Origin of the sequence: Acinetobacter calcoaceticus DSM 30006 = CIP 81.8, assembly GCF_000368965.1 — a bacterium.
Classification (GTDB): domain Bacteria; phylum Pseudomonadota; class Gammaproteobacteria; order Pseudomonadales; family Moraxellaceae; genus Acinetobacter; species Acinetobacter calcoaceticus.
Genome location: NZ_KB849784.1, coordinates 117,984 through 175,654, shown reverse-complemented (window position 1 = coordinate 175,654; position 57,671 = coordinate 117,984). Strand labels below are relative to the sequence as shown.

The 57,671-nt window shown below is 38.7% G+C and carries 50 protein-coding genes, 6 tRNA genes and 1 pseudogene (2 of these 57 cut by a window edge); 32 read left to right on the top strand and 25 right to left on the bottom strand.

Annotated features, from left to right (window positions below; genetic code table 11):
• The 6 genes from F936_RS18080 to F936_RS18055 all read left to right on the top strand — a co-directional run.
• A protein-coding gene (locus tag F936_RS18080) for a CaiB/BaiF CoA transferase family protein (RefSeq protein ID WP_005050062.1) crosses the window boundary here: on the top strand, window positions 1-652 show its 3' portion. The gene continues 467 nt to the left of window position 1, outside the view; only the last 652 of its 1,119 coding nucleotides appear in the window; its start codon lies beyond the left edge, outside the window; it ends in the stop codon at window positions 650-652.
• A 155-nt stretch (window positions 653-807) separates the two neighbouring features.
• Entirely contained in the window at window positions 808-2,040 is a 1,233-nt protein-coding gene (locus tag F936_RS18075; protein WP_080028346.1) for a carbohydrate porin, read from the top strand.
• A gap of 175 nt (window positions 2,041-2,215) precedes the next feature.
• On the top strand, window positions 2,216-4,621 hold the full coding sequence (locus tag F936_RS18070) for a glucose/quinate/shikimate family membrane-bound PQQ-dependent dehydrogenase (protein ID WP_005050058.1): 2,406 nt from the start codon (window positions 2,216-2,218) through the stop codon (window positions 4,619-4,621).
• A 166-nt stretch (window positions 4,622-4,787) separates the two neighbouring features.
• Entirely contained in the window at window positions 4,788-6,431 is a 1,644-nt protein-coding gene (locus tag F936_RS18065; protein WP_005050057.1) for a nitrite/sulfite reductase, read from the top strand.
• Window positions 6,424-6,909 carry a DUF934 domain-containing protein gene (locus F936_RS18060; protein ID WP_005050055.1) on the top strand — a complete coding sequence of 162 codons (486 nt, stop codon included), beginning with the start codon at window positions 6,424-6,426 and terminating at the stop codon, window positions 6,907-6,909. The genes F936_RS18065 and F936_RS18060 overlap by 8 nt, the downstream gene beginning before the upstream one ends.
• Window positions 6,910-6,990: 81 nt before the next feature.
• Window positions 6,991-7,344 carry a DMT family transporter gene (locus F936_RS18055; protein WP_004638961.1) on the top strand — a complete coding sequence of 118 codons (354 nt, stop codon included), beginning with the start codon at window positions 6,991-6,993 and terminating at the stop codon, window positions 7,342-7,344.
• Between the two features lie 50 nt (window positions 7,345-7,394).
• Here F936_RS18055 and F936_RS18050 read toward each other — a convergent pair whose 3' ends face one another.
• From F936_RS18050 to F936_RS18040, 3 genes are all read right to left on the bottom strand, one after another.
• Window positions 7,395-7,838, bottom strand: a complete 444-nt coding sequence (locus F936_RS18050; RefSeq protein ID WP_003655252.1) for a VOC family protein — start codon at window positions 7,836-7,838, stop codon at window positions 7,395-7,397.
• Window positions 7,839-7,968: 130 nt separating this feature from the next.
• A complete protein-coding gene (locus tag F936_RS18045) occupies window positions 7,969-9,144 on the bottom strand; it encodes a thiolase family protein (RefSeq protein ID WP_005050054.1) in 1,176 nt (391 codons plus the stop codon).
• Window positions 9,145-9,252: 108 nt separating this feature from the next.
• Window positions 9,253-9,768, bottom strand: a complete 516-nt coding sequence (locus tag F936_RS18040; protein WP_005050052.1) for a GspH/FimT family pseudopilin — start codon at window positions 9,766-9,768, stop codon at window positions 9,253-9,255.
• 379 nt (window positions 9,769-10,147) lie between these two features.
• Between F936_RS18040 and omp38 the strand changes: the two genes are divergently transcribed.
• Window positions 10,148-11,188, top strand: coding sequence for an outer membrane protein Omp38 (omp38, locus tag F936_RS18035; protein ID WP_005050050.1), 1,041 nt, complete (start codon window positions 10,148-10,150; stop codon window positions 11,186-11,188).
• Window positions 11,189-11,312: 124 nt separating this feature from the next.
• Here omp38 and F936_RS19390 read toward each other — a convergent pair whose 3' ends face one another.
• The 5 genes from F936_RS19390 to F936_RS18015 all read right to left on the bottom strand — a co-directional run bounded on the left by F936_RS19390 (window position 11,313) and on the right by F936_RS18015 (window position 16,874).
• Entirely contained in the window at window positions 11,313-11,471 is a 159-nt protein-coding gene (locus F936_RS19390) for a hypothetical protein (RefSeq protein ID WP_005036254.1), read from the bottom strand.
• A gap of 3 nt (window positions 11,472-11,474) precedes the next feature.
• On the bottom strand, window positions 11,475-12,680 hold the full coding sequence (locus F936_RS18030; protein WP_005050046.1) for an RtcB family protein: 1,206 nt from the start codon (window positions 12,678-12,680) through the stop codon (window positions 11,475-11,477).
• Between the two features lie 276 nt (window positions 12,681-12,956).
• On the bottom strand, window positions 12,957-14,417 hold the full coding sequence (locus tag F936_RS18025; protein WP_005050045.1) for an amino acid permease: 1,461 nt from the start codon (window positions 14,415-14,417) through the stop codon (window positions 12,957-12,959).
• 21 nt (window positions 14,418-14,438) lie between these two features.
• The gene (locus tag F936_RS18020) at window positions 14,439-15,452 is read right to left on the bottom strand and encodes a methyltransferase (protein ID WP_005050043.1); all 1,014 of its coding nucleotides are present in this window, start codon (window positions 15,450-15,452) and stop codon (window positions 14,439-14,441) included.
• Window positions 15,453-15,515: 63 nt separating this feature from the next.
• Window positions 15,516-16,874 (bottom strand): uracil-xanthine permease family protein, encoded by a 1,359-nt coding sequence (locus F936_RS18015; protein WP_005050041.1) that lies wholly within the window; start codon window positions 16,872-16,874, stop codon window positions 15,516-15,518.
• A gap of 177 nt (window positions 16,875-17,051) precedes the next feature.
• Between F936_RS18015 and typA the strand changes: the two genes are divergently transcribed.
• The 3 genes from typA (at window position 17,052) to F936_RS18000 (ending at window position 20,068) form a co-directional block, all read left to right on the top strand.
• The gene (typA, locus tag F936_RS18010) at window positions 17,052-18,887 is read left to right on the top strand and encodes a translational GTPase TypA (protein ID WP_003655262.1); all 1,836 of its coding nucleotides are present in this window, start codon (window positions 17,052-17,054) and stop codon (window positions 18,885-18,887) included.
• Between the two features lie 255 nt (window positions 18,888-19,142).
• Window positions 19,143-19,574 (top strand): large conductance mechanosensitive channel protein MscL, encoded by a 432-nt coding sequence (mscL, locus tag F936_RS18005; protein WP_005050039.1) that lies wholly within the window; start codon window positions 19,143-19,145, stop codon window positions 19,572-19,574.
• A 140-nt stretch (window positions 19,575-19,714) separates the two neighbouring features.
• On the top strand, window positions 19,715-20,068 hold the full coding sequence (locus F936_RS18000) for a gamma-glutamylcyclotransferase family protein (RefSeq protein WP_005050038.1): 354 nt from the start codon (window positions 19,715-19,717) through the stop codon (window positions 20,066-20,068).
• A 10-nt stretch (window positions 20,069-20,078) separates the two neighbouring features.
• Here F936_RS18000 and F936_RS17995 read toward each other — a convergent pair whose 3' ends face one another.
• Both F936_RS17995 and mutM read right to left on the bottom strand, forming a co-directional pair.
• Window positions 20,079-20,369 carry a peptidylprolyl isomerase gene (locus tag F936_RS17995; RefSeq protein ID WP_003655265.1) on the bottom strand — a complete coding sequence of 97 codons (291 nt, stop codon included), beginning with the start codon at window positions 20,367-20,369 and terminating at the stop codon, window positions 20,079-20,081.
• 18 nt (window positions 20,370-20,387) lie between these two features.
• The gene (gene mutM / locus F936_RS17990) at window positions 20,388-21,212 is read right to left on the bottom strand and encodes a bifunctional DNA-formamidopyrimidine glycosylase/DNA-(apurinic or apyrimidinic site) lyase (RefSeq protein ID WP_005050035.1); all 825 of its coding nucleotides are present in this window, start codon (window positions 21,210-21,212) and stop codon (window positions 20,388-20,390) included.
• 76 nt (window positions 21,213-21,288) lie between these two features.
• On the opposite strand from mutM, the gene F936_RS17985 reads away from it, so the two are divergent.
• The 4 genes from F936_RS17985 (at window position 21,289) to F936_RS17970 (ending at window position 26,217) form a co-directional block, all read left to right on the top strand.
• Window positions 21,289-21,855 (top strand): DNA-3-methyladenine glycosylase, encoded by a 567-nt coding sequence (locus F936_RS17985; RefSeq protein WP_005050034.1) that lies wholly within the window; start codon window positions 21,289-21,291, stop codon window positions 21,853-21,855.
• Window positions 21,856-21,988: 133 nt separating this feature from the next.
• Entirely contained in the window at window positions 21,989-24,118 is a 2,130-nt protein-coding gene (locus F936_RS17980) for a TonB-dependent receptor (protein WP_005050033.1), read from the top strand.
• Window positions 24,119-24,127: 9 nt separating this feature from the next.
• A complete protein-coding gene (locus F936_RS17975; RefSeq protein ID WP_005050032.1) occupies window positions 24,128-25,237 on the top strand; it encodes an NADH:flavin oxidoreductase/NADH oxidase in 1,110 nt (369 codons plus the stop codon).
• Between the two features lie 56 nt (window positions 25,238-25,293).
• Window positions 25,294-26,217 carry an AEC family transporter gene (locus tag F936_RS17970; protein WP_005050030.1) on the top strand — a complete coding sequence of 308 codons (924 nt, stop codon included), beginning with the start codon at window positions 25,294-25,296 and terminating at the stop codon, window positions 26,215-26,217.
• Window positions 26,218-26,251: 34 nt separating this feature from the next.
• On the opposite strand, the gene F936_RS17965 is transcribed toward F936_RS17970, so the two are convergent.
• The 4 genes from F936_RS17965 to F936_RS19130 form a co-directional block, all read right to left on the bottom strand.
• Window positions 26,252-27,070: a tetratricopeptide repeat protein gene (locus tag F936_RS17965; RefSeq protein ID WP_005050028.1), complete on the bottom strand. Its 819-nt coding sequence runs from the start codon at window positions 27,068-27,070 to the stop codon at window positions 26,252-26,254.
• A 185-nt stretch (window positions 27,071-27,255) separates the two neighbouring features.
• Window positions 27,256-27,966, bottom strand: a complete 711-nt coding sequence (locus F936_RS17960; protein WP_005050027.1) for a DsbC family protein — start codon at window positions 27,964-27,966, stop codon at window positions 27,256-27,258.
• Between the two features lie 149 nt (window positions 27,967-28,115).
• Window positions 28,116-28,838, bottom strand: a complete 723-nt coding sequence (gene ygfZ, locus F936_RS17955) for a CAF17-like 4Fe-4S cluster assembly/insertion protein YgfZ (protein WP_005050026.1) — start codon at window positions 28,836-28,838, stop codon at window positions 28,116-28,118.
• Between the two features lie 59 nt (window positions 28,839-28,897).
• Window positions 28,898-29,014 (bottom strand): hypothetical protein, encoded by a 117-nt coding sequence (locus F936_RS19130; RefSeq protein WP_080595482.1) that lies wholly within the window; start codon window positions 29,012-29,014, stop codon window positions 28,898-28,900.
• Window positions 29,015-29,053: 39 nt separating this feature from the next.
• On the opposite strand from F936_RS19130, the gene F936_RS17950 reads away from it, so the two are divergent.
• The 4 genes from F936_RS17950 (at window position 29,054) to F936_RS17935 (ending at window position 30,992) form a co-directional block, all read left to right on the top strand.
• Window positions 29,054-29,506: an SRPBCC family protein gene (locus F936_RS17950; RefSeq protein ID WP_005050025.1), complete on the top strand. Its 453-nt coding sequence runs from the start codon at window positions 29,054-29,056 to the stop codon at window positions 29,504-29,506.
• A gap of 140 nt (window positions 29,507-29,646) precedes the next feature.
• Complete coding sequence (locus F936_RS17945) at window positions 29,647-30,003, top strand: DUF488 domain-containing protein (protein ID WP_005050024.1); 357 nt, start codon at window positions 29,647-29,649, stop codon at window positions 30,001-30,003.
• A 91-nt stretch (window positions 30,004-30,094) separates the two neighbouring features.
• On the top strand, window positions 30,095-30,439 hold the full coding sequence (locus F936_RS17940) for a zinc ribbon domain-containing protein YjdM (RefSeq protein WP_005036305.1): 345 nt from the start codon (window positions 30,095-30,097) through the stop codon (window positions 30,437-30,439).
• 211 nt (window positions 30,440-30,650) lie between these two features.
• Window positions 30,651-30,992, top strand: a complete 342-nt coding sequence (locus tag F936_RS17935; RefSeq protein ID WP_004638995.1) for a YegP family protein — start codon at window positions 30,651-30,653, stop codon at window positions 30,990-30,992.
• Window positions 30,993-31,048: 56 nt separating this feature from the next.
• Here the strand turns inward: F936_RS17935 and F936_RS17930 are convergent, their stop codons facing one another.
• The 4 genes from F936_RS17930 to F936_RS17915 form a co-directional block, all read right to left on the bottom strand.
• On the bottom strand, window positions 31,049-32,764 hold the full coding sequence (locus F936_RS17930) for a proline--tRNA ligase (protein ID WP_005050022.1): 1,716 nt from the start codon (window positions 32,762-32,764) through the stop codon (window positions 31,049-31,051).
• A gap of 58 nt (window positions 32,765-32,822) precedes the next feature.
• Window positions 32,823-35,921, bottom strand: coding sequence for an efflux RND transporter permease subunit (locus F936_RS17925; protein ID WP_005050021.1), 3,099 nt, complete (start codon window positions 35,919-35,921; stop codon window positions 32,823-32,825).
• Between the two features lie 15 nt (window positions 35,922-35,936).
• Window positions 35,937-37,046: an efflux RND transporter periplasmic adaptor subunit gene (locus F936_RS17920; protein WP_080592465.1), complete on the bottom strand. Its 1,110-nt coding sequence runs from the start codon at window positions 37,044-37,046 to the stop codon at window positions 35,937-35,939.
• Window positions 37,047-37,114: 68 nt separating this feature from the next.
• The gene (locus F936_RS17915) at window positions 37,115-37,753 is read right to left on the bottom strand and encodes a hypothetical protein (RefSeq protein ID WP_005050017.1); all 639 of its coding nucleotides are present in this window, start codon (window positions 37,751-37,753) and stop codon (window positions 37,115-37,117) included.
• 285 nt (window positions 37,754-38,038) lie between these two features.
• On the opposite strand from F936_RS17915, the gene pilG reads away from it, so the two are divergent.
• From pilG to F936_RS17885, 6 genes are all read left to right on the top strand, one after another.
• The gene (pilG, locus tag F936_RS17910; RefSeq protein WP_000389061.1) at window positions 38,039-38,422 is read left to right on the top strand and encodes a twitching motility response regulator PilG; all 384 of its coding nucleotides are present in this window, start codon (window positions 38,039-38,041) and stop codon (window positions 38,420-38,422) included.
• 23 nt (window positions 38,423-38,445) lie between these two features.
• Window positions 38,446-38,808: a response regulator gene (locus F936_RS17905; RefSeq protein ID WP_003655288.1), complete on the top strand. Its 363-nt coding sequence runs from the start codon at window positions 38,446-38,448 to the stop codon at window positions 38,806-38,808.
• 59 nt (window positions 38,809-38,867) lie between these two features.
• On the top strand, window positions 38,868-39,404 hold the full coding sequence (locus tag F936_RS17900) for a chemotaxis protein CheW (RefSeq protein ID WP_003655289.1): 537 nt from the start codon (window positions 38,868-38,870) through the stop codon (window positions 39,402-39,404).
• Window positions 39,405-39,446: 42 nt separating this feature from the next.
• Window positions 39,447-41,528, top strand: a complete 2,082-nt coding sequence (locus tag F936_RS17895) for a methyl-accepting chemotaxis protein (protein WP_005050015.1) — start codon at window positions 39,447-39,449, stop codon at window positions 41,526-41,528.
• Between the two features lie 148 nt (window positions 41,529-41,676).
• Window positions 41,677-46,182, top strand: a complete 4,506-nt coding sequence (locus tag F936_RS17890; RefSeq protein ID WP_005050013.1) for a hybrid sensor histidine kinase/response regulator — start codon at window positions 41,677-41,679, stop codon at window positions 46,180-46,182.
• The gene (locus tag F936_RS17885) at window positions 46,182-46,649 is read left to right on the top strand and encodes a hypothetical protein (RefSeq protein WP_004639007.1); all 468 of its coding nucleotides are present in this window, start codon (window positions 46,182-46,184) and stop codon (window positions 46,647-46,649) included. Before F936_RS17890 ends, F936_RS17885 begins: the two co-directional genes overlap by 1 nt.
• A gap of 35 nt (window positions 46,650-46,684) precedes the next feature.
• On the opposite strand, the gene dapE is transcribed toward F936_RS17885, so the two are convergent.
• The 3 genes and pseudogenes from dapE to F936_RS17870 all read right to left on the bottom strand — a co-directional run bounded on the left by dapE (window position 46,685) and on the right by F936_RS17870 (window position 49,094).
• Window positions 46,685-47,821 (bottom strand): succinyl-diaminopimelate desuccinylase, encoded by a 1,137-nt coding sequence (dapE, locus tag F936_RS17880; protein ID WP_005050010.1) that lies wholly within the window; start codon window positions 47,819-47,821, stop codon window positions 46,685-46,687.
• Between the two features lie 125 nt (window positions 47,822-47,946).
• Window positions 47,947-48,090 carry an entericidin A/B family lipoprotein gene (locus F936_RS17875; protein WP_003655297.1) on the bottom strand — a complete coding sequence of 48 codons (144 nt, stop codon included), beginning with the start codon at window positions 48,088-48,090 and terminating at the stop codon, window positions 47,947-47,949.
• Window positions 48,091-48,212: 122 nt separating this feature from the next.
• Window positions 48,213-49,094: pseudogene (locus tag F936_RS17870) on the bottom strand (DUF1853 family protein).
• A gap of 104 nt (window positions 49,095-49,198) precedes the next feature.
• On the opposite strand from F936_RS17870, the gene F936_RS17865 reads away from it, so the two are divergent.
• The 8 genes from F936_RS17865 (at window position 49,199) to F936_RS17830 (ending at window position 51,148) form a co-directional block, all read left to right on the top strand.
• Window positions 49,199-49,558 (top strand): YbaN family protein, encoded by a 360-nt coding sequence (locus tag F936_RS17865; protein WP_004639014.1) that lies wholly within the window; start codon window positions 49,199-49,201, stop codon window positions 49,556-49,558.
• Window positions 49,559-49,717: 159 nt separating this feature from the next.
• Window positions 49,718-50,221, top strand: coding sequence for a cell wall-recycling L,D-carboxypeptidase ElsL (gene elsL, locus F936_RS17860; protein WP_005050004.1), 504 nt, complete (start codon window positions 49,718-49,720; stop codon window positions 50,219-50,221).
• Between the two features lie 207 nt (window positions 50,222-50,428).
• A tRNA-Val gene (locus F936_RS17855) sits at window positions 50,429-50,504 on the top strand.
• A gap of 24 nt (window positions 50,505-50,528) precedes the next feature.
• Window positions 50,529-50,605 (top strand) — tRNA-Asp (locus F936_RS17850).
• A 48-nt stretch (window positions 50,606-50,653) separates the two neighbouring features.
• Window positions 50,654-50,730: transfer RNA gene (locus tag F936_RS17845), tRNA-Asp, on the top strand.
• Between the two features lie 88 nt (window positions 50,731-50,818).
• Window positions 50,819-50,894, top strand: a tRNA-Val gene (locus F936_RS17840).
• Window positions 50,895-50,929: 35 nt separating this feature from the next.
• Window positions 50,930-51,006 (top strand) — tRNA-Asp (locus F936_RS17835).
• A gap of 66 nt (window positions 51,007-51,072) precedes the next feature.
• Window positions 51,073-51,148, top strand: a tRNA-Val gene (locus F936_RS17830).
• Window positions 51,149-51,618: 470 nt separating this feature from the next.
• Here the strand turns inward: F936_RS17830 and F936_RS17825 are convergent.
• The 4 genes from F936_RS17825 to yccS form a co-directional block, all read right to left on the bottom strand.
• A complete protein-coding gene (locus tag F936_RS17825; RefSeq protein WP_003655301.1) occupies window positions 51,619-52,404 on the bottom strand; it encodes a YdcF family protein in 786 nt (261 codons plus the stop codon).
• Window positions 52,405-52,518: 114 nt separating this feature from the next.
• On the bottom strand, window positions 52,519-55,101 hold the full coding sequence (locus F936_RS17820; RefSeq protein WP_005050001.1) for a PepSY domain-containing protein: 2,583 nt from the start codon (window positions 55,099-55,101) through the stop codon (window positions 52,519-52,521).
• A 155-nt stretch (window positions 55,102-55,256) separates the two neighbouring features.
• Window positions 55,257-55,832 carry an SdpI family protein gene (locus F936_RS17815; RefSeq protein ID WP_005049999.1) on the bottom strand — a complete coding sequence of 192 codons (576 nt, stop codon included), beginning with the start codon at window positions 55,830-55,832 and terminating at the stop codon, window positions 55,257-55,259.
• A 100-nt stretch (window positions 55,833-55,932) separates the two neighbouring features.
• Window positions 55,933-57,671, bottom strand: partial view of a YccS family putative transporter gene (gene yccS, locus F936_RS17810; RefSeq protein WP_026055609.1) — the 3' portion only. 436 nt of this gene lie beyond the right edge of the window; the window shows 1,739 of its 2,175 coding nt (coding positions 437-2,175); its start codon lies off the right edge, out of view; it ends in the stop codon at window positions 55,933-55,935.

Sequence of the window (57,671 nt, the reverse complement as noted above, 5' to 3'; positions counted from 1 at the left end):
CAGTGGCCCGCCACCGCTTGGCATTCAAGTTGCAGATATTGCAGGTGGTTCACTTCATGCAGTCATTGCTATTTTAGCCGCAGTGGTCGAGCGTGATCGTAGTGGCATGGGGCAATATATTGATATTTCTATGACAGATTGCGTGGCAAGCTTAAATAGTATGGCCGCATCAGCCACACTTGCTGCACAAGTTGAGCAGGCTCCAGAACATGGCATGCTCAATGGTGGCATTTTCTATGATTATTATATAACGCAAGATGGGCGCTATCTATCAATTGGTAGTCTTGAACCACAATTTATGTCAGGTTTATCAATAGCTCTTGATTTGCCACTATTATTACAAAAAGGTGCTTCATTAGATGCCGATGACCGACAAGAAGTTAAACAAGCTATTCAAGAAAAAATTAAAACTAAATCATTTAAAGAATGGCATGAAATATTCGCAAATCTTGATGTGTGTGTAGAACCTGTTTTAAACCTAACTGAGGCTTTAAATTCTCCCTTAGCACAACAACGTGGATGGATTGTGGATGTACCTTTGCAAAATAATACAGCAGATACAGAACCACAATTGGCATGTCCAATTAAGTTTTCAAGATCTAAAATGAGATATTCCTTTATAGGTCAAAAGCTTGGCGAAGGGCGATGGTAAGGGCTTGATGTTATTTTTTAGTCAGGGTGGGTGAAAATTATTATCTGATTAATCAATTAATTAACATTTTGAATAATTTCTTTACATAAAATTAGCGTACCCTTAATAAACAAAGACATAAAAGGTATGTAAACATGAAAGCACATAAATCCTTGATGGCTTCTTGTTTATCCGTTTTATCAATTACCCTTTTTATTCAGCATGCACAAGCTGCGGCTGCATTTGACCCAAATAGTCCGTGGATGTTGGGTGATTGGAACGGTCAACGCACAGCGTTACAAGCACAAGGTTATGATTTTTCGTTTGGATATACCGGTGAATATGCCGGTATTTTAGACTCAAAGCAGACATCTACCCATGGTAGTGCTTATACGGGGCAACTTGCTTTAGGAACTCATTTTGACCTAAATAAAATTTTAGGTTGGCAAGATACAGAAGCTCAAATCACGTTAACTTATCGTGATGGTCAATCACTTTCTGAACATTCACCGGCTTTAGCTGGGCATTTGAGTTCTGTACAGGAAGTGTGGGGGCGTGAGCAAACTTGGCGTTTAACAGATTTGTGGATTAAGAAAAAATTCATGGATCAAAAGTTAGACGTTAAAGTGGGTCGTTTTGGTGAAGGTGAAGACTTTAATAGTTTTGACTGTGATTTCCAGAACTTGGCGCTTTGTGGTTCTCAAGTAGGGAACTGGGTTGGTGATCAGTGGTATAACTGGCCAGTTAGCCAATGGGCAATGCGTGTTAAATATAACTTGCAACCTGACTTATATACGCAAATTGGTGTATATGAATATAACCCAGAAAATCTGGACCGAGGCAAAGGTTTTAATCTAAGTACTGATGGTTCTCACGGTGCAATTATTCCTGCCGAAGTGGTTTGGTCACCTAAATTAGGTGCTCAAAGCATGTCTGGTGAATACCGTTTAGGGTATTACTATAGCACTGCTGATGCCGAAGAAATTGCTGATAAGACCAAAAACTCTCATAAGCAAGGTGTTTGGGTAACTGCAAAACAAAAATTATTTCAGCCTGCTGATCAAACAGATCGCGGTTTGACTGGTTTTGTAAACCTGACTTTCCACGACTCTGACACCAACAAAATTGATAACATGCAAAATGTAGGCTTAGTCTATAAAGGTTTGCTGAATCAACGTCCTCAAGATGAGTTGGCATTAGGTGTTGCGCGTATCCATATCAACGATGATTGGAACGATGTCCAAAATAAAGAATACGACACTGAATACAATACCGAGCTTTACTACGGTATTCATGCGACGAATTGGCTGACTATCCGTCCAAATGTGCAATATGTTCGTCATGTTGGTGCATTAAAAAATGGTGATAATACTTGGGTAGGCGGTATTAAATTCTCAACTGCATTCTAAGCGTAATTACTCCGAAAACGGATTGTCGAGGGTTAAATCATTGATTGACATAACTTGACCTTCCGTTTTTTTCTTTGTGCCTGAGTTTTATTTTAGATGTATTGATAGGCCAGTTTTTTGATCAAAAGCTTGGCGTATCTTTCCGATAAAAATGATGATTGATAAGAGGTGATTTATGAATCAACCTACTTCAAGATCAGGATTAACGACTTTTACCGTAATTATTATTGGGTTATTAGCGTTATTCCTGTTAATTGGAGGTATTTGGCTCGCTACATTAGGCGGTTCAATTTACTATATTATTGCTGGTGTATTACTCCTGATTGTTGCATGGCAACTTTATAAGCGCGCTTCCACAGCATTGTGGGTGTATGCCGCTTTAATGCTAGGTACCATTATTTGGGGTGTCTGGGAAGTTGGAACCGACTTTTGGGCGCTTGCACCGCGTTTAGATATTTTAGGCATTCTTGGTTTATGGTTATTGGTTCCAGCCGTGACTCGTGGAATCAACAACCTTGGATCAAGTAAAGTTGCCTTATCTTCAACTTTAGCAATTGCAATCTTGTTAATGGTTTACTCTGTTTTCAATGATCCGCAAGAAATTAATGGTGAAATCAAAACACCTCAACCAGAAACTGCTCAAGCAGTACCTGGTGTTGCTGAGAGTGATTGGCCTGCTTATGGTCGTACTCAGGCAGGTGTGCGTTACTCGCCGTTAAAACAGATCAATGACCAAAACGTAAAAGATTTGAAAGTTGCTTGGACTTTACGTACTGGCGATCTTAAAACGGGTAATGACTCTGGCGAAACAACCAATCAGGTTACTCCGATTAAAATCGGTAATAACATGTTTATCTGTACAGCTCATCAGCAATTAATCTCGATTGATCCTGCTACAGGTAAAGAAAAATGGCGTTTTGATCCGAAGCTTAAAACGGATAAATCGTTCCAGCATTTAACTTGTCGTGGTGTGATGTATTACGATGCAAACAACACAACTGAGTTTGCAACAAGTCTTCAAGGCAAGAAATCTAACTCTACACAATGTCCGCGTAAGGTCTTTGTTCCTGTCAATGATGGTCGTTTAGTTGCTGTAAATGCAGACACTGGTAAAGCATGTACTGACTTTGGTCAAAATGGTGAAGTGAACTTGCAAGAGTTTATGCCATATGCTTACCCAGGTGGTTACAACCCAACATCTCCTGGTGTCGTGACTGGTTCAACTGTCGTTATTGCTGGTTCAGTAACAGATAACTACTCAAATAAAGAGCCATCTGGTGTGATTCGTGGATACGACGTTAACACTGGTAAACTTCTTTGGGTATTTGATACAGGCGCAGCAGATCCAAATGCAATGCCAGGTGAAGGTACGAATTTCGTTCATAACTCACCAAATGCGTGGGCACCTTTAGCATACGATGCCAAACTTGATATCGTTTATGTGCCAACAGGTGTAGGTACACCAGACATCTGGGGTGGTGACCGTACTGAACTGAAAGAGCGTTATGCAAACTCGATGTTAGCGATTAATGCCTCTACAGGTAAGTTGGTATGGAACTTCCAGACAACCCATCACGATTTATGGGATATGGACGTACCATCACAACCATCTTTAGCTGATATTAAAAATAAAGCTGGCCAAACTGTTCCTGCAATCTATGTATTGACGAAAACAGGTAATGCCTTTGTTCTTGATCGTCGTAATGGTCAACCAATTGTTCCTGTGACTGAGAAACCAGTTCCACAAACAGTTAAACGTGGACCACAAACGAAAGGCGAGCATTATTCAAAAACTCAGCCATTCTCAGACTTGAACTTAGCACCACAAGACAAATTGACAGATAAAGATATGTGGGGTGCCACTATGCTTGATCAGCTCATGTGTCGTGTTTCTTTCAAACGTCTAAATTACGATGGTATTTACACTCCACCATCTGAAAACGGAACTTTAGTTTTCCCGGGTAACTTAGGTGTGTTTGAGTGGGGCGGTATGTCAGTTAACCCTGACCGTCAGGTTGCTGTAATGAACCCGATTGGTCTGCCATTCGTTAGTCGTTTAATTCCTGCCGATCCAAACCGTGCGCAAACTGCGAAAGGTGCGGGAACTGAGCAGGGCGTACAACCAATGTACGGCGTACCGTATGGTGTTGAAATCAGCGCATTCTTATCTCCACTTGGTTTACCTTGTAAACAACCAGCTTGGGGATATGTTGCAGGCGTAGATTTGAAAACCCATGAAGTGGTATGGAAAAAACGTATTGGTACAATTCGTGACAGCTTACCGAACTTGTTCCAATTACCAGCTGTAAAAATTGGTGTTCCTGGTTTAGGTGGTTCAATCTCTACTGCGGGTAATGTCATGTTTGTTGGTGCAACTCAAGATAACTACTTACGTGCATTTAATGTCACTAATGGTAAGAAACTTTGGGAAGCGCGTTTACCAGCGGGTGGACAAGCAACGCCAATGACTTATGAAATCAATGGTAAGCAATATGTTGTAATTATGGCCGGTGGTCATGGTTCATTTGGTACGAAAATGGGCGACTATTTAGTGGCTTATGCCTTACCAGATAACAAATAAAATGCTTCTATAAAAAGAGCCTGGATTTATCCAGGCTTTTTTTATATCGATTTATATTAAAGCTTATCAATAAAACCGTTATTAAATATGCAAAAAAAGCATTTTATTGATGAATAAAAGCTCGCTATGCTATCTGCCTTAATAATGAATCTACTAGCCATACGCCATGTATTTATATACCGATTTCGATCAGCAGCTGATTAATCAACGAGTTGCTCAGTTCCGCGATCAGACAGAGCGCTATTTAGCGGGCAAACTTTCTGAAGATGAATACCGTCCATTACGTTTGCAAAATGGTTTATATGTGCAACGCTATGCGCCTATGCTGCGTATTGCTGTGCCGTATGGCTTAATGAGTTCAAAACAATTACGTAAAATTGCTGAAGTTTCAACTGAATATGATCGTGGTTATGCACACGTATCTACACGTCAGAACATTCAGTTAAACTGGCCAGCTCTTGAAGATGTACCAGAAATTTTAGCTGAACTTGCAACTGTACAAATGCATGCCATTCAAACCAGTGGTAACTGTATTCGTAATACGACGACTGACCAATATGCAGGTGTGGTTGCAGGTGAAATTGCAGACCCACGTCCAACATGTGAATTGATCCGTCAGTGGAGTACGTTCCACCCTGAATTTGCATTCTTGCCACGTAAGTTCAAAATTGCCGTTTCTGCACTTGAAGAAAAAGACCGTGCAGCAACAGCATTCCACGATATCGGTGTTTATATCGTGCGTAATGAAGCGGGTGAAATCGGCTACAAAATTATGGCTGGTGGTGGTTTAGGCCGTACCCCAATCATTGGTAGCGTCATTCGTGAGTTTTTACCACGTGAAGATTTAATTTCTTACTTAGAAGCCGTTCTGCGTGTTTATAACTTACATGGCCGTCGTGATAACAAATATAAAGCACGTATCAAAATTCTAGTGAAAGCATTAACTCCTGAAGTTTTTGCTCAGAAAGTTGAAGCTGAATTTGAACACACACGTGAATCATTAAAAATTCAGCCTGAAATCTTGAAAAAATTGGATGAAGAGTTCATCCCATTTGATTATCAAGATTTGGCAGATGAAGATTTCACTGCTTTATTTGCTGAGTATCCAAAATTCAAGCAATGGTTCCATATCAACACACATGCACATAAAGTGAAGGGCTATCGTATTGTTACGATTTCTCTAAAACGTGCAGGTATTGCACCAGGTGATATGACCACCGAAGAAATGAACTTTATTGCAGATCTTGCTGATAAATATACTTTCGGTGAACTTCGTACAACTCATGAACAAAACATTGCTTTGGCAGATGTGCCTCAAAAAGATTTGTTCGATGTATGGCAAGCGCTTGAACAACAAAATATGGCACGTGCACATATTGGTTTTATTACCGATATTATTAGCTGCCCAGGCGGTGATTTCTGTTCACTTGCAAATGCGAAATCAATTCCAATTGCTGAAGCAATCACGCGTCGTTTCGATGACTTAGACAAAGTTTATGATCTTGGTCATTTAGACTTAAATATTTCTGGTTGTATGAATGCTTGTGGTCACCACCACGTAGGTAACATCGGTATTTTAGGTGTAGATAAAAAAGGTGCTGAATTCTACCAAATTACATTAGGTGGTAATTCAGACCATGATGCATCAATCGGTGATATCTTAGGGCCATCATTTGCAGCAGATGCTGTTCCAGACGTAATTGAAGAAATATTAAATACTTATCTTGATTTACGTACTGAAGGTGAGCGTTTTGTTGATACATATCGCCGTGTAGGAATTCAACCATTTAAGGAGCGTGCATATGCTTAATACAGCTCTACCAGTGCTTTATAAAGATGGCACGATCGCTGACAATACTTATCAAATCATTGCTGAAGATGGTGTTATTCCTCAGGGTGACGTTGTTGTAACAACAGCTCAACTAGACCAATTAGCAAACATTCAAGGTAAAAAAGCTTTGTATGTGACTGTGAATGATTCACCTGAAGAGCATGCATTTCCTTTAAATGAACTTGATGCAATCTTTATTGAGTTTGCAGGTTTTGGTGATGGTCGTGGTTACTCATTTGCTGCATTATTACGTCGCCAAGGTTTCCAAGGTGAGTTGCGGGCAACGGGTGATGTATTTAAGGATGTCTTAAACTACTTAAAACGTTCTGGCTTTGATAGTTTTGTCGTAAAAGAAGGCAAAGACGTACAAGAAGCGGCGGCAGGTTTGCAAGACTTTACCAACCCATATCAAGCTTCAACCGCTGTACCGCAAGCAAGTTATCAAACTGGCGCTTAAATAGATTTCAAATACGAAAGCTGAACTTAGGTTCAGCTTTTTTTATAAATAATTTTTAAATGACTTAACTGAAGAACAAGAATGCTAGGCTTAATTTCAAAAATAAATCCCGGTGCTTGGTGGTTATTATTTGCCATCGCGACGGATGTACTCTCAACATTCTATTCTGCCAGAGGTAATGGCTTAGTTAATAAAACAGCTCAAGGTATTGCTCTGATTCTATATATGATCTCTTTCGCTTGTGCTGCGATTGCTTTGAAATATATGCAGGCTGGAATTTTGTATGTACTTTGGTCTGGAATTGGCGTATTAGCTACAGCTTTTTTGGCAAAGATTTTTCTTGGGCAAAATATTGATGTGGCAGGGTGGGTTGGAATTGGATTCATTACGGTGGGGCTGATGATTATTGCTCAATATTCCAATATTGATATTTAGAACCTCATAGAAATATCAGAGTACTTCTATGAGGTTAAGTGTTGAAAATATTAAGTATCAAGCTGGCAGTTGATCATCCATTTTATACCGAACTGGTCGGTAAAAGCGCCGTACAATGCGCCCCAGAACGTTTTTTCTAGAGGCATTTCGATTTGACCATTTGCAGATAAAGCATCAAAAAGTTGTTTTGCTTTTTCTTGCTCATCTTTTTCAAGATTAATCGAAATGTAGTGATTATTACCTTGGGTAAAAACGCTGTTAGGGGCACAGAACTGATCATTGGTATCTGATGCCATAAGTACAGTGTATTCATTAATTGGCAGTGAAACATGAAGAACTAGATTCTTATCAGCTTCCGATAAAGTCACGCCTTCAGTAGGTGGCATATCGCCATAGCGGCTCAACATGCCAAACTCACCGCCAAAAACTGACTTATAGAAATTAAACGCCTGCTCTGCCTGACCTTGAAAGTTGAGATAGTGATTGAGTTGCATTGTTATAGTCCATTGTTGTTTTCATTTAGAAGAATAAGTTAAAACGTAAAAGTGATTTTGTGGGTCATTTTTTGTAGTTTTTTCATAAAAAAATCCCGACGAAGCGGGATTTTGAAATATTGTTTTTTAATTAAATAAGTTCAATTGCAACGGCTGTAGCTTCACCACCACCAATACAAAGAGCTGCAATACCTTTTTTACCGCCAGTGCGTTTAAGAGCATGGATCAACGTAAGAATGATACGAGAACCTGTAGAACCAACAGGGTGACCTAATGCGCAAGCACCGCCATTGATATTTACTTTCTCAGCATCAAGCTTGAAATCATCAATTGGGCACATGGTGACCATGGCAAAAGCTTCGTTAATTTCCCAAAGGTCAACGTCTTGAGCATTCCAGCCAGCTTTTTTCAGAACTTTTTCGATGGCACCAACAGGAGCGATTGTAAACTCTGAAGGGTGCTGAGAGTTTGATGCTGTTGCGATAATTTTCGCAAGCGGCTGTAAACCACGTTGAGCAGCAACTTCACTTGATGTTAATACTAATGCAGATGCACCATCTGAAATAGAACTCGCGTTTGCTGCGGTGATTGTTCCGTCTTTTGCAAAAGCTGGTTTAAGTGAAGGAATTTTGTCGATCTTTGCATTTAGAGGTTGTTCATCTTGATCAACAATAACATCACCTTTGCGACTAGGCACGGTAACCGAAACAATCTCATCTTTGAAATAGCCTTCAGTAATCGCTGTTTGAGCACGTTTCAAAGAACGAATTGCAAAGTCATCCATTTGCTCACGTGTATAGCCACGTGTGTTTGCCATATCTTGAGCAAAAGAACCCATTAAACGACCAGTTTCAGCATCCTCAAGTCCATCAAGAAACATATGATCCTTAATTTCGCCGTGACCCATACGATAGCCAGCGCGTGCTTTTGGTAAAACATAAGGCGCATTGGTCATAGATTCCATACCGCCAGCAACAACAATTTCAGCACTGCCTGCTTTAATCATATCGGTTGCTTGCATTACTGCTTTCATGCCAGAGCCACAAAGCTTATTAATAGTCACAGCACCTGTAGAATCCGGTAAGCCAGCTTTGCGCATTGCTTGACGAGCAGGGCCTTGTTTTAAACCAGCAGGAAGAACACAACCCATAATGACTTCTTCGACATCAGTAGGTTGTAAACCTGCTCTTACGATTGCCTCTTTAATGGTTACAGCACCTAGTTCAGGCGCAGTAAGTCCCGATAATGCTCCTTGAAAACCACCCATAGCAGTACGAGCACCATTAACAATTACGATGTCAGTCATTGTTCTAATCTCCAGTTGTTCTTAATCTCAAAATAAGAAATGTTTAAAACCTAGGCAGTATATTGCAAAAATCAGAGAGAGAGATCTTCTGCATTAGACTGTAGAGTTCTAACAATTTTTAAGGCTTTCTAAACGAATATGTCCCATTTTGCTGAGAACCAATTTAAAGTTTTTAAGCTGATCATAAGAACAATATGTAAAACTGCCGTTAGACTCACGTGGCAGTCCAGTGTCTCCCTGAAATACGATACTATTTAGTTTTTTTCCGAATTTTTGAAATTTTAAAGAACCATAACGATGATTAAGTTCAACATTGGTCAATATCTCTTCGTCGCTTTCTCTCTGTAGATTATGATTTGTGTCTACAAAGCTTATAAGGCTTGTATCCCAATTACTATTACACAGTGCTAAATCAACACTTGGGCAAAGTACGACACTCTTATGTCGTAGAATTGCGTCATATTTGGCTTTTTGTATATGAATTGTCAGTAGTCGAGGAGTGTTTTTTAATTCTACCGAAGCCATAAATTGATGGTATAAAGGAAGAGCTATAATGAACATAATCATAAGAATTGCGAGCGTTATAGTGAGTTCCATTAATGTGAAACCAGGAGATTTAAACATTAAAATTCCTTAATATATAAAATAATATTTTGATTTTATGCGTTCTATCAATGATTTATAAGGCTTTTTATAATGAGGAAACACAAAGTTAAATAAAGGTTATCAGGACGCTAGAATACTGGTAAAATCACCCTAAGCGAAAGAAAGAAGTTGTTCATATTTTCTAGTTGAGTAAAAAATTACCGAATTACAACGGAAATTGTAAGTAATTTTGTCAATAATTTACTTGATTAAAATTATCAAGCACTTGGAAAGTCTATCAAGTGTTTGTATGATTCAAATGTGAATAGCTTAAAAATAATACTGGAGTAAAAATATCTCAGGGGCCAATAAATTTAGGCTGAGCTTGAACAACAATTGTTATCTCTGGAGGATATCCATGAAATTGAGTCGTATTGCACTTGCTATGCTTGTCGCTGCTCCATTAGCTGCTGCTAATGCTGGCGTAACTGTTACACCATTATTGCTTGGTTACACTTTCCAAGACAGTCAACACAACAATGGCGGTAAAGATGGTGAGTTAACTAACGGACCTGAACTTCAAGACGATTTATTCGTTGGTGCAGCTCTTGGTATTGAGTTAACACCATGGTTAGGTTTCGAAGCTGAATATAGCCAAGTAAAAGGTGATGTTGACACTAACTACGGTGAATACAAACAAAAACAAATCAACGGTAACTTCTATGTTACTTCTGATTTAATCACTAAAAACTATGATAGCAAAATCAAGCCATATGTATTGTTAGGTGCTGGTCACTACAAATATGAATTTGATGATGCTCGTTTAGCTTATCGTGATGGTGAAGAAGGTACTTTAGGTAATGCTGGTTTTGGTGCTTTCTGGCGCTTAAACGATGCTTTATCTCTTCGTACAGAAGCTCGTGGTACTTATAACTTTGACGAAAAATTCTGGAACTATACAGCTCTTGCTGGTTTAAACGTAGTTCTTGGTGGTCACTTGAAGCCTGCTGCTCCTGTAGTAGAAGTTGCTCCAGTTGAACCAACTCCAGTTGCTCCACAACCACAAGAGTTAACTGAAGACCTTAACATGGAACTTCGTGTGTTCTTTGATACTAACAAATCTAATATCAAAGACCAATACAAGCCAGAAATCGCTAAAGTTGCTGAAAAGTTAACTGAATACCCTAACGCTACTGCACGTATCGAAGGTCACACAGATAACACTGGTCCACGTAAGTTAAACGAACGTTTATCTTTAGCTCGTGCTAACTCTGTTAAATCAGCTCTTGTAAACGAATACAACGTTGATGCATCTCGTTTGTCTACTCAAGGTTTCGCTTGGGATCAACCGATTGCTGACAACAAAACTAAAGAAGGTCGTGCTATGAACCGTCGTGTATTCGCGACAATCACTGGTAGCCGTACTGTAGTAGTTCAACCTGGTCAACAAGCTCAATAATTTGAGTTTTTGAACAGTAAAAAAGCGACTCGTTAGAGTCGCTTTTTTTATTGCGATTTTTAAAATATTTACTCATTTCTACCTCTCCTTAATCATAATTTCTTTCGATCTTGTTCTAAATTATTTACCAATCACCTTTTCTCAATTGCTGTTTAGTATCCTGCCTATCTCTACGATGTTGGGCACGAGGCTTTTCCGTTTCGTGCATCCCACCTTTGTGAAGTAAAGGGGAAAGAGCTACTTGATTACGGACTTTGATTTTTGACATTTCTTTAATTTTCATGTTTTAACCTTTAATACATAAAACTTGTTTAAGTGTGTGGACAACTTCAATGAGGTCAGCCTGATTTGCCATGACTTCATCAATATCCTTATAAGCACTTGGGATTTCGTCGACAACGCCACTGTCTTTACGGCACTCAATACCTTGGGTTTGTTCAATAAGATCTTGCTGGTTAAAAAGATTTTTTGCCTTGCTTCGACTCATCTTACGACCTGCGCCATGAGAACAAGAACAAAATGACTCAGGGTTTGCTTTACCTCTGACGATATAAGATCTTGCTCCCATTGAACCTGGGATAATGCCTAACTCATCTAAACCAGCACGAATTGCACCTTTTCGGGTAATCAATAAATTTTCACCAAAATGTGTTTCACGGCTCACATAGTTGTGGTGACAATTAATTGCTTCTTTTGTCATTTGAAAAGAGGGTAGAAGAGGGCGAATTGCTTCTAAAATTAATCGCATCATTTCTTTGCGATTTTCAAAAGCATATTCTTGAGCCCATTCTACAGCTTCCACATAGTCATCGAAACTTTTTGAGCCTTCGGCAAAATAACTCAAATCTTTATCAGAGACATGACCAAAACGATGTTGAGCTTCTTTCTTGGCTAACTCAATAAAATAAGTACCAATAACGTTGCCAAGCCCTCTACTACCTGAATGCAGCATAATCCATACGTCTTGATTTTCATCAATACAGAGCTCGATAAAGTGGTTGCCGCCACCTAAAGTACCCAATTGTTTTTGCCATGTCGCATCAAATTGTCGAAGCATCTGGACAAGACCAGGATGCTTTTTGATAATCGGCTCTAAGCTTTTTTCAAGTGGAATAATGCTTGAAGCTTTTGCCTTGACCTGTTTATGTAAAGCAAATCCGACGGGTACTTTACGCTCAATTGCATCGCGTAAACGGCTTAAACTATCTGGCAATTGAGAAGCCTTTAGGCTTAAACGAATTGCATTCATTCCACAGCCAATATCTACGCCTACAGCAGCAGGAATAATGGCATGTTTAGTCGGAATAACACTACCTACGGTCGCGCCTTTTCCAACATGAACATCAGGCATAACTGCAATATGAGAATAGATAAATTGCAGCTGAGCCATTTTTTTGAGTTGTTCGATACTTTCACTATCTATATCTTGAGTGAAAATTTTAACGGGGACACCATACAGTGCCTCCTCATTTAATATTTTTTGTATGCCCATAATTTTTCTCTTATTTTTGTCCGAGCAGGCATAAAAAAACCTAGCGAATGCTAGGTTTTAAATTTGAGCATTCGGACAAGTGAAGTGAATTTGTACACTTGTCCGTGAGCTGACATCGTGCCAAATTATTTAGTCTGTTTTACCTTGTACTACTGGCATGATGTCCTCCTTATTTAAAAGTGCCGTTGAAAATCTGAACGGAATTTTACGCTTTTTAAATCAAAGATCAAGCTTTTGATCTTTGATTTACTTTTAATTATCTATTGAAACCGATTTTTAGTCTTGCTCTGGCTTCACATTCATTTGATCATAAGGGATCAGTTTGGTTTTATTTTTCCACTTATAGCCTAACCAAATAATCAAGAACAATGGCAAGCTAATATAGGTTGAAAGTAGGCCTAACCAGTCAATTTTTCCACCTAAAATGGCTTGATAGTTTTGTCCCAAAATAATGATTGAACATAGGATAAATGCAAACCAAGGTGCAAATGGGAAAAATTTGGCACGGTATGCTAAATCTTCTAATTTATAGCCTTGAGCAATATAACCTTTGCGGAAGCGGTAGTGCGAAATAGCAATTCCTAACCAAACAATAAAACCGCACATACCTGACATATTAAGTAGCCAGTTAAATACTTGTTTTTCGCCAATAAAAGTCGTCAAGAAACAAAATGCAGCGATAAATGTTGTGGCATATAGTGCATTCATCGGAACGCCACGACCATCAAGTTGTGCAAACCACCTTGGAGCACGGCCTTCTTGAGCCATTTTAAACAACATACGGGTTGAAGAATACATGCCCGAGTTACCTGCAGATAAAATAGCGGTGAGAATGACAGCATTCATTAAACCAGCAGCAAAGGCAAAGCCAACTCTTTCATAGAGTAAGGTAAATGGAGAAAGCGCAATATTTTCAGTGGCAGCAGCTTGCAACAAATTTGGGTCATCATAGGCAATGAGAGTGCCGATAATGAAAATACATAAGATATAAAACAGTAAGATTCGCCAGAAAATCTGTTTGATTGCAAGTGGAATCGTTTTCTTTGGATCTTTTGATTCACCAGCAGCAACGCCAACCATCTCAGTTCCCTGGAAAGAGAATCCGGCAATCATTGCAACACCGATCATGGCCTGTAAACCACCTACAAAAGGTGCTTCTTTATAGGTCCAGTTTCCAAAAGCTGCGACACCTGGAGTTAGCATAATCTTAATGATCATGGCTAAACCAATGATAATAAAGGCAACGATGGCGATCACTTTTACCATAGAGAACCAGAATTCGCTTTCGCCGAATCCCTTTACAGTCATTGCATTAATCATAAAGATAACGACAAGGAACAGGGCACTCCAATAGAATCCAGGTATATCAGGGAACCAGAATTTCATAATAAACTGAACTGCAACAAGTTCGAATGCAACCGTAATTGCCCAGTTGTACCAGTAGTTCCAGCCTAGAGCGAAACCAAAGCCCTCTTCGACATAACGACTGCCGTATGTAAAAAAAGCACCAGAAGTTGGGGTGTGGGTTGCAAGCTCCCCTAAGCTGGTCATTAAGAAGTAAATCATAATACCAATGAGAGAGTAGGCGAGTAGCGCTCCACCGGGGCCAGCATTTGCAATGGTTGATCCAGAAGCAAGGAAGAGACCTGTACCTATGGAACCACCAATGGCGATCATATTCAGATGACGAGCCCCAAGCTTACGCTGGAGTTTTTCAGGAGCATGTGTTTCGCTCATGGAGATTCCTTACATAGTTTGTTATGCACAGGCATATAACACCTTAAAGCCTTGAAGATCAGTTTTAATCTGGCACTGACCAAAGTGCTTCTCAATTAAGATCGGATAGTTTAAAAAACGGTTTGCTACAATCCATAGCTCACCTGATGCCTTTAAATGTTTTTTAGCGTTCTGGCAGAGTTCTTCACTTGCATCATAGTTGGTATGAATACCTTGATGAAAAGGAGGATTACTGACAATGGCATCGAGTTCTGTTGGGGCGTCTGCAATACCTATAACAGGCTGCAATCTCAACTGGTCTGAACCTATTCCATTTCGACTAAAAGTCATTTCCGTTGACCGTAAAGCGAAAGCATCAATATCTAGGGCATGAATAATATTACTTGAATTTATTTTTGCCAAATAGCAACTGATAATTCCAGCACCACACCCGAAGTCGGCAATTCTACCTGATTTCACCTGATTAAGATAAGGGAGTAAAACAGCAGTTCCGACATCTAGATGATTTTGGCTAAAAACACCAGGGAGGGCACAAATCGTAAGCTCTTGTTCATTAACCTGAACTGTGTAAGTTTTAAGCCAACTTTCCAGAGGTTTAATTTTTTCTGTCTTTTCTATCTTTAAGTGCCACAATTGACAGTGGCGGGCACTATCAAGTTTTAGTACTTTGCCGAAGTTTTGTAATTGTTTGGCGGCTCTTTCTACGCCACCCTTTTTTTCACCGACTAAAAAAACAGCTTGATTGGTTTTAAGATGACTCATCACTACATGCAATATGTAATTCAAAAGCTCTTTAGATTTTGGAACAAAAATGATTGCTTGGTCGAATTCTTGTGATGGAAACTCAACTGAGAAGTGCGCTTCTGTTCCACTATTTATAAATCCCTGATAGTCGGCATGATTCCATGTCCAGACTGACGCATCAGTCCCAGCGGGTAGTTGACTGACTAAGGCATCATTCGGTGCATTAATTAACAAGATTCTACCTTTCAAATAGTCTTGCTGTCTTAATACCACTTCACTTCTAGGATCCATGTACATCTCTCATGAAGAAGAATGCCCAGTGGGAGCTGGGCAGTAATCAAAATTAAAAGTTAGTTATTTATGCGTTTCAGGAAGCACAACATTTAAAATTAATGCTGCTATACCACCTGTTGCCACGCCAGAGCTAAAAATGTTTTTAAATAATTCTGGAAGATGCTCTAAAATTTGAGGAACTTGAGCAACGCCTAAACCTAATGCAAGTGAGATGGCAATAATTAATAATGCTCGGCGATCAAGATGAACTGAAGACAGAATGTTGATACCTGATGCAGCCACTGCACCGAACATTACCATAACAGCGCCACCTAATACTGCTTGAGGAACTGCTTGTATAACACCAGCTACAGCCGGAAATAGACCTAATAAAATCAGTAAAATGGCAATCCAGATACCTACATAGCGGCTAGCAACCCCAGTTAATTGAATTACACCATTGTTTTGAGCGAAAACAGAACTAGGGAAAGTGTTAAATAATCCTGCCAATAAAGAGTTTGCACCATTAACTAACACGCCACCTTTAATACGTTGCATCCATACTGGACCATTAACAGGTTGGTTGGAAAGTTTACTAGTTGCTGTCACATCACCAATTGCTTCTAAAGAGGTCACCAAGTAAATGAATGCCATTGGAATGAACAATCCCCAAGAGAAGCTCAAACCAAAGTGCATTGGTGTTGGAATTTGTACGAGTGGCGCATCTTTAATACCAGAGAAATCTAGATGACCCATAAATCCGGCAAGAATGTAACCACTCACTAAAGCGATTAAAATAGCTGAACTTTTAATCCAAACCACTCGAATACGATTTAGAACAACAATAATGGCAAGTACAGTACATGACATAATAAGGTTGTCTGCACTTGCAAAAGTATGATCTTGCATGGCTTGGTAGCCACCACCCATACTAATCAAGCCTTCTTTAATAAGCGTTAAGCCAATTAATAAAACAACAATACCGGTCACCAAAGGAGTAATGAGTCTTTTTACCCATGGAAGAATTTGCGAAACACCCATTTCAATGAATGAGCCGGCAATGACTACACCAAATATTGCAGCCATGACTTGGTTTACAGGTATTCCTGTGGCAACCATTGCACTACCAATACCAATAATAGGGCCAATAAAGTTAAAGCTTGTGCCTTGAACAATCAGAAGACCTGCACCAAACGGACCAACTTTTTTACATTGTAAAAATGTAGCAATACCTGAAATTACCAAAGACATCGATAAAATCATGTTAGTTTCGGTGCGTGAAACACCTAAAGCTAAGCAAATTAAAAGGCCAGGTGTAACAATTGGTACAATAATCGCAAGCAAATGCTTGAAAGCTGCTAAAAAAGCGATCAAAGGTTTTGGTCGATCATTTAAACCATAAACAAGGTCTAAATGGTCTTGAGAGTGTTGATTGGACATGGGTGTAGGTCCGCCGCAATTTTGCAAATTGGCGCTATTCTAATCGAGATAACTATCTTTACAAAACGAAATACAGGCTATTAGAAATTTTTTTGTCAATGTCAATAAACTGTCACTACTCAAGAGTAGTGTTTTTCTGTATAATTTGCCCTCAAACTTTAGGCGTATCGAATTTACATGTCAGATATTAAAACACTCCGTAACATTGCCATCATTGCGCACGTCGATCATGGTAAAACGACTTTAGTCGACAAACTTTTACAACAATCAGGTGCATTAGGTGATCGCGCGGGTGAAATCGAGCGTGTGATGGATTCAGGTGCAATTGAAAGTGAACGTGGTATTACCATTCTTGCAAAAAACACTGCAATTAAATGGACTGATGCGCGTACAAATACAGAATACCGCATTAACATCGTGGACACCCCAGGACATGCTGACTTCGGTGGTGAAGTTGAACGTGTAATGTCGATGGTTGACTGCGTACTTCTTCTTGTCGATTCTCAAGAAGGTCCAATGCCACAAACTCGTTTTGTGACATCGAAAGCCTTTGCGAGCGGTTTGAAGCCAATCGTGATTATCAACAAAGTAGATAAGCCAAGTGCGCGTCCTGATTGGGTAATTGACCAAGTATTTGATTTGTTTGATAACTTAGGTGGTACTGACGAACAGTTAGACTTCCCAGTTGTTTATGCATCAGGTTTACGTGGTGTTGCTGGTCCTTCTCCAGAAGAACTTGCTGACGACATGACTCCATTGTTCCAAACAATTGTAGATATCGTTGAACCACCAGCAGTTGATGTTGATGGTCCATTCCAAATGCAAATCTCTTCACTTGATTATAACAGCTTTGTTGGTGTAATCGGTGTTGGTCGTATTCAGCGTGGTTCAGTTAAATTAAACACACCTGTAACTGTTATCGACAAAGAAGGTAAAACACGTAACGGTCGTATCTTAAAAATCATGGGTTACCATGGTCTAGATCGCGTTGACGTTGAAGAGGCAAATGCTGGTGATATCGTTTGTGTAACAGGTATCGATGCACTTCATATTTCTGACACGATTTGTGATCCGAAAAATGTTGAAGCTTTACCGCCGTTATCTGTAGATGAACCTACTGTTACGATGACTTTCCAAGTAAACAACTCACCGTTTGCGGGTAAAGAAGGTAAATTTGTTACTTCACGTAATATTCGTGAACGTTTAGATCGTGAATTGATTCACAACGTAGCATTACGTGTTGAAGATACTGACAGTCCAGACCGTTTCAAAGTGTCTGGTCGTGGTGAACTTCACCTTTCAGTTCTTATTGAAAACATGCGTCGTGAAGGCTTCGAAATGGGCGTATCACGTCCACAAGTTATTTTGAAAGAAGTTGACGGCGAAAAGCAAGAACCATACGAAAACGTAACATTTGACGTTGAAGAACAGCACCAAGGTTCGGTAATGGAACAAATGGGTTACCGTAAAGGTGAAATGACAAATATGGAAGTTGACGGTAAAGGCCGTATCCGTATTGAAGCAACTGTTCCTTCACGTGGCTTAATTGGTTTCCGTTCTGAATTCTTGACCATGACTTCTGGTACAGGGATCATGACATCAAGCTTCTCGCATTACGGTCCAATGAAACAAGGTACTGTTGCGAAACGTCAAAACGGTGTGTTGATTTCTATGGTTCAAGGCGTTTGTTTGGGCTATGCATTATTCACATTGCAAGACCGTGGTCGTCTATTCGCTAAACCTCAGTTAGAAGTTTACGAAGGTATGATCATTGGTATTAACTCTCGTTCAGATGATATGGTTGTTAACCCAACTAAAGCGAAACAGTTAACAAACGTACGTGCATCTGGTACAGATGAAGCGTTAACGTTGACACCAGCTGTTGAATACACGCTTGAACAAGCACTTGAATTCATTGAAGATGATGAATTAGTTGAAGTAACACCAAAATCAATCCGTATCCGTAAGCGTTACTTGACTGAAAATGAACGTAAACGTAACCGTGATAAATAATTTTTCTTAAGTGAAAAAGAAAAAACCGCTAAATTAATTTAGCGGTTTTTTTAATCGTTATATTTGAAATTAAACTAAGCTTAAAATCATATTTTTCTTATCAGTTAATATGTTGTTAAAGTGTGAAATAACTTTCTTTTTTTGATAAAAATATTAAATTATCAATATCATGGCGAGTACTATCTAAATGGATAAGATGCCAATGAAAAAGAAAAATATAACGTGTTTTAACCCCCGACATCTGGAGATGTTTAGATGAGTATTATTCAAGAATTTAAAGAATTTGCCGTGAAAGGCAATATGATGGATTTAGCCATTGGTGTGATTATTGGTGGTGCTTTTGGCAAAATCGTAGACTCTTTAGTAAAAGATATTATCATGCCGTTGATCAGTGTAATTACTGGTGGTGGTGTCGATTTTTCACAGAAATTCATTGTTCTAGGAGCAAACCCTGCCAATCTGCAATCTTTAGATGCTTTGCAAAAAGCAGGTATCAATGTTTTAACCTATGGTAATTTCCTCACCATTTTAATCAACTTTATTATTTTGGCTTGGGTTGTGTTCTTAATGGTGAAATTATTAAACAGACTTCGCCGTGATAAGAACGAGCCAGAAGCTCCAGCTGCAACTCCTGAAGATATTCAATTATTGCGTGAAATTCGTGATGAGTTGAAGAAGCAAGCTTAACAATCTTCGAAATTAATAAAAGCGGTACTTAAGGTGCCGTTTTTTATTACTAAGTATTTTATGTTGGACTAAAGATATTGATAAAATTGAAAGGTTACCGATAAGTTCAACTGCACATATTGTAAAAGGGGTATAAATAAATGAATCAGCTTTTTGTGTATGGAACCTTATGCCCAAATAAAGCAAATGCTCATATTTTAGAGCAGATTAGCGGTAACTGGACAAAAGCCAGTGTGCGTGGTGTGATTCATATTTTAGATTGGGGACCCGACAAAGGCTTAAAAGCAATTGTTTTAGATGCAAAAGCCGATTGGGTAGAGGGCTATCTGTTTAGCACAGAAAAACTGGCTGAAAACTGGCAGATGCTTGATGATTTTGAAGGTTTTCAATATCAACGTGTCATAGCTGATGTGAAGCTTGAGTCAGGTAAACAGATCAAAGCTTGGACATATCAACTGAATGCGCAGGCCCAAGCTTCTGAAAACCACAATTAAAATAATGGAATCAACGTAAGCTACTCATTCTGAATTTAACTTCTAAAAGATGATAACCAAATTGGCTTTTTATTGGTCCTTGTAGTACCCGTTCGGCGGCTGTAAACACCACTTTATCAATCACTGGCACCAGCTGTCCTTTTTTGACTTCGCCTAATTCACCACCGCGTTTTGCTGAATTACAAGTTGAATATTGCTTAGCAAGTTTGGCAAAGTCTGCACCACTTTGTAGCTTCTTTTTTAACTGTTCGGCTAAGTCTTTATCTTTGACCAGAATATGTCGGACGATTGCTGTTTGCATTATGACTTCCTCTGAAAATTAGAGCTTATTGGACTTTTTGAGGGGTTGGCACTCTGGGCAAAATACACTTGCACGTTGTCCAAGTTTTAAGTTTTCTAACGTGGTTTCACAGTTAACACACATCTGTCCGGCACGTCCATACGCCAAAAGGGTCTGTTGGAAATAACCATTTTCACCCATGGCATTGCTGTAATCACGTAAGGTCGAACCGCCCAAATCAATCGCCGATTTTAAAATCCGTTTGATTTCGATCACCAGTTTCTCGATTTGTTCAAGGCTTAGGTCCGCAGCAGGTTGTGCGGGATGGATCCCGACATTAAATAAACTTTCAGTTGCATAAATATTGCCAACACCAACCACAACATGATTATCCATAAGTGCAATTTTTGTGCCGACAGATTTATTTTTAAGTTTTGAAGCTAAATATTCTGCATTAAAGTCAGTACTTAAAGGCTCGGGTCCTAAAGTATCAATTAACTTTCCTTGTGTTTCAGGGTTTAGCCAGAGAATACAGCCAAAGCGACGTGGGTCGTGGTAACGTAATTCATGTTCTTCAAAGCGAATGATGAAGTGATCATGTTTTCTCAGCTCATCATTTGGCTGACACAAGCGGAAGCTGCCTGACATTCCTAAATGCCAGAGCATTTGATCTTGTTCAAACTCTGCCAAAATATATTTTGAGCGTCGATTTAATCCAATAAGACGTTGCCCAACGAGTTTATGAACATCATCGGGAATTGCCCAGCGTAAGCTTGGGTTACGTACTTCTACACTTTGAACTTTTTGATTCAATAAGGGAAATAAACTGGTTTTAGTTGTTTCGACTTCGGGTAACTCAGGCATCGCCAACTCGCAGAATTAACAGATATACTGGAATAATCAAGTATATCGTGTGGTATGTAATATTTCAGAGATTACTATGTCAGATATTTTACCATTAAGCTGGTTTCAACGTGAAACTTCACAGGTTGCTCATGATTTAATCGGATGCGTGCTATGTAAGCGACAAGCTGATGGACACGTCATTCGATGTACGATTACCGAAACTGAAGCTTATTTAGGAATTCGAGATAAAGCTTGCCATAGCTACAATGATAAACGTACAGCTCGAACAGAGGTGATGTATGGTTTAGGTGGCACGATTTATGTCTATTTAATTTATGGCATGTATGAAATGCTCAATCTCATTACTCAGACAGAAGGCATCCCTGAAGGGGTAATGATTCGTTCTGCATTTTTGAATGGTGCTTCAACCAAAAAAGAATATAAGCTTTTAGCTGGACCCGGCAAATTGACACGCTATTTAGGCATTGATCGATCTTTAAAAGGTCAAACTCTAGGAGAGGAATCAGGGCTATGGATTGAAGCAGCATCCACTCAGCTAGAAGTGGTGATGACACCACGTATAGGAATTGACTATGCCGAAGAGGCAAAAGATTGGCCTGAACGATATTGCTGGAAAGATCATCCCTCTTTAAGTCGTTAATTAAAGTAGGTAGTAAGTTCTTCGATAGTGATTAAGTGTGTCCCAGATTTAAAACAATGCAGAGCAAATTCTATATCCAGACAAGACACTGCTTTTTGTTATCATAACTACAATATAAATATAGGAAATAAGCATGTCCTTATTACGCTTAGACCGACTTCATTACTGTATTTTGATGAGTATGGGTTGTATTTCTAGCCCACTTGTTTGGGCAGATGACTTAGCTCAAGACATTACGGTATTGCCAACTTTACATGTTGAAGCAACGCGTACCGATACAACCTATTTACAAACACCAGCTTCAGTTTTTAGAGTTGATGTGCCTCAAACGGATACTTCCTCACAAGTAAATTTAACTGAAGTTGTAAAAGGCATACCGAGTTTACAGATTCGTAATCGCGAAAATTATGCACAAGATTTACAGCTCTCCATGCGTGGTTTTGGTGCACGTTCAACTTTTGGTGTTCGAGGTATTCGCCTGTATGTGGATGGTATTCCTGCAACAATGCCAGATGGACAAGGTCAAACGTCTAATATCGATTTAAGTAGTCTGGATCATGTTGAAGTTCTAACAGGACCTTTTTCTTCGCTTTACGGAAACTCATCTGGCGGAACGATTTTAACGTCTACTAAAGAAGGGCAGGGTAAAGACTCGATTGAGCTGAGTTATTCGGGTGGGAGCAATGATAAAAGCCGAGCTGGACTCATGCTACAAGGTGGGGCAAAGGGTGCGAATGAACCAAGTTATGTTATTAGTTCATCATATTTCGATACCGATGGTTACCGAGAACATAGCGGTGCAGAGAAAGTATTAAACAATGCAAAACTCAGTTGGAATCTTGATGATGGAAGCAAGATCAATTGGGTGACCAACTATGTCAAAATCCATGCAGATGATCCGCAGGGTTTAACTCATGACCAATGGAATGCTAACCCAAAGCAACAGGTTCCATTTTTAAAGCAATTTAATGTCCGTAAAGATATTGAACAAACTCAAACGGGCGTGACGTGGTCTAAGCCGATTAATGACCATCATGAGCTTTATGCGATGGCATATTTAGGTAATCGTCAGGTGACTCAATATCAATCTATTCCTAAGTCGACACAAGATGCCAGCATTAATCATGCAGGTGGCGTGATTGATTTTGAGCGTAATTATTATGGTGCCGATTTCCGTTGGACGGGTAAAGAACTATTACCGAATACGACGATCAGTGCAGGTGTTGCACTTGATGCAATGGATGAAGATCGCAAAGGCTTTGAAAACTTTAACTTAGTAAACGGTCAGCCATCTTATGGTGTTAAAGGTAATTTACGCCGCGAAGAAGATAATACTTTGTGGAATATTGATCCCTATTTACAAGCTTCATGGCAGTTCTTACCAACATGGCGTTTAGATACGGGTGTACGTTACAGTAATGTCCATTACAAATCTGAAGATCATTATTTAAGCAATGGCGATGATAGCGATAAAACTGATTACGATAAAGTATTACCGTCAGCTGCTTTAAGCTGGCAAATTTTACCTGAACTTATGGCGTATGTGAGTTATGCCAAAGGTTTTGAAACACCGACATTTACTGAAATGGCATATCGTCCAGATGGTTTGAGTGGCTTTAATTTTGGTTTAACAGCATCAACAAGTGATACCTATGAAACAGGCTTAAAGTCACAAAATCATTTGGGTGATTTTACTTTGGCAGTTTTCCAGACTAAAACTAAAGATGACATTGTTTCAGCAGGGAATTCTAACGGCCGTTCAACGTTCCGTAATGCAGATAAAACTTTACGTGAAGGTGTAGAGTTTGCATGGAATAAAAAATTGTGGCGAGATTTAACTGCGACTGCAAGCTATACATATTTAGATGCAACCTTTGATGCTGATATTCCAGCCTCAGGCAGTGTTGTTCAAATTCCATCAGGCAATTCCATCCCGGGTATTGCTAAAAATCAGGCTTATGCCTCTTTGGCTTGGCAACCTACGCACGGTTTATATGGTGGTGTAGATATACAGTATATGGATAAAGTATACGTGAATGATACCAATAGTGACGCAGCGCCAAGCTACAGTGTAACCTCAGCTAATGTTGGTTATGCATGGGTAATGGGCGACTGGAAAGTGAATAGCTTTGCCCGTGTTGATAACCTATTTGATAAAAACTATGCAGGTTCAGTGATCGTAAATGACGGTAATGGACGCTACTTTGAGCCAGCGGATGGACGTAACTGGAGTGCAGGTTTACGTGTAATTAAGCAATTCTAGGAATTAAAAATGGCAAAATTATTTGAAACGGTTAACTTTGGTTCACTACAACTGGTCAATAGAATTGTAATTGCCCCAATGTGCCAATATTCGGCAACAGATGACGGTGAAGTGACCTATTGGCATGAACAGCAATGGGCAAATTATGCATTATCTGGTGCAGGGCTTTGTATTGTAGAGGCGACTGCTGTGCAAGCTGAGGGACGTATTAGTTATGCGGACCTTGGACTCTGGAATGATCAGCAACGTGACCAAATCAAAACGTTATTGGGTAAGGTTAGAACACTTTCACCCATGCCATTTGGAATTCAGTTAGCACATGCAGGTCGTAAGGCTTCTACTGAAAAACCGTGGTTAGGCAAAGGGCAAATTGCAAAAGATCAGCCACATGGTTGGCAAACGGTTGCTCCAAGTGAAAGTACCTTTTCTGTTCATGATGCTGCACCGCATGCTTTAACCATTGCTGAGATTAAACAAGTTCAACAAGACTTTGCAGCAGCAGCAAAACGTGCTGTAGAAGCTGGCTTTGAGTTAATCGAAGTTCATGCTGCGCATGGTTACTTGTTACATCAATTTTTATCCCCAATTGCGAATCAGCGTACAGATGAATATGGCGGCTCTTTAGAAAACCGTATGCGCATGGCCCTTGAGGTTCTTCAGGCGATTAAACTCGCTGTTCCTGCTGGTTATCCAGTGGGAGTTAGATTGTCTGCGACCGACTGGTTAGACGGTGTAGAACACTGGGATGTTGAATCTACCGTTGGTTTATCAAAAGCTTTAGAGCAGTTGGGCGCAGCCTATGTGCATGTGTCTAGTGGTGGTTTGCACGAGCACCAATCTATTCAGATTGGAGCTGGTTACCAAGTTCCTTTTGCTGAACAAGTCAAAAAGCATGTGTCTATTCCAGTCATTGCTGTAGGGCTAATTACTAAGCCAGAACACGCCGAACAAATTTTGGAAAATCAGCAAGCTGATGCCATTGGCCTTGCTCGTGCAATGTTATATGACCCAAGATGGCCTTGGCATGCAGCAGCAGCTTTAGGTGCGGAAGTTAAAATAGCACCTCAATATTTACGTTGCCAACCTCACGGGGTAAAACAGCTTTTTAATTCTTTTTAACTGTATCGGGCAAAGTCATCTTTGCCCGTTTTTCTTTAGATGAGTGAGGTCGTTCGGTGGTTTTTCAGGTTATTTTGCCTATCTTGATATTGCTATTGATGGGCTATGTTTGTGTTCTCATCAAATTGGTAACGCCTGAACAGATCCGGGCACTTAGTGCATTTGTGATTAAAATTTCTTTACCAGCTTTTTTAATTCATTCTTTAGCAAATAAAAACTTACAGGACATTTGGCATCCTGCTTATTTTGTTGCTTATGGCGGTGGGTCTTTAATTTTATTTTTCTTAGCTTTTATTCTTTATCGAAAATATTTTAAAAATAGTTTAACCCATAGCGCCGTAATTGCGATGGGCGCTTCGATGTCCAATACTGGGTTCATGGGAACTGCTATTTTGACTATGTTGATTGGCAACCATGCAGCGATTTATATTTCTTTAACCTTAATCATTGAAAATTTATTGATTGTGGCACTCATGCTGATTTTGGCCGAAGCTGGTTTACATCAACAACAAAATCTTTTACCGCTTTTAAAACAAACCTTTTTGAATTTACTCAAGAATCCAGTGATTATCGCTATTTTGGTTGGGATGGGATGCATTCTTTTAGATGTTAATCTTCCTACGACTCTTGATCAGTCTTTAGAGTTACTTGGGCGCACGGCATCACCTTTGGCTTTGTTTGCAATTGGGGGAAGCTTAGTTGGGATTGGAATAACAACGGTAAACATAGAAAGTGTTTTATTGGCGACATTTAAAGTTATCCTGATGCCATCTGTTATTTTTGCACTCTTTTTAATCACTCCAGATGTAAGCCGTGAAATGCTTTACGCAGGAACATTAATTGCTGCTTTACCGATGCCAATTGCTTTTGGAATTTTTGGACAAGCATATGGTTTAAATGAAAAGGCCTTAACACCTTTAATGATTAGTACAGTTGTTGGTTTTATTGGGGTGAGCGGACTTATCGCTTTGTGGTGGTAAATTAAAAAGCCCCTTGCGGGGCTTAAGTCATTCACTATTTTTTTGGGGCTGGCTGTGCAGGAGTAGGTTGTTTACTTTTTTCTGCAATAATTTTATCAACCGAAGCTAAAGATTCTCTAGCATTGGGAACATTTTGGTTAGCTAACTCAGTAAAAATCTTTTTAGCCTGTGGCAAATTTTGTGGAATGATATTGCCATTGGCCATCATGGTCGCTAAAGCCATAGAAGCTGGTGCATAACCTTTTTGTGCAATTGATTGTAAAGACTCAATGCCTTGACGTTTCATGAGTGGGTTTTTATTTTCCACACCTTGGCTAATATCATAAAGCGCTTTGACCTGAATCGCAGGATAGTTGCCCTTTCTAATTAAAGGCGCTAACTTTTGCAGAGCGATTTGATGAGATTGTGGTTTTTTCTGAGCAAATAAAATCGTAGCAATTTTTACAGTCGCATCATCAGAACCTTGAGCCGATGCTTTTTGAATATATTGACTGAATTTATTACTATCTTTGGCAACGCCTAGTTCGCCTGTCTCATAGATTTGAGCGAGTGTATAACTGGCTTGGGCGTAGCCTTTATTAGATGCATCTTCATAATACTTAAGGGCTTTAGAAGAATCTTTTGCTGTGCCTTGCCCAGTTTGGGTCATGTAACCTAAGTTATAGATGGCTTGAGCATTACCCGTTTGAGCTAGGCGTTGCATTTCCTGAAATGCAGCTGGGTAATTTTTTGCTGCATAGAGTTGTTCAGCTTGTTTAAAAGCATCTGTTTTAGCAGCCGTCGTAGTGTTATCTGCCGCAAAAATTGATGCAGTTGAAAGGGTGATTAGGCTTGCGATTAGTAATTTCTTCATTTCTTTTTAACCTTTTACTTCGTAGCTACATCATTCCATTGATGCATTAAATAGTTTCAAGTTCTCATCATAAATCTTGAACGCTGAAAGTAAACAGCCGATTTGTATATGAAGCACTGCACTTTGGGCAAATTATGGAGAAAATAATAGCCACTCTGAGCAAAAGTTCAGAATGGCTGTTTGTGTTATTTTGCTGACTTGAGTAATGCCTCAATTTGTTTAGCATCACTCGGTACACCCGCGATTCTTTGACCATCTTGTAAGAATAGAGTAGGTGTTCCATCAATATTTAATTTATTACCTAAAGCTATGTTTTTCTGGATTGGTGTCGAACAGTTTTTGCTGGTCGTAGGTAGCTTGCGGTTAAGCATATAGTTGGTCCATGCCTCTGCCGGATTCTTTGAACACCAGATTTGATTTGAAACTTTTTCGGCGTTCGGATGCAAACTGGTAAGAGGGTAAAGGAAGACATATATCGTTACGTTGTCTACTCCAACCATATTTTGTTCTAAGTGTTGGCAATACGGGCAGTCAGGATCGCTAAAGATATAGATCGTACGTTCGCCTTTTCCTTTTACATATTTAATCGCTTGATTGAGCGGTAAGCTTTTAACATCAATCTTACCCAATTCAGCAATTCGCTCATCAGTCATATTTTTTTGTTGTTTAATGTCGACTAAATTACCTACAAAAAAATACTTGGCTTCTTGATTGGTATAGACAATACGACCGCTTGTATACACTTCATAAATGCCTTGTACAGGAGATTGATAAACACCCTTTACAGGCAAATCGGGATAATTTGTCTTAAGATTTTGTTCAAGTGTTTTAACATCAGCATGAGCAGAACCGAAAATAGCCAAACTCAACATGAGTGTAGCAAGTTTAGTCTTCATCTTTTTTCTCTTTAATTTCAACAGGGTTAATGATGGCATATAAAACTTAAAAAATTGACGTTCTAATTTAATGAATTCATTAGTATTTTGTATCTATAAAAAAGCCCACAAGTTTATAGGTGGGCTTTCCAGCTTAAGCAAATAATGAGTTATTGTGGTCTGGCAACATCACCGCTTAAGGCTTCAGGTAAATCAAGAACTTGAAGGCCCAGCTCTTCTAGAGCAGCAGGTTTAGCCACAACTAAAGCAAGATAACCTTCCTCATTTGCAACACTATTGACGACTTCAATATCGTTATGGAGTTGAGCTTTCGCCGCAGGGGCTTCACCTGTACCTTGCACTAGATGTAACCAGTGTTTTGGTTTTGCTTTAAACCAAAGGCGCGCCACAATTTCCTGACCTAGGTAACAGCCCTTATCGTAATTAACGCCTTCGCGTTGATGTAAACGTAATTCTTGAGGTTGAAACTCGTGTTCTGTTGCCTGTGTAATCCAAGCTTGGCCAGAAAGAATAGCTTGTTTCTGCCATTCAGAAATATCAGTTTCTAGTGCAGAAAACTCAGTCTGATGACCAGAGATTTTTGGAAAAGCAGGACCTTCTTCACTCAAGGTCATTTTCGAAAAAGCACCAAATTTTTTAATATGTTTGGCAAACTCTTCTGCTTGATCTTGAGCAACTACGATTTCAAAACTTTCAGCATTAATCTTTTTTAACCACAAGCCAAAGTGGATACGACCTTTAAGATCACAGATGGCTGTATAGCGTGTTTCATTTTCAGCTAAACGTTCAGTATCTACAGTAACTTGGCCTTGTAAAAACTTTTGTGCATCTACACCGTTTAAAGCATATGACGAGAAAGCGAGCAGACTCATGATTAATCTCAAATTCAATATGTTTCTTTATGATTGCCGACTATTTTGCTCCATTTTTACTAAAAAATCAGCCATAGTTTTCGTATTTTGATTTTGCATAAAAGATAGCTTTTCTGTTTAAAAATACACCAAAAATATACGTTCGGATGAATCCGAAGGTTTAAGCTAATAAACATAATTTCGATAATTCAAAGGAAATTAAAATAAGGAAAATAATGATGGCAACAGGTACAGTGAAATTTCATCGAGTGTTTAAAGCACCAGCCGAGCGAGTTTATCGTGCATTTTTAGATCCAGATGCTTTAGTAAAGTGGTTACCACCTCATGGTTTTACCGCAAAGGTCCATAGTTTTGATTCAAGTGTGGGTGGCTCATACAAAATGAGTTTTACCAATTTTTCGACAGGTTCAACACATGCTTTTGGTGGAACCTATGTTGAGTTAGTTCCAAATGAATTGATTCGATATAACGACCAATTTGATGACCCTAATTTACCCGGTACGATGCAGGTCACCATTACATTAAAAACTGTATTGGTGGGTACAGAAGTGCATATTACGCAAGAAGGAATACCGGAAGTTATTCCTGTGGAAGCCTGCTATTTGGGATGGCAAGAATCCTTATCTTTACTTACCTTATTAGTTGAAGCTGAAATCCCTGACCAATAAACCTTCTAAAATTTTAATTAAATATTTAAAAAGTGAGTGGAGCTAAATCTACTCACTTTTCTTTTATAAGATCTATCCAAAATAAAAAATATTGAATGATTTTATAGGGCTAAAATATAAACCATACATAGAGAAAGACGATGGATATACACATTAAAAGAATTTATGAAAATGCTGACCCTAGTGATGGAAAGCGTATTTTAGTTGATCGTCTATGGAGTAGGGGAATTAGCAAAGAAAATGCTCATTTAGATTTATGGCTAAAAGAAGTGGCTCCTTCAACTGAACTTCGGAAATGGTTTCATACAGCAACGCCGGATCATTGGGAAGAATTTAAACAGCGTTATTTAAAAGAACTTGAGATCAACTTAGCAGTTAAAGAATTACACGAGATCGCATCGAAGCATAAAGTCACGCTCTTATATTCAGCAAAAGATGTTGAAAATAACCATGCAATTATTTTGAAAGAATATTTATTAAAGAAAAAATTAAAGTAAATGTATAAATTTTTTTTTGGTAAAAGTGTTTTATTTAAAACTTTAAAAAATGAGTCATATCTCGCATAATATACTTTTTGAGATTTTTTTCATGTCTTTGCCAAATTGCCCAAAATGCCAATCAGAATATACTTACCAAGATGGCGACTTATTGATTTGTCCTGAATGCTCAAATGAGTGGAAAGAAGGAGATGCTTTAGCAACTGAAGAACAAGAAATTATTAAAGATGCTAATGGAAATATTTTAGCCGATGGCGACAGTGTGACTGTAGTTAAAGACTTAAAAATTAAAGGCTCATCTTCAGTGGTAAAAGTAGGCACGAAAGTAAAAACGATTCGCTTAGTTCCAGATGCAAGTGATGGCCACAATATTGATTGTAAAATTGATGGTATTGGGCAGATGAAGCTTAAGTCTGAATTTGTAAAAAAAGCTTAAACTGTTAATTTTCATTACATTTCAGTAGAGATATATACTTATATCTCTACCTTTTAAATTTCTAACATCATTATAATTTTATTACGAAAAAGTATAAAAAATGGGCTATTCAAGGAATGATCGCCCCTTTATATTGTCATAAATAACAAATAACTTTCGTCCAGAATAATAACGAAAGTCATACCCACACCAACAAAAAAATGAGGTTTTTATGGCAGGATGGTACGAAATTTCACAAGCGAGTGATGGACAATACCGCTTTATCTTGAAGGCAGGAAATGGTGAACCTATTTTAAATAGTGAGCTATATAAGGCAAAAGCTTCTGCTGTAAATGGTATTGAATCAATTCAGAAAAACAGTGGTGATGACGCGCGATATGAGCGTTTAACTGCAAAAAATGGAAAGCCTTATTTCAATTTAAAAGCTGCAAATCATCAGATTATTGGCACGAGTCAGTTCTATGCGAGTGAAGCTTCACGAGATAAAGGAATTGAGTCTGTTAAAACCAATGGTTCATCAACGACCATTAAGGATTTAACAGTTCAGGCATAAAAACTCAGTTAAAAAAAGCAGCTTTTAAAAGCTGCTTTTTTTATTTATGTATGTAATTAACGCACTAATTTAGCTAAAAGTTCTTCTTTAGTTAAATTGCTCGCTTCAGCATCACGACGGCCTTTATATTCAAAAGTACCAGCATCAAGACCTTTTTCACCAATCACAATACGGTGTGGAATGCCCATCAATTCAAGGTCAGAGAATTTAACACCTGGACGTTCGTTACGGTCATCAAGCAACACATCAAAACCTTGAGCTTGAAGTTCTGCATAAAGAGATTCTGCTGCTTCAAGAGTACGTGGAGATTTGTGCGCATTCATTGGAACAATTGCAATTTCAAAAGGTGCAATGGCTTGTGGCCACATAATGCCTTTGTCATCGTAGTTTTGTTCAATTGCAGCTGCAACAACACGCGTGACACCAATACCGTAACATCCCATAGTTACTGTAAATGGTTTGCCATCTTCACCTAGAACTTTACAGCCTAAAGCTTCTGAGTATTTAGTACCAAGTTGGAAAATATGGCCTACTTCAATACCACGTTTAATTTGTAGTGTGCCTTTGCCATCTGGAGATGGATCGCCTTCAACTACATTACGCAAATCGAAAACTTCGGTAATTTGTGCATCACGCTCCCAGTTTACACCTACAGCATGTTTGTCAGCTTCATTTGCACCAGCAACGAAGTCTGAAAGAACAGATGCAGCGCGGTCAACAATCACAGTTAAGCCCTTTTCGACTAAACCTTGTGGACCTGTAAAGCCAGCAGTTAAACCAAATGCTTGAAGTTGTTCTTCAGTTGCAAAAGTAAGAGGCGTAGCCACTAAAGGATGCTTCTCGGCTTTAATTTCATTAAGTTCGTGGTCACCACGTACAAATAGAGCAACGACAGGAACCTGACCTTTTTCGTCAGCCACGCCTTGAACCAATAATGCTTTAACAGATTGCTTAGGATCAGCATTTAAGAATTGGCAGACATCATCAATCGTTTTCTGGTTTGGTGTTTCAACCAATTTAAATTCTTGAGTAGGGGCTGCACGTTCACCGACTAAAACAGCCTCAGCCATTTCAACATTCGCTGCATAATCAGATTCAGTTGAAAATGCGATGTCATCTTCACCACTTGAAGCCAAAACGTGAAACTCATGTGAAGCTGAACCACCAATTGAGCCTGTATCTGCTTGTACTGGGCGGAAATCTAAACCTAAGCGAGTGAAAATACGGCTGTATGTGTCGTACATCACGTCATAAGTTTCTTGTAACGATTCTTGAGTTGCATGGAAAGAATAAGCATCTTTCATGATGAACTCACGTGAACGCATTACACCAAAACGTGGGCGAATTTCATCACGGAATTTGGTTTGAATTTGATAGAAATTTACAGGAAGCTGCTTATAACTTTTGAGTTCGTTACGCGCCATATCTGTAATAACTTCTTCATGCGTTGGTCCAAGTACAAATGGGTTCGCATGGCGATCTTTAAAGCGTAATAGTTCAGGACCGTATTGTTCGTAGCGACCTGATTCTTCCCAAAGACTTGCGGGTTGAGTCACGGGCATGAATACTTCCATTGCACCTGAACGGTTCATTTCTTCACGAACAATTGCATCTACTTTTTTAAGCACACGTGTTCCCATCGGCAGCCATGTATATAAACCAGATGCCAATTTACGAATCATCCCCGCACGTAACATGAGCTGGTGTGAAATCACTTCAGCATCATTTGGGGTTTCTCTCAACGTTGCAAATAAAAAGCGGCTTGCGCGCATGGAAAAAGTCCTAAAAGTTAAGCGTTATAAAAACGCAGATTATACGATAATCGTTGCATTATGACATGAATCGTCGAGTTTGACGCAGCATAAAGTTTTTCAAGTCATCTAGATAAGTGAAAATGACGGGTACAACCACAAGAGTCAATAGGGTAGAAGTAATCACTCCCCCAATCACAGCGTGAGCCATTGGTGCACTTTGCTCACCGCCTTCGCCAAGACCTAAAGCTAAAGGAACCATCCCCATTACCATGGCGCTTGTAGTCATTAAAATTGGACGTAAACGTGTTTTGCCAGCTTGTAAAATAGCATCGTAACGGCTGACACCTTGATCCATCGCTTTCTTGATAAAATCGATAAGCAAAATAGCGTTTTTAGTGACAAGCCCCATAAGCATGATAATGCCAATAATGGAAAACAGGTTCAGCGTGCTTTGGAACAAGAAGAGGGCAAGGAATACGCCAATTAGTGATAATGGTAAAGAGGCCATAATCGCAGCAGGATGGATAAAGCTATTAAATTGAGAACCTAAAACAATATAGATAAATACAATCGATAGGGTAATTGCTGTTAATGCATATCCGGCAGATTCTGCCATATCGGCATTGGCACCTTGAGTATCAAATGTATAGCCCGCAGGTAGCTTAAACGCCTTTTGCATTTTATCGATGTCTTGACCAATATCGCCACTAGGACGTCCCGAGGTATTTGCCTCAATGAGTACTTCACGCTCAAGATCACGTCGATTAATTTGTGAAGCACCGAGTTTCTCTTCAGTTGTTGCCACTGCGCTAAGTGGAACTAAAATGTTTTGCCCATTGGCATTGGTTTTATTTGAGTTGAGATATAGGTTCTGAACATCTTGCGGAAGCATACGTTTATTTTCGTTTAAACGAACATTAACGTCATAGTTTTCACCATCCCTATCTTTCCATGTTGTCACATTATCACCAGCAATTAATGGACGAATCGCATTGGCAATTTGTGAAACAGATAGGCCTAAATCACTTGCCAGTACACGATTAATATGAACACCCAAAGTTGGTTTTGGTTCTTTCAAAGAGCTTTCTAAATCGACTACACCTTTAATTTTTTCCATTTCAGCGATAAAACGATCTGAAATTTTTTGTAGTTCATTTAAGTCTGTCCCTTTAATAGAAATCATGATTGGCTTTTGCCCACCCGAGACAGAATCTTGTGCTGCGGCAACAGACGTAACTCGAATGCCCGCTACAGTTTGCAACCGATCACGGAACTCATTATTGAGCGCATTAAGATCCTTGTTTCGCTGTTGTTTCGGCTTTAAGGTAACCCCCAAACCAGCGCGGTTTTTACCAGAATCAACCCCACTATTGACAACACCATAAGTTGAAACGACATCTGGAAATTGCCTGATAATTTGGTCAACTTGATGGAGTTTTGCTTGGGTATATTCCAAAGAAGCGTCTACAGGAGTTTCGAACTGAATCCGAATTTCACCTTTATCTGGGGTAGGTACAAATTCAGTTCCAATGAGTTTAGAAAGTCCTAATGCAGCAAATAATGAAGCGATTGCAATAATGACCGTGATGAAACGGAAACGTAGGGCTAACTTTAATAGCCTTTCATAAACATGACTAAGTCGATCTAGTAAATTAGAAATATGGTCAAAAAACCGTTGTAGCCAAGTATCTTTTTTCTTGACTGGATCTTTCCAGTGAGCAGAAAGCATTGGATCGAGTGTAAAGCTAATAAACATTGAAATTAGAACAGCGGTACTGACTGTTACACCAAACTGATAAAAGAAACGTCCAATCAGTCCGCCCATAAAGGCAACGGGTAAAAAGACTGCCACAATAGTAAGAGTAGTTGCGAGTACAGCCAAACCAATTTCTTTTGTCCCTTCAAGGGCTGCTGTGACATGATCTTTGCCAAGTTCTGTATGTCTTACAATATTTTCCCGAACGACAATCGCATCATCAATTAATAGACCAATACTGAGTGATAGGGCTAATAGCGTCATCATGTTAATGCTAAACCCAAAAGCCCAGATAAAAGTTAGGGTTCCAAGAAGGGTAATGGGTAAGGTTAAACCTGTGATGACGGTAGAGCGGAAAGAGCCTAAAAATAATAAAACAATTAAAACTGCTAAGGCAGCACCTTCAATAATGGTACGGGCAACATCTTTAATTGAAGCACGAATGCCTTTCGAGCTATCAGCTACGACTTTATAATTTAAACCCGCAGGCATCTGAGCTTTTAACTTCTCTAAAGTTTGATAAGTTTTGTCGACGACTTGAATTACATTGGCATCGGAACTTTTTAAAATATCAATAGAGACAGCCGTTTTACCATTATAAAAAGCGCTTGATTGTAGTTCTGCTTGAGTGTCTTCAACAGTTGCGACTTGCTTTAAAAAAATCGGTGAACCATTTTTATTGGCAATCACCAAATCGCCAAATGCAAGGGGATGAATAACCTTTGATTGAATCTGTACAACCAGTTCAGAGTTCTTTTGTTGTAAGGTTCCAGCAGGAACTTCAATGTTTTCATTTTTTAATGTATTAATGACCTGATCGATGCCAATACCGTAACTTTGCAATTGCTCAGGAAGAATTTTTATTCGTATTTGTCGTTTGGCATCCCCCAATAAATTCACATTACCGACACCTGAAACGGTTTTGAGTTGAGGCACGATCCGTTTATCGACATATGAACTCAATTGAGCCAAATTCATACTAGTAGATTCAAATACGACTGACATAATTGGACTAGAGGAAGGATCGTAGCGCTGTACAATTGGTGTATCAATTTCATCACGGAACTGTGCTGCGACGGGAGCAATTTTGTCTCGAACATCTTGTGCTGCAATGGCTGAAGATGTATCAAGGTTAAACTCTGCAACGACCATCGAAAAACCTTCACTTGAACGTGAAGTAATTTGCTTAATGCCTGAAATCGTATTAATTTGATCTTCGAGTTTTTTAGTAATATCTGATTCGACAGCTTCAGGCGATGCACCAGCATATTCTGTAGTGACTACGACGAATGGGAAATCTATATTTGGAAACTCTTCGACGGTCATCCGTTTCCAAGAAGCTAACCCGAGTACCATTAAGCTGATCATCATCATAATAGTAAAAACGGGGTATTTCACACTGATTCGAGTAAACCACATACGCTATTTGCTACCTTATTTATTTTTGTCGTTTGTAACCGTCACTTTTTTATTAATGTCGGAATCTTCAAATTGAATACGGCTCACCAGATCTGTGCTTTGCAAACCATCAATCAAAGCAATATTGTCGTTATAACGCTGTTCAATCACCCGAATTTTAACTTTTTGGATGGTGTGATTACGTACCACCCATACAAAAGGATCATGTTGCATATTTTGAATGCTGTCTAAAGGAATCGTTTGGCCTTGATTGGTATCACTACGAAGAATATTTCCATTAATGAAAGCCCCTATGCTTAACGAATCAATTTTTTCTTTAGGAACTGCAAAAAATTCGATTTGTCGGCTGTCTTGATCTGCAACAGGTGAAATACGAGTAAGCGTTGCGTTTAATTGTTTAGAATTTCCCTGAATCTGATATTGAATGCTGTTCCCTACCTTAAGCGCAGACTGCTGTTCAATCGGTAACTTGGCTTGTATTTCAAGTTGGTCTGGATTCACAATTTCAAATAATGTTTGACCAACCGATACAGTCTGACCAGGTTCTACTTGTCGTTTAGTAATCACACCTGAAATTGGGCTGGTAATAATACCGTCTTGATCAGCTTTACGTGCAATATCAACATTCGCTTGTTGAGCTTTTACACTTTCAAGTTGGCCTTTGTAGTCAACCTGACTTTGTTCAAACTCGACACGAGCAATAAACCCTTGATTAAACAGTCTTTGCTTTCGGTTCATTAAATTGCGTGCAAGTTCAGCTTGTGATTGAGCTGATGCAAGGTTGGCGCGCGCTTGTGCTAATCGTGCAACATTGTCCTGATTATTCAATCTCACTAAAACTTGGCCTTTTTGTACCTGTTGACCAACATTTGTAGTTACAGTGGTCGCCGTGGCGCTCACTTGAGCCTGAATTGAACTTTGCTGAACCGCACGAATGGTTCCCGTAAATGCGGTTTGAGAGTTAAGAGCTCCCTCTTTAACTGCAATCAGGTCTTGAGGAATGAGTTCAATTTTTGCTGGAGCTGGTGCCGTTGTTTTAGTTGTTTCTTGCTGATTACATGCAGCTAAAATCAAACATAAACTAATAATACTCAGTTTAAAAATAGTGGAAGGGGTGAGATGCATTTTGTGCATACAGCATCATCCTATAATTCAAATTTTATTTTGCCCCTATTCTTGATAAACCTTTACAGTTATTCAAGCTTTTTTAAACGTTCGATAATATTTTCATACTCGCTGTTGGTACGGTTGTAGGTCTTGGTAAGTGTTTCAATTGTTTGTTTGACCCTGTAAATATTATTTAGATTGTTTTCAATCAACGTCTTATGTCGCTCAGGAATAATTTCTCTCTTTCGGAAATATTCCATTTCTTGACGTTTAAATAAAATTTTGTCTTGTTGTAACTGGTTGAGTTGTTCCTGTTGATAGTTAATTTGCTTCTTTATAGCAAGTAATGCTTGATCTCTTTTAATCAAAGCTGTCTTACTATTGCTATAGGCTTTTTTTAATTTGATATCTAGTTCTCTATGCCGTGCTGATAATGCCCGTTGACTTGATTGATTTAAATCAGCCTGCGCATTATAAGAATGGTTTCTTTTAATCACTTGCATATTTTGATCTAGAACTTCATAACCATAACGAATATGGGCTGGTGTGACTGATGTACTGATATTGGCCGTACCCTGTTGATCATAATAACGATACCAGACCACTTTAGAAGTATCGGCTATAGCAAGGGTGGAAGCCCAGAAAAAGAGTGAACCGAAGGAAATAATGCCTATAGATACAGACAAGCAGTTCCTATAAAAGGCATATTTCATCCAATCATTCATTGAAAACCCCCAAAAAAGAAAGCTAAATCGCTTATTTTTAAATAATTAATCTTTATTATATTAGTTATTATTTAGCTGAATAAAAATATAGTCATTATAAAAAAAATGATAATTTCAATTAAAGTGTGATGAGGTTAAAAGTTATTGTTTATAAATGAGAAAGTAGACAAAAATGCCTCATTGAAAATAGACAGTGAGATATGTTAAAAATACTTATAAATGTGTAAAAACAAATTTAAGTTAAATTGCATTTATATTTTATATTTATTGGGGATGGAAGATTAAATGGAAGATGCATTCCAAAATCTGAAAGTAATGGTAATTGATGACTCAAAAACCATTCGCCGTACAGCCGAAACTTTATTACAGCGAGAAGGCTGTGAAGTGATTACTGCGGTGGATGGATTTGAAGCTTTGTCCAAAATTGCAGAAGCAAATCCAGATATTGTTTTTGTCGATATCATGATGCCTCGTTTAGATGGTTATCAAACTTGCGCTTTGATTAAAAACTCTCAAAATTATCAGAACATTCCCGTTATCATGCTCTCTAGTAAAGATGGTTTATTTGATCAGGCAAAAGGGCGTGTGGTAGGTTCAGATGAATACTTGACGAAACCTTTTAGCAAAGATGAATTGTTAAACGCGATTCGTAATCACGTAAGTTCATAATTAAGTAATTTAAGGGCAAAGAAATGACACGTATTCTCATTGTTGATGATTCACCAACAGAAACTTTTCGTTTTAAAGAAATTCTAACCAAGCATGGTTATGACGTACTTGAAGCATCTAATGGTGCAGATGGTGTAACTTTGGCAAAAGCAGAACAGCCTGACTTAGTGTTAATGGATGTTGTCATGCCAGGTGTAAATGGCTTTCAGGCAACTCGCCAGATTACCCGTGATGAAGACACTAAGCATATTCCTGTGGTAATCGTGAGTACTAAAGATCAGGCAACTGACCGAGTATGGGGCAAACGTCAGGGCGCACTCGATTACCTGATTAAGCCGATTGAAGAAAAGCAATTGATTGATGTAATTAAACAATTTCTAAAGTAACTCATCCATCCATAAAAACATAAATAACGGGGTTATATGCCCGTTTTATAGGATCGAGTATGGCAGCGAATGGATTTATCGAGTTACTTCGTTTGTCTAAACGGGGTAATAAGAATTACGCTTCAGTTCAAAATGAAGCACAGCGATGGTCAGGGATTGCTTTTGAAATGAGAGGGCAATACTTCGTCGCACCACTTGGGGAAGTGTCAGAAGTTATCTATCCACCGAAATATACGCCAGTTCCAAATGCTCAAAGTTGGGTGAAGGGTTTGGCGAACATTCGGGGACGGTTACTTTCGGTTTCTGATTTGGCTCATTTTATTTCAGGGCAACGAAGTACATTTTCGTCTGCCCAAAAAGTGTTATGTATTAGTCATCACGACCAGTATGTGGGGTTGGTTGTGGATCAGGTCTTGGGGATTCAGCACTTTAATAAAAAAAGTTTTTTTTCTCAAAGCTTAGACTTAGAGGAAAATCTAAAAGAATATTGCCAAGGTTATTTTCACCAACATAACCAGCATTGGCATGTCTTTTTATTTAGTCGTTTATTGCAAAACCCACATTACATGAATGCATCGACAAAATTTATAAACTAATTTTTACGCTGTGAAAAACAGAGTATTTTCTGGGGAGAAGCTATGGGCTTTAAGCTTAAAAAGAAAGGCGGCAATCGTGTTGCGCCCGAAAAATCGGGTCTCAATTTTATTGCAAAAATTCAGTCGGGAATTGAGCAATACGCCAGTTTATTTGGGGAAAGTAAAAAGTCCAAGCCTATCCTTTATGTAGCGTTGTTATGTTTAGTATTTGCTTTAATTTCGCTCGTTTATTTATTTTATAGTGTACCTCGACATAACCAATTAACACGTAGTTTGGGTGAGTTGCGCTTATTGTCACAAACTATTTCTAGACAGGCTACGGAAGCAACGGCTTCTGGATCACCTAAAGCTATGAAAGACTTAGTTGAGTCACGTCAACTTTTTGCTAAAAATATAAAAAATGTTGAAAATATTTATGGTACATCTTCAAAAGAATACCAAAAGGTAGCGGTTCTGTGGAAAGCTTTGTCTTATGACGTTGACTTGATCTCGTCACAGCAGGACGTAATTAATCAGTTATATAATATGAATATCTCGATTAGTGACTCTATTCCTGAGATTCAAGCTGAATATAACTTGATGGTTGATAAGATGGTCCGCGAAAAAGTATCGAGTAATCAGGTAGTCATTGCTAAAAACCAGGTATTTATTGCGGAACGTATTTTACGTTCTATTAACTCCGTTTTCATTGCTACAGAGAATTCTGAAAACTCAGCGCATGACTTTGGTGTCGATATTGATACTTTTGGTGTGTACTTAAATGCACAGCTAAACGGCAATGCAGAACTGGGTGTTGCTAGAGTTGAGTCCCCGGAAGTACGTGAATCTTTAGAAGGCATTAAATCTGAGTATGATCAAGTTTTAAAATCTGCAGCGACATCAGTTCTTAAACATACAAATCAAATTGTAAACGTACGTCAGTCATCGGGTGAGATCTTCTCGCAATCTGATGAAATGTTATCTGCATTGGGTAATCTTTCTGAGCAAACACAGTATGGTTGGAAAGCCTTTGCTTTAGTTGCGCTTCTTGCATTATCACTTATTGGTTTAATTAGCTCAGTCTTAAAGCTTTTATCACTTCGTAGTAAAGCGGATAAACAACGTGTAGCTACCTTGCAAGAAGAATATGACCGTAACCAAAACGCGATTTTACGTTTACTAGATGAAATCGCCGACTTGGCAGATGGTGACTTGCGCTCATATGCAACGGTATCTGAGGACTTTACTGGAGCGATTGCCGACTCGATTAACTTCGCGATTGACCAATTACGTGATCTTGTATCCCGAATTCATGAAACTTCTCAGGAAGTTGCCCGCTATACGCATGATACACAAAATATTACTAACCAGTTGGCAGAAGCATCAGAGCATCAGGCACAAGAAATTGCTGGCGCATCAACCGCAATGAATGAAATGGCGCAATCAATTGACCAAGTATCTTCAAATGCATCTGAATCTACCGAAGTAGCAGAACGTTCGGTACAAATTGCCTCTAATGGAGCACAAGTAGTAAACCGTTCAATTGAAGGTATGGACACGATTCGTGAACAGATCCAAGAAACCTCTAAACGTATTAAACGTTTGGGTGAGTCTTCACAAGAAATTGGTAACATTGTATCGTTAATTAATGACATTGCGGACCAAACAAACATTCTTGCATTAAATGCAGCAATTCAAGCATCTATGGCAGGTGAAGCAGGACGTGGTTTTGCCGTGGTTGCAGACGAAGTACAGCGTCTTGCAGAGCGTTCTGCATCGGCAACTAAACAGATCGAAACTCTGGTTAAAACAATTCAGACCGATACGAATGAAGCTGTTATTTCAATGGAACAAACAACCACTGAGGTTGTGCGCGGAGCGAACTTGGCAAAAGATGCAGGTATTGCCTTGGACGAGATTCAAAAAGTATCTGGTGACTTGGCAAACTTGATGGCCAACATTTCTGATGCAGCAAAACTTCAGTCTGCATCTGCGAGTCACATTGCGACAACCATGACCGTCGTACAAGAAATTACTTCGCAAACGACAACTGCAACATTCGATACAGCGCGTTCTGTTTCTGAATTAGCAAATATGGCAGAGTCATTACGTGAATCGGTAACGGACTTTAAATTACCTGATTAAATTGGGGACGAGGATAGCTGTTTCTATACTAGCTATTCTTCTAAAAAGTATTAACAACACCAGATAAGTATTGGGGACACAGCTATTTATCTGGTGTTGACTCTGTCGTTTTTCTCCATTTAGGGGACAAGCAAAAGAAGCCTTTGCTATGAAAGAAATATTAAAAACTTTAACTGAAGCAATGATGCTACCGGAAGATAGCTATTCTCAACAAGATGATGAATTTCTTGATATCTTCGTTGAAGAAATTGAAGAAATTTTTGTTGAATTGCAATCTTTGATTCATGAATGGATGCAATCTAAAAATGTTGCTACGCTGACTGAAATCCGTCGCCATTTTCATACCTTGAAAGGTTCAGGGCGAATGATTGCAGCGAAATCCTCTGCTGAGCTTGCTTGGACTGTAGAAGATACGCTTAATCGGGTAATCAATGAGAGTCTCACATTAACTCCTAACATCCAACAATATGTTCAGTTGGTATTTAAGTTCTATTTCTTTAAATTAGTAGATGACTTTAAATCTAAAAAGGAACATGCAGTAGATTTTAGACCTCTTATTTTATTGGGACAACAATTACAACAACAGCAAAGTTTAGAGCCTGCTTTAGATGAACTTTTATTATTGTCGGATACTCTCGCTGCGGAAACTAAGACTGGTTTAGAGGTGGGTGATTTAGAACCGGAATCAGATAATTTAATTCTAGAAACCGCCATAGAAAGTGAACATAACCTTGCTGAAACCTTAGTTTTATTTATGGAAGAAGCGGAGGAGCACTTAGCGACCATCGATCAGTTCTTAGAACAAAAAATACATCAGCATGAGAGTTACAATGCGCTAATCCGTGCATTACATACGTTGCGCGGCAGCTCGGCAATGGCTCAGGTAGAAGCAATTTTTGATGCTAGTACTAAAGTTGAGCATTTATTTAAAATCTTATTACAAGAAGAGCTATCTTCTCATTCAGAAGAAATTTTACTACTCCGTGATTACCGTCAGTTTATTCGAAATTGTTTAGATCTATTGGCTACGCATTGCTCTAATGAGCAATTAGACTCTAACCTGAAACAGTTCAATCAGGTTTGGGATGTTTATATGGAACAACATGGGGAGCATGCGAGCCCGCTCACGCCTCCACATGGTTTAGTATCTCAGCTGTTACAGCTAGATGTTTCAGAATTACTTGATGCAGAGTTAGATTTTGAAAAGGGAATTCGTTCTGAGTTTCCTCATTATCTTGAACGTTTAAGTGAACAAGCTGATTTGTTATTGCAACATACTCAGTCGCAGGCCATGATTGGTTTATATGAATATACGAACCAGCTGAAAGATAGCTATGACGTATTGCTTGATCGACCTGATTTATTACATTCAGATTATGTTTTTGAAATTTATCAGAAAGCACATCAACAATTAATTCAGTTATTTGATGCATTAGCTGCGGGTCAAAGAGTTAGTATTATTGAGCAACACCAAAATATTTTGGAAGAGTTAAAACTATATACCCAATATATTCCAAGCCTTAATTCTGAACCATTAGAAAGTCATCAGGAAGTTGTTGAGTCGCTATTTAGTGCTGATGTAGAACAAACAGCAAATGAATCTTCAGCATTTATCGAAAGTGTATTAACTGATCATGTAGTCATGAGTCAGAGTGTGCATTTAGATCGCCAGTTCATGTCTACTGAGCACGTAAACCGTTATTTTGATTCAGAACTGTTAGATATTTTTCTTGAAGAAGCCGATGAGTTGCTTGAAGGAATGGATACAGATCTTAATATTTGGGTTAATGATCAAGAGAACTTTGCTGCTCTTAATAATCTGATGCGCTATTTGCATACCTTAAAAGGTGGGGCAAATATGATTCAGGCAAATTATATTGGTTTAATTGCACATGAACTAGAAAGTATTTATGAGCGCTTAATTCAAAGACAGTTAATTACTTCATCTGCTCTCATTGATTTTATCCGTCTGGTTCAAGATGATTTAGCTGATCGCCTACAAATAGTACGTGAACACCACTTAGATTATGCTGCTTCTCATACTATTCAAGCACTTAAGAATGCAGATAAGGTATATAATTCACTCGGGTCTGCTGCTAAAGAGATGCAAGCAGAGTCTGAAACAGATGTTGTACCAGAATTAAGTTTTGAAGTATTACAACAAGAAGCTATACACAATACTGCGTTAAATCTCGATGAGTTAACTTCTAATTTTGAGCAGATTGTTGAGTCTAATAATAGACTTGTTGAACACACAGAATTACAAGTTTTTGATGCAGAAGGCTATACAGACAGTATCCAAGATCAGGATATTGACTCTGTAGTCGAGCAGACATTTATGGAAGAAGCGGCCGAGCTGTTAGAGATGGCCGATCACCTATTAAAGCAGTGGTTTGAGCAGCGGACCAACCGTAGTATCTTGCTTCAGCTACAAAGGGCAGTGCACAGCTTGAAAGGCGGTTCCCGTATGGTGGGACTTGAAACCGTACAAGCGATTGCCTATCAACTTGAAAACGCTTTTGAAAAATTTGCGCTTTATCATTTTAGCTCAAATATTTATGACAACTTGCTAGAGAGTGCGATTGTTTGGTTAAAAGAAGCAATTTTCAAGCAAAATTATCAACATTTTGATGGTTTACAACAAAGTTTAGAAAATATTCAGTTTATTGAAACTGCAATACAAATTCCAAGTAAGTTGACCAGAACTGATCTATTTAGCACTGAACCTGTAATGAGCTTTGTGCAAGGTGATGGGGCAGAACCACCGCCAATGATGGGGGCATGGGAACAAGCACAGCATCTCGAACAAAATAATGAGATGATCCGGGTTTCGGCAGATTTAATTGAGAAAATGATTGATTTGTCTGGTGAAAATTCGATTAACCGTTCACGAATTGAAATGGATCTCAGTCAATTTGGTCATACGTTAGTGGAAATGGAATTAGCCATTCAACGACTAGCAGACCAGTTACGCCGAATGGAAGGCGAATTAGAAAGTCAGATTATTGCAAAACATGGTATTGAGCACTCTCGTTATACAGAATTTGATCCTCTAGAGATGGACCAATATTCTTCATTGAATCAATTATCGAAATCACTTGCCGAATCTGCATCGGATTTAGTGGATTTTAAAAATACATTATCTGAAAAAATCAGAGACACTGAAAGTTTGCTGGTACAACAGTCACGTATTCAGGCCGAAATTCAAGAAGGCCTAATGCGAACACGATTAGTACCATTTTCTCGATTGCTACCTCGTTTACAAAGAATTGTGAGGCAGACTTCTACTGCGTTGGATCGACCAGCAGAGCTTTTTGTTAATAATACCGAAGGTGAATTAGACCGAACAATGCTAGAACGTTTGGTTACACCACTTGAGCACATGCTTCGAAATGCAATTGACCATGGTCTAGAAGATCGTGTGCAACGTGAACAAGCGCGAAAACCAGAAACTGGACGTATTGAACTGAATATTCATCGTCAAGGTACGGATGTTGTTGTTACATTTAAGGATGATGGCCGAGGTATTGATATCGAGAAGGTCCGTCAAAAGGCCTTATTGTCTGGTTTGATTAATCCTGAACAAGTATTAGAACATCAAGATATTTTACAGTTGATTTTCCATCCAGGGTTAAGTACGGCCGATCAAGTCACTCAGATTTCAGGTCGTGGTGTAGGACTAGATGTTGTACAAAGTGATATTAAAGCTTTGGGCGGACATGTGAGTGTCGACTCTGTGTATGGACAAGGAACAATCTTTACCATACGCGTTCCAACCACAGTAGCTGTTAGTGATGCCTTAATGGTTAAAGTGGCTGATCAACAATTTGCAATTCCATTGGCTCAAATTGATCGAATTGTTCGAGTTTCACCAACATCATTAGAACAGTATTTTGGAAGTGCACAAGAATTCTTTGAATTTGAAAATAAACGCTATCCATTACGTTATTTATCTGAGTTTGTTGGTAATCAACCAATTCCACGTTTAAGCGGGATGATGTATTCACTACCAGTATTAATGATTAAAACCAATAATGGACAAACAATTGCATTATTGGTTGATCAGCTTATTGGTTCACGTGCGCAGATTGTGGTCAAGCCAATCGGGCAGCAGTTCTCTAGTATTGGTGCGATTGCAGGCGCAACTATTTTAGGTGATGGTCAAGTTTGTCTAATTTTAGATGGACAAAATATTGCTCGCCAAATTCAGTCTACTCGTCGACATAAGCAGCTGAATGAAGCTATCTATAGACAACGCGAGTCTGATGAACGCCGTCTCATTATGATTGTAGATGACTCTGTCACAGTCCGTAAGGTAACGACTCGTTTACTCGAACGTCAGGGCTATGACGTAGTAACTGCTAAAGATGGTATCGATGCAATTGAGCAGTTGGAAAATATTAAACCAGATCTGATGCTGCTTGATATCGAAATGCCGCGAATGGATGGCTTTGAGGTACTTAACCTCGTGCGACATCATGATCTACATCAAGATATGCCAGTCATTATGATTACATCCAGAACTGGCGAAAAACACCGTGAACGAGCATTTACTTTAGGGGTTAACCAATACATGGGTAAACCTTTCCAAGAGGAAGATTTACTTCACAATATTGATGCTTTTTTCACGACACGTGAAGAGGAACTTGCCTAATGAAGAGTCATATCAGTACATCTTTAATTAATGAAATGGATCAGCAAGAACTTCAACATTTAATTACTGTTTCAACTGGTTTTATTGATGCATATATTATTGAATGTGATCAGCAAGTGCCGATGCTATTACCACAAAACATAGTGTTATCAGCTATGGACGTTAAAAATGGTATCAAGCATATTGAATGGCATGACGTAAAACTTCCAGTTTATACAGTGCATAATGAAATTGATTCGCGAGCGGTGGCATTAGTTATTGAAAGTGAAGATATCAGCCAACGTTTTGCACTCATATGTAAATCGATGCCAGTTTCAGTTCGTCTGCGTATTTCTGAAGTCGTAGATGAAAACGAAGATATACAGGACTCTTTACAGCACCCAACTGTATTTAAATATGTGCGTATGGAGAATCAGCGCTACCACGTTCCTAATTTGCAATATATCCAAAATTCGCTTCATTTATAAAAAAAAGGAACTCAATTTGAGTTCCTTTTTAATTTTTATTTAGCTAATAAATTTTCTAAAATTTGCTCATAAATATCAGTCAGTGGATCGAGGTCATGTACGTCAACATGTTCATTAATTTGATGAATTGTTGCGTTAAGAACGCCTAACTCCAATACTTGTGCGCCTGTTGGAGCAATAAAACGTCCGTCAGAAGTACCACCACTTGTTGAAAGCTCAGTTTCAGTGCCAGTTACATTTAAAATAGCAGTTTGAGCCGCATTAACCAGTTCGCCAACTGGAGTCAGGAAAGGCAAACCAGAGAGATTCCAAACGATTTCATATTGTAAACCGTGTTTATCTAAAATCTCATGAACACGTTGTTTAAGTTGTTCAGCCGTCACTTCTGTTGAATAACGGAAGTTAAAAGTAACTTCTAAAGTACCTGGAATTACGTTGGTTGCACCAGTTCCAGCATGAATATTTGAAATCTGAAATGATGTTGCTGGGAAATATTCATTTCCATTATCCCAAACGCTTTGGCATAGCTCTGTTAAAGCAGCTGATGCTTCATGAATTGGGTTTAGTGCTAAATGTGGATAAGCCACATGGCCTTGTTTACCTTGGACCTTTAATACTGCATTGAGTGAGCCACGACGCCCATTTTTAACAATATCACCTAATTTATGAGTACTTGAGGGTTCACCTACCAAACACCATTTAATTTTTTCATTACGTTCTTCAAGAGTCTCAATAACCTTGACCGTACCGTTAACCGCAGGGCCTTCTTCATCAGAAGTAATCAGAAATGCGATAGATCCTTTATGGTCTGGATGTTTTGCTACAAAACGCTCAGATGCGACAACCATGGCTGCCAAAGCTGTCTTCATATCTGCCGAACCGCGGCCATATAATTTTCCATCGCGGATTTCAGGTGCAAATGGGTCTGAATTCCATGCTTCTAATTTACCTGTCGGGACTACGTCAGTATGACCTGCAAAACAAAATACAGGTTCTTCAGTTCCTCGACGTGCCCAGAGATTATCTACCTCACCAAAACGCATTGGTTCAATATGAAAACCAACTTGGCGTAAGCGGTCTGCCATGATGGTTTGGCAAGTGTGATCAATTGGAGTAACAGAAGGTTGTTGTAAAAGTTCTAGGCTAAGCGAGAGAGTATCTGAATGGTTCATACCGGAAATTGCGTGCTGATCAGGTGAAATATAGTCCGATATAATAGGCGAATCTCTACGTGATGGGTACGTAAAAATAAAAAAACCTTATCGGAATGATAAGGTTTTTTAGTGACAACTCTAACTTACATTTTATCTTGTGTTTTTTCAGCAGTATTCGTTACAGCATCACCTGCTTTAGAAACATCTTTACCAAAACCCTTAAACGTATTACAGCCTGTTAAAACAACAGCAATCATTACAGAAGCAGCTAAAACTTTTTTCATCATTTTCTCCGTTTAAATTTAATAATGAAGTAAATTTAGATTAAAAAACAAACGGAAAAAGAAACATGACTGTTTAATAGTAAAAACGTTATAAAATGTGTCTAGAATCTTAAATTTATTGTTAATTATTTAAATTTCTGCATGTTGGACTTCAATTTTAAGTGTGAAGGGTGTCTAAACATATAAAACAGAACTTCCTGACCATTTTTACAATATAAGCCGTCTGCCCACCAGTGTGCTGGGGCGGAACTAGGCTGTTTATTTGGACACAGCCATTCGTGCCTTTCTAATCGATAAAAAGAAGAATGAGGAATTGTGGTGCCCCAATAGCCCAAACGACGCTTTAAATTGATCCAGTCAGGTAGAGGCTGCTGTAAATTTAACTCTAAAGGCAGATAAAGTTGTCCCTTTAAAACTGCAAAGCGTTGATGAATTTCAAAGTTTAATGCTTCAAGAAATTGAAATTGTTTGTTGGTAAAGTGTTAAAGCTTTTTGCTTAAAGTATCCTGACGGTTCAGACCAATCCATTGTTCTAAATGTAAATCTGCCTCACCGAGATAATATTTTAAGGCGACCTCCCAATGTTCAATTTTTTGAGTATCTTTATTTAAAACTAAAAAATCCAGCTCACCTAAAGTTTTTGGCCCCTCAATTTTTTGAATACTATGTCCCAATAATTGATAGGGATGGTACTGATCCTCTTGTAACCAAAACCAGAGTAGATGCTCAAAGCGTAAACCTAAACGTGTACTTTTAAGCTGAGATAAAAACTGAATTAAAGGCTCTGGGGACTGATCGAGCTCTTTTAAACGTGGCAAATAATTTTGAAAATGACTTTCCCATACTTCGGTTGGATGTAGCTTAAAATGATGTTGTATAAATAGACTTTTTGGTAGTTGGGAAAGTAAATTTGGACTAGCAATACAAAATGCGAGCTGTCGGACTATAGGATGTTGAAATTGTAGCCATGGCTCGAAATAGGACGTTTTAACTGAGGCAATATTCATACATTTAATACTCGAAGTAATTCATCCTAATTTCCTAACGGATCAACAAAAAAACATTAGAAAAACACTTTATACTAACGCCAACAGCAGGTTAAGGTTTATATATGCGAACATTGTTCTGGCGCTCTTTAGTCGTGATTTTTATCACGCTAGGCATTATTGGAGCAATTTTACCAGGTATGCCGACAACAGTGTTTTTGATTCTGGCTGCTTGGGCTGCTTCAAAAGGCTGGCCACAAATGGATGATTGGTTGTTAAACCACCCTAAATATGGACCAACATTACGTGATTGGCGAGCCAATGGTACAGTACCTCGTAAAGCGAAGTGGATTGCAAGCATAATGATGGCAATTAGCGGAATTATAATGCTATTTACTTCAGCGCCACTTTTGGTCAAGGCTTTTACTGATATTACTATGTTCATCGTTGCAGTTTGGTTATGGCTACGCCCTGAGCCAAAATAAAAGATTAATAATCTTTTATTTTGGTGCAAGACAAGCAATGAAACTGCGCGTAGATAGAAGAAGATTGATAATCTTTTATTTTCAGTGCAAGAGAAGCCCTTATAATAATTTTTTAGTTAAACTCAAAATATTTGAGTTGATATAAGAGAAGTAAGTTCAATGTCTCAATTTAAGTTCGAAGATGCTGATGTTCTCATCGATTTAGCAAACCAAACATTAACTTTGCCTAAACATAATAAGTTTTATGTCATTTCTACAGGAAAGAATGGAATTGGTGAGCAGGAAAACACGGGTAGAACACCACGTGGATGGCATAGAGTGGCGAAGAAAATTGGTGCAGAGTCTCCCCAAAATGCAGTTTTTATCGCGCGTAAGCCAACAGGGGAGGTTTATAGCACTGAGTTAGCTGCGCAATATCCTGAGCGAGACTGGATACTTTCTCGTATTCTCTGGTTAGATGGCCTAGAGACTGGGTTTAATAAAGGGGAAGGCCACGACACTATGCAACGTTATATCTACATTCATGGAACTCCAGACACGCAACCAATGGGGGTGCCAATGTCACATGGGTGTGTTCGAATGCGTAATGAAGAAATCATTGAGCTATTTGATTTAGTTGCTGAAGATGCATTAGTTTATTTATCTGAACAATCTTTAACCTGAGTGTGAGTTTTATCTATTCTTGGTTAGCGGTGTAAATGCAGAAAATATTGAAATAAGTGTTTAAATAAAATACAAAAAATTGTTTTTTACTTAATAATGACTTATTTTTAATCATTCATTCGCATTTTTTTAAAAAGAAGTCGAAAAGCGTTTGACACCTGTTAAAGATTCTCTATAATGCACCTCACAAACGATGAAGACGTTAAAGGGCGCTTAGCTCAGTTGGTAGAGCGTCTGCCTTACAAGCAGAATGTCGGCGGTTCGATCCCGTCAGCGCCCACCAAGCCTTTACGTTAAGCTCTCAAGTGCAGCGGTAGTTCAGTTGGTTAGAATACCGGCCTGTCACGCCGGGGGTCGCGGGTTCGAGCCCCGTCCGCTGCGCCACTTAAGACTTAACATCGTTTTACCCCACAATTTCGATATTGTGAAAGTGCAGCGGTAGTTCAGTTGGTTAGAATACCGGCCTGTCACGCCGGGGGTCGCGGGTTCGAGCCCCGTCCGCTGCGCCACTTTTCAGTTCGGGTTGTGTTTGGAAGATGATTTGAGATGTAAAAATCTTATATCAAAAAATTAATGAATAGTTAATTTTTCTTCTTGGGGCGCTTAGCTCAGTTGGTAGAGCGTCTGCCTTACAAGCAGAATGTCGGCGGTTCGATCCCGTCAGCGCCCACCATATAGTGACCATACTTTATTTTAAAGTATTGTAGTGCAGCGGTAGTTCAGTTGGTTAGAATACCGGCCTGTCACGCCGGGGGTCGCGGGTTCGAGCCCCGTCCGCTGCGCCATTCTCTTGAATCCCTTGTCTAGAGAATGTAGAGTATAAAGATACATTCGTTATCTTTTCTCATTAAGGGCGCTTAGCTCAGTTGGTAGAGCGTCTGCCTTACAAGCAGAATGTCGGCGGTTCGATCCCGTCAGCGCCCACCATTATTTCATTCCGAAAATTAAATTTTTCCAATATTTAAATTACTTATTTATCTATAATTCTTAATCTGTATTTGAATTTTTTATCTAAGTCACTCTAAATTTAGTTGTTCTATTCTAAAGCTCAAAGTTTATATCTCCAATTGACTGAAAAATCATTAGTTAAGTTATTTCTTATATGGAAAAATTACTTTTGTGTTATTTAATTTGGGGTTATAGGTTTAAAACCTAAATGTGTTTAAAAGCGATTGCCTGAGTTATAGACTAAAATTATTTCACCTAAAATTTTCTTAAAAAATTTATTTTATATTTTTATTGAATAGACTCTTTCTTATATTAAATTTGCCATGTAATGACTCGAATAGAGCCTTATATATTTCTTAACCTTGCTAAATCTATTTGTAAGCAGTGACGATACTTTCTTGCGTAAAAAAACTGCTATTTGTTAATAGCAGTTTTGAAATAAGTCATTCTTAATATTCGTTAAAAAACCATCCACTTGCAAAAGCGAAATATTCTCGTAACCAAGAATTGTAGCGAGTAGCTAATGGTGTTTCAGCCGCCACTGTATAAACTTGCGTATAACCTTGTTTTTTAGCAATAGCTGCTGCTCGTGGAGTGTGAAAATCGCTTGTCACAATAGCTATCGGTTGGTCTAGGGTAATGTGGTGCTGTGCTAATAATGGTTTACTATTTTTTAAATTAAGTTCAGTGCTGGTACTTTTATCTTCAAGTATCATTCGTTCTTTTGCTAAATGATAATGTTGTTCTAGATAACGAGACATCACTAATGCTTCGCTTTCCTTTTCTGAAAAATCAAGGCCTCCCGTTACAACAACTTTTGCTTGGAGTTGTTTTAGAGCAATAGGGGCAGCTGTATCTAAACGTTTTGCAAGAGTTTTGGATGGCTGACCATTTTCTACCCCACTACCTAATACAATGATTGCATTTACTGGAGGCAGATTTTGACTTGTCTCTTTATTCTCTTTAATAAAATCAAAGAAATAGCCTAAGCTAATTAGCCATATCCAGAGGCATAGCCAACCGAAACGCCAAAGTGTGTGTAAGCGATAGTGATAGAAGAAGAAACGCTCTAAATGATAATAAAATAAAGAATAGAGGCAGAAGAAGGCGCCTAAAATTAAAGGGATAATTGTGCCGACATTAATTTTATTGAGACAAATTAAAACTAACCCATCTAGAAATAAAATCGAACCAATGATTGCTAAGAAAATACGGATCCACTTATTGACTTGCATTGTGTTTACAGTTGCAATTTAAATTGCAGACAGTGTATGCAAAATCATTCTGAATGCAATAAAAAACCGAGTAAAGCATCTGTGTCATTACTCGGTTTTCTGATTTATTGGCCTTTAATAAACATCACGGCGATAACGGCCTTGTTGTCTTAACTCATCTACCTGTTCATCACCTAAAATTTCAACCAGTGCTTGGTCGACTCCGCTTGCCATGCCATCAATGCTACCGCAGACATAGAGAACAGCGCCGCGTTCTATCCAGCTTACTAATTCTTCTGCATTTTGACGGATTACATCTTGAACATACACGCGTTGTTCTTGATCTCGGGAAAATGCTAAATCTAGGCGTTTTAACATTCTTGTTGTTTGCCATGCTTCAATTGTTGATGCATAGAAGAAATCACATGCTCTTTGACGTTCACCAAAGATTAACCAGTTTTCAGTGTAGTCATGACGAGTACGTGTATGTAACAGGCTCATTAAGCCGGCAATACCGGTTCCGTTACCAATACAAATAATAGGGCGGTTGTCATCAATAAGATGGAATGATTCATTGGTACGAATACGCAAAGCAACGTCATCATTGACTTGAGTATGTTGAGTCAGCCATCCAGAACCTAAACCTAAGTTACCAGACTCATCATGCTGTTGACGAACTACTAAACGGAGCACTTGTTGAGAAGGAATGCTGGCAATTGAATATTCGCGTGTTGGTAGAGTAGGGAGCTGTTCTAATAAATGATCTAGATTAGCAAATGGTTCAATTTCGCCTGTTAAATCTTTATTCCAAAGTGCTTTCTCAATTGAGATTTCTAATGAGTCAACTTTTGTATTTTTAAGAATATGATGCTTCTGCAAAAAATCGTGGATACATTCAGGGCTATTACCAGGTTGAATTTCAGCAATATCACCAGCTTGCCATATTGCTTCATGCTTTGCATTAAGCTCAATATTATAAGCAGGTTGACCTAAGCTATTTGGATTGAGTAAGTCACGTTGTTGTAATGTCCATGTATCAAAAACTTTTTCTAAATTTACAGCATGCAAATCTAATTTAGTTGCTTTCGCGAGTGCTTGATTCCAGTTTTGAATATCCGATAGGTTTACATTATCAACTTCAATTGTACTAAAGAGAGCATGAGCACCATTAGTTTTAAGCCAAGCATCTACTGCATGACCAAAGCTACAATAAGTATCAGGATATTCTTTAGAACCTAGCGCTAAAACAGCATAGTTCATGTGCTTAAGATCTAGATTTGCTTTTAAAAGCTTTTTAGCAAAGCTTGTAGCGAGGTCGGGAGCATCACCAGTACCGTATGTACTGATTACAAATAAAACCTGCTCATGCTGCTCTAAATCAGATTGTGTTAGCTGCTGTACAGGTTTAACCAGAACTGGTTGATGAGCTTCTTGTAAACTTGTTGCCGTACTCCAAGCAAGTTGTTCTGCTACACCAGTTTGAGTTGCATAGGTAATAAGCCAAGGCTTTGCATTTGGATCAATATATTGCCCTGCTAAAGACTGACGAGCCGCCTGTGTTAACTTTTTCTGTTTGCGGCGTTTAAGATAAAGCATCAACCCTGTAACAAAGAATAAAGGCATAGCCAATGAAGCAAGCATCGCAACGAATTGATAAATTGGTCCAAAGAAGCTACCACGGTGTACAGGTAACATACTGCTCATGATTTTTTGATTAAGCTTTTTATCTTCGTAGAGCTCCATTTTTTCAATATTGCCAGTTTGATAATTATAGATGGCTTGGTTGCGTGCACGTTCATGTTGAGGCGTAGCATCGACAAAACTTAATTCAATTTTTCCATCATCTTTTTTAGGTAGGCTTAATGTTAGCGTCGAATAATCACGTCCGACCTGACTATTGAATCCACTCCATGTTTGATTAAGTACTGTAATGAGCTGAGTATTATCTAACTGAGGCTCTGATTTTTTATCAGTATTATGCTCAGATCGTTTATTTTGTTGCATTCCTCGATTTTGAGGAGCGGGGCCATGACCTTGCGGCTTAGGTTGTTCAACGCCCATCACTTTGAACATGCCACTACGCCACCAGTCATAAGACCAATATAGGCCTGTACATGCGAATAGTAGATAAAAAACAATGACCCATGTGCCGACAACAGCATGTAGATCCCAAATAAAATTTCGGCCTTTCAATTTTGGTTTAACCGCGAGCCATTGACGGGCAGAATGCTTTTTAGGCCAGCGTAAATATAATCCACTCAGTACAAAGTAAATTAACATGAGCGCGCAGGCACCAGTAATTTGCTTGCCAACTTCGCCTGCGGTTAAATTACGATGAATTTGTTGTATTAATAACAACAGTTTTCTGCCTTTAACATCGGGCAGAACCTGAGCGTTATAAGGATTCACCATCATATTATAGCCACGGCGTTCACCTTCTTTTTCAATATTGACAGTAGAAGAGGAGGTCGGATCCTTGGCAATCGTAATGCTATTAATTTTAATTTCAGGCTGAGTGGTATTGAAATGTTGATATAGCTGAGCAGGGGTTAATTTTGGAGTGCTTTCAGCTTGAACAACATAACTATCAGAATTTACCCATTTTAAAATTTGTTGGTCATAAGAATAAATTGCACCTGTTACACCCATAATGGATAAGATTAGGCCAGCAGTAATACCCAGAAACCAATGAATTTGAAATAAAATTTTTTTAAACATGGTCGAAAATGTAAATATGATGGAGATCTTGTAAAGAAGTATAGCCGAAGATTGAGTAGATAATATGGATTTTGGAGATAATATTAATTTTCATTATCATTTGTTTTTACTATAATAAAAAACCTCCATAAGGAGGCTTTTTATGAAATCAAAACTTACAGAGTTTTCGGTTCGCCTACAGTTTCTTTTAAATGCGTGCGAATCGTATTGAACGAGAAGTTTTTAGAATCCATACGCTTAGGTAAAATATAAGCACCTTGTTGTTCTTGGCCTTTTGGATCTTTTACTTTGAAATTTACCAAGATGAAATCAGGTCCATTGTACCATTCGTAGATATTTTTCCATCCAATTGTACCAACGCCTTCTTGTTGGCCCATTTTTTGGCGCATCACAATACCATGAGGCTGCACGCCTAAACGAATACCTTTGATTTCCTGTACCGGAAATTCATTCATTTTGCGTTTAACGTACCATTCTAATCCGTATTTACGACCTAGGTAGTAAAGTACTACAGCGACAATAGCAACCCAGCAAAAAATAGTAGAGTAATTCTTGATAAGAACAAGACCCAAAATAGCTAGGGCTAAAACTACACCCATAATCGCCCAGATTTTTGTGCTGATTTTATTGGTGCTGCGCCAGATAAGAAGCTGTGCATTACGTTGTTCAGCTTCTGACACGTCATAGGGAACAGGCTGAAGCGTATAAGCGTATAAAGTTTTCGCGGTCATAGTGCAAATAACAAATTGTAAACTGTTTTAAGTTTAGCACTAATTGGCATAAGTCAGGAAAGGATATTATGCCAATTTGATACTAAATTCCGACTCAAATTTATAATGATGCAAGCTCACTGGCATCATTATCAAGATCATGACTTAGACGTTGTTTTAACATACTAAATCGGTTCAACACGCCAAGCATGAGTGAGAGCTGTTGTAAAATAATGAGTGATTTTTGGTCATTTTCATCATTTTGGCTTAGGCGTTGACGTATCGTTTGGAGCATATTTTGTGCTGTAAGATCAGGCATCTCATCTCTTAAGAGAGCTCCTTGAATATCATCTAGCGCTTGGTCTAATAATTTAAGAACAGCTTGATCCTGAAGGCTTTCTCGATGTGCCCCAAGTGCCGCGATATAACTTAAAAATGTATGGTTTAAACATAAAAATTCAAAAATATCGGATTTACGAGTTGGGTCAAAGTCTGGTTCAGTCGCTAAAGTTGAAATAAGTGAAGCTACTTCAGCATCTGTATTGTGTGCAGCTCGACGTACAATTCGGTAATTGAGCGCATGATTACGGCCTTCATGATACTGTTTCACAACTTCAGCTAAATAATTACATTGAGCTTGTAATGAACGTCTGATGTTGCGAGGTAAACGACGGAACTTCCAGTCGGGCCAAATAAATGTCACGCCAAACCAAGCTAAAGCACAACCAATTAAGGTATCTAAAAATCTTGGAATAGCTGCAGCCATTGCTGAACCGTCCAGATTAAAGTTAATTAATGCCAAAATGGTGATAAAGGCAGTTGCCTGCGCATATTGTTTACTGCGTAATTCAAAAAACAGGACTCCACTTAATATCAACATGAATAGTTGCCCTTCAGTTGAAGGAATTAAGAAGATAATTGCAAGGCCTACAATAATCCCAACTAACGTTCCAACAATTCGTAGACGTAAGCGGCGCTTGGTAGCGTTAAAATTAGGTTGGCTTACAAATAGAGCTGTAAGCATAATCCAATAACCATATTCAATATTGGTCATTTGGATGAGCACATATCCAATAAACAGAACAATCGATACACGAATCGCGTGGCGGAACAGCACAGATTCGGGAGTTAAATTTTGCTTTATTCGAACAACAACATCATTCCATCCTTGTAAATCATCATCTTTAAGCTGGTTTTCGGCTTGTTTCACTTTATCAGATTGAATGTGTTGCTCTGTTTCTAAGTTGAGTAACTGGGAGTCGATAGATTTTAAGTTTTGGTATAAAGCGAAAAGCGCATTTACCCATAAAAGGTCGTAATGCTGATCATAGCGTAACTTTTCTAAGGAGAGGCGTAGGTTTTCAAAGCTTTGTTTAAACCTTTTATTATGGTTATAAGGTTTGCGTTGTAAAATACATTCATTTAACTCTTGGCAAGCTTTGCCTTGGATTGCCAAAATTCGCTGGAATCTAAATAAAATATCACTGTGCTGAAAAATTTTGGCTAACTTTTGATAATCGATATGAGCGGAGTCAGCGCGTTCATGAATGTCTTGAGCAACAAAATAATAATGTAAGCTTCGGCGTGTATCTTTTTGCCCACGGTCGCCTTTTAAACGAGTTAATAAAGCTGTTTTTAAGTCGTTAAAAATCGTAATTAACTTGCCGTTTTCTAATGACAGTTCGATCATACTTTGCTGATAGCTGGCAGCAGTCATATCTACATCAAACAAATTTGATTTTGCAAAGAGAAAATCGCCTAGGGATGCATAAGATGCAGCCAGTTTGTCTTGTAGTTGTCGAACCGGAAATAGTAAAAAACTAATAGTTGCAATCAGTCCATACCATGCTGCACCTGCAA

What these genes read in the sequence shown, in the direction of transcription:
- F936_RS18075 (WP_080028346.1), top strand. Translation starts at nt 808, where the DNA reads ATGGCTTCTTGTTTATCCGTTTTATCAATTACCCTTTTTATTCAGCAT.
- F936_RS18070 (WP_005050058.1), top strand. Translation starts at nt 2,216, where the DNA reads ATGAATCAACCTACTTCAAGATCAGGATTAACGACTTTTACCGTAATT.
- F936_RS18065 (WP_005050057.1), top strand. Translation starts at nt 4,788, where the DNA reads ATGTATTTATATACCGATTTCGATCAGCAGCTGATTAATCAACGAGTT.
- F936_RS18060 (WP_005050055.1), top strand. Translation starts at nt 6,424, where the DNA reads ATGCTTAATACAGCTCTACCAGTGCTTTATAAAGATGGCACGATCGCT.
- F936_RS18055 (WP_004638961.1), top strand. Translation starts at nt 6,991, where the DNA reads ATGCTAGGCTTAATTTCAAAAATAAATCCCGGTGCTTGGTGGTTATTA.
- F936_RS18050 (WP_003655252.1), bottom strand. Translation starts at nt 7,838, where the DNA reads ATGCAACTCAATCACTATCTCAACTTTCAAGGTCAGGCAGAGCAGGCG.
- F936_RS18045 (WP_005050054.1), bottom strand. Translation starts at nt 9,144, where the DNA reads ATGACTGACATCGTAATTGTTAATGGTGCTCGTACTGCTATGGGTGGT.
- F936_RS18040 (WP_005050052.1), bottom strand. Translation starts at nt 9,768, where the DNA reads ATGTTTAAATCTCCTGGTTTCACATTAATGGAACTCACTATAACGCTC.
- omp38 (WP_005050050.1), top strand. Translation starts at nt 10,148, where the DNA reads ATGAAATTGAGTCGTATTGCACTTGCTATGCTTGTCGCTGCTCCATTA.
- F936_RS19390 (WP_005036254.1), bottom strand. Translation starts at nt 11,471, where the DNA reads ATGAAAATTAAAGAAATGTCAAAAATCAAAGTCCGTAATCAAGTAGCT.
- F936_RS18030 (WP_005050046.1), bottom strand. Translation starts at nt 12,680, where the DNA reads ATGGGCATACAAAAAATATTAAATGAGGAGGCACTGTATGGTGTCCCC.
- F936_RS18025 (WP_005050045.1), bottom strand. Translation starts at nt 14,417, where the DNA reads ATGAGCGAAACACATGCTCCTGAAAAACTCCAGCGTAAGCTTGGGGCT.
- F936_RS18020 (WP_005050043.1), bottom strand. Translation starts at nt 15,452, where the DNA reads ATGGATCCTAGAAGTGAAGTGGTATTAAGACAGCAAGACTATTTGAAA.
- F936_RS18015 (WP_005050041.1), bottom strand. Translation starts at nt 16,874, where the DNA reads ATGTCCAATCAACACTCTCAAGACCATTTAGACCTTGTTTATGGTTTA.
- typA (WP_003655262.1), top strand. Translation starts at nt 17,052, where the DNA reads ATGTCAGATATTAAAACACTCCGTAACATTGCCATCATTGCGCACGTC.
- mscL (WP_005050039.1), top strand. Translation starts at nt 19,143, where the DNA reads ATGAGTATTATTCAAGAATTTAAAGAATTTGCCGTGAAAGGCAATATG.
- F936_RS18000 (WP_005050038.1), top strand. Translation starts at nt 19,715, where the DNA reads ATGAATCAGCTTTTTGTGTATGGAACCTTATGCCCAAATAAAGCAAAT.
- F936_RS17995 (WP_003655265.1), bottom strand. Translation starts at nt 20,369, where the DNA reads ATGCAAACAGCAATCGTCCGACATATTCTGGTCAAAGATAAAGACTTA.
- mutM (WP_005050035.1), bottom strand. Translation starts at nt 21,212, where the DNA reads ATGCCTGAGTTACCCGAAGTCGAAACAACTAAAACCAGTTTATTTCCC.
- F936_RS17985 (WP_005050034.1), top strand. Translation starts at nt 21,289, where the DNA reads ATGTCAGATATTTTACCATTAAGCTGGTTTCAACGTGAAACTTCACAG.
- F936_RS17980 (WP_005050033.1), top strand. Translation starts at nt 21,989, where the DNA reads ATGTCCTTATTACGCTTAGACCGACTTCATTACTGTATTTTGATGAGT.
- F936_RS17975 (WP_005050032.1), top strand. Translation starts at nt 24,128, where the DNA reads ATGGCAAAATTATTTGAAACGGTTAACTTTGGTTCACTACAACTGGTC.
- F936_RS17965 (WP_005050028.1), bottom strand. Translation starts at nt 27,070, where the DNA reads ATGAAGAAATTACTAATCGCAAGCCTAATCACCCTTTCAACTGCATCA.
- F936_RS17960 (WP_005050027.1), bottom strand. Translation starts at nt 27,966, where the DNA reads ATGAAGACTAAACTTGCTACACTCATGTTGAGTTTGGCTATTTTCGGT.
- ygfZ (WP_005050026.1), bottom strand. Translation starts at nt 28,838, where the DNA reads ATGAGTCTGCTCGCTTTCTCGTCATATGCTTTAAACGGTGTAGATGCA.
- F936_RS19130 (WP_080595482.1), bottom strand. Translation starts at nt 29,014, where the DNA reads ATGTTTATTAGCTTAAACCTTCGGATTCATCCGAACGTATATTTTTGG.
- F936_RS17950 (WP_005050025.1), top strand. Translation starts at nt 29,054, where the DNA reads ATGATGGCAACAGGTACAGTGAAATTTCATCGAGTGTTTAAAGCACCA.
- F936_RS17945 (WP_005050024.1), top strand. Translation starts at nt 29,647, where the DNA reads ATGGATATACACATTAAAAGAATTTATGAAAATGCTGACCCTAGTGAT.
- F936_RS17940 (WP_005036305.1), top strand. Translation starts at nt 30,095, where the DNA reads ATGTCTTTGCCAAATTGCCCAAAATGCCAATCAGAATATACTTACCAA.
- F936_RS17935 (WP_004638995.1), top strand. Translation starts at nt 30,651, where the DNA reads ATGGCAGGATGGTACGAAATTTCACAAGCGAGTGATGGACAATACCGC.
- F936_RS17930 (WP_005050022.1), bottom strand. Translation starts at nt 32,764, where the DNA reads ATGCGCGCAAGCCGCTTTTTATTTGCAACGTTGAGAGAAACCCCAAAT.
- F936_RS17925 (WP_005050021.1), bottom strand. Translation starts at nt 35,921, where the DNA reads ATGTGGTTTACTCGAATCAGTGTGAAATACCCCGTTTTTACTATTATG.
- F936_RS17920 (WP_080592465.1), bottom strand. Translation starts at nt 37,046, where the DNA reads ATGCATCTCACCCCTTCCACTATTTTTAAACTGAGTATTATTAGTTTA.
- F936_RS17915 (WP_005050017.1), bottom strand. Translation starts at nt 37,753, where the DNA reads ATGAATGATTGGATGAAATATGCCTTTTATAGGAACTGCTTGTCTGTA.
- pilG (WP_000389061.1), top strand. Translation starts at nt 38,039, where the DNA reads ATGGAAGATGCATTCCAAAATCTGAAAGTAATGGTAATTGATGACTCA.
- F936_RS17905 (WP_003655288.1), top strand. Translation starts at nt 38,446, where the DNA reads ATGACACGTATTCTCATTGTTGATGATTCACCAACAGAAACTTTTCGT.
- F936_RS17900 (WP_003655289.1), top strand. Translation starts at nt 38,868, where the DNA reads ATGGCAGCGAATGGATTTATCGAGTTACTTCGTTTGTCTAAACGGGGT.
- F936_RS17895 (WP_005050015.1), top strand. Translation starts at nt 39,447, where the DNA reads ATGGGCTTTAAGCTTAAAAAGAAAGGCGGCAATCGTGTTGCGCCCGAA.
- F936_RS17890 (WP_005050013.1), top strand. Translation starts at nt 41,677, where the DNA reads ATGAAAGAAATATTAAAAACTTTAACTGAAGCAATGATGCTACCGGAA.
- F936_RS17885 (WP_004639007.1), top strand. Translation starts at nt 46,182, where the DNA reads ATGAAGAGTCATATCAGTACATCTTTAATTAATGAAATGGATCAGCAA.
- dapE (WP_005050010.1), bottom strand. Translation starts at nt 47,821, where the DNA reads ATGAACCATTCAGATACTCTCTCGCTTAGCCTAGAACTTTTACAACAA.
- F936_RS17875 (WP_003655297.1), bottom strand. Translation starts at nt 48,090, where the DNA reads ATGATGAAAAAAGTTTTAGCTGCTTCTGTAATGATTGCTGTTGTTTTA.
- F936_RS17865 (WP_004639014.1), top strand. Translation starts at nt 49,199, where the DNA reads ATGCGAACATTGTTCTGGCGCTCTTTAGTCGTGATTTTTATCACGCTA.
- elsL (WP_005050004.1), top strand. Translation starts at nt 49,718, where the DNA reads ATGTCTCAATTTAAGTTCGAAGATGCTGATGTTCTCATCGATTTAGCA.
- F936_RS17825 (WP_003655301.1), bottom strand. Translation starts at nt 52,404, where the DNA reads ATGCAAGTCAATAAGTGGATCCGTATTTTCTTAGCAATCATTGGTTCG.
- F936_RS17820 (WP_005050001.1), bottom strand. Translation starts at nt 55,101, where the DNA reads ATGTTTAAAAAAATTTTATTTCAAATTCATTGGTTTCTGGGTATTACT.
- F936_RS17815 (WP_005049999.1), bottom strand. Translation starts at nt 55,832, where the DNA reads ATGACCGCGAAAACTTTATACGCTTATACGCTTCAGCCTGTTCCCTAT.